The following is a 56,983-nucleotide window of genomic DNA, read 5'->3' on the forward strand; positions in this document are numbered from 1 at the left end:
GCCGAAGCCGCCAGCAACAACGCGATGCCGCTGATCTTCCTGCCGCTCATCTCCAGCGCCTTCGTACCGGTCCACTCCATGCCCGGCTGGTTCCAGCCGATCGCCGAGTACCAACCCTTCACCCCCGCCATCGAGACCCTGCGCGGCCTCCTCCTCGGCACCGAGATCGGCCACAACGGCTGGCTGGCCGTGGCCTGGTGCCTGGGCCTCGCGGTACTCGGCTACTTCTGGTCGACCTCCACCTTCAACCGCGACCCGAAATAACCGCCGTGACCACGCGGGCCACCACCCGCACCCCCTCCCGCCCCCGGGGCGGCGTGACTCCGACACCACGTCGGCCCACGCCGCCCCGTCGGCGTTCCCGGCGCCCACCCGTGGGCGAGCACTCAGCGCATGCGACGGACCCACAGTGCGCAGAACCCGACCAGTAGGACGGTGACCGCCAGGCTCAGCCCGGTCTGGGTCCAGTGCATCACCCACTCATCGGCCGGCGGGTGGTACGTGGCGTAGGCCTGCACGACGGTGTCGTGGTGGGCCAGGCACTCGGGCGTCGGACACTGACCCGACCCGTCCGGCAGCACCCCCATCCAGTCGCTGTCCAACGGGAGCCGCAGACCGTCGCTGGTGACCAGGCCGTTCCCCACCACATCCGATTCGAGCGGCGTGCTCGTCGGCAGGTGCCCGCTGATGGCCATCCGCAGCTGGTCGGCCTGAGCGGGCCCCGCCATCCTGATGCCGGCGAACGCCTCGCGGGCCGGCGCGAACAGGTACCGCCCGGCGTCCACCGCGAACCGCACGGCGAGGGTGAGGACGGCCGTGACGACGATCGAGGCCACGACCCGGCGGACCACCAGCCCGACCGCCGCTCCCAGTGCGACGGAGAGCAGGCAGAATCCGACCATCGACGGTCCCGAAGTGGTGCGGCTCATCCAGGTGAACCAGTGGTAGTAGCCGGGCACCGCGAAGCGCCCCTCGACCACCCCGGTCCACCAGGTGGAGACGGCCGCGAGAACGGACGCCCCCAGCAGGGTGAGGAGCAGCGGCGCCCCCAGGCGGGCGGCCAGCCACCGCTGCCGCGACACGGACTGCGTCCAGGCCAGGGCGTACGTCCCGGTCTCGAACTCGCGCGCCAGCAGGGGCGCGGCGAAGAAGACGCCGAAGGCGACCGGCAGGACCGCCAGCAGCCAGCCGGTGACCAGGACGGCGACGCCCCACCGGTCGTCCAGGGCGATCGCCTGCCGGCTCAGCACCTCGCACTCCGGGGGGAAGTAGACGACGTTGCAGCCCTGGATGTGCTCGGCTTCCACGAAGCCCTGGAGCTGCCTGCCCAGGATGAGCATCCAGCCGCAGAGCAGCACGAGGACGGCACCGGCGGCAAGGAGCGGCGTCCGTTCCTGACGCAGGCCCAGCCAGACGGCGCCGCGCACGACGCGCCGCTTCGGCGGCCGCGAACCCGACCGGGCGGACGGCTGGTTCACCTCCGCGACGCTCATCGGGCCGCCACCTGCTCACGGCCGGCGGTCTGCGCGCCGATCCCGGCCGACGGCCGGTCCTGCGGGGCGGGGGTACGTAGGTACGCCATCAGAATGTCCTCCAGATTGGGCCGGCTGACGTCCCAGCCCGGATCGATCTCGCCCGAGGGCTTGAGCAGTGCCGTCGCCTGGCGGCCGGTGCGCCGCAGCTCGACGATCTCGTGGTGCGCCAGCGAGGCCGGCGAGGCCTCACCGGCCTCGGTGGCGCCGACGGCGCCGACCACCAGGCGGTGGTCGTCCAGCAGGTCCTCGACGTCGCCGGTGAGCCGGATCCGCCCGTCCCGCAGCACGGTGACGTGGTCGCAGACCCCGTCCAGCTCCGCGAGGACGTGGGAGGAGATGAGGATGGTGGTGCCGTGCTCCGCCGCCTCGGCCATCAGGATGCCGGTGAGCTCCTGGCGGGCCACCGGGTCGACGTCGGCGAGCGGCTCGTCCAGCAGCAGCAGGTCGGGACGCTTGCCCAGGACGAGCGCGAGGGCGACGCGGGTGCGCTGGCCGGCGGTGAGCGTGCCCACCCTGGCGTCCTGCGGGAGGTCGCCCAGCCGCACGATCCGCTCCGCGATCTCCTGGTCCCAGCCCGGGTTGAGTTCCCGGCCGGCCCGCAGGGTCTCCGCGACGGTGAACCGCGGGTAGAGCGGCTTGTCCTGCCGCAGGTAGGCCGTGCGCCGGAGGGCGTCGGCCTCCTGCGGTCCGCTTCCGAAGACCGTGACGGCGCCCTCGGTGGGTGTGAGCAGTCCGGCGGCGAGCGCCATCAGCGTGCTCTTGCCGGCGCCGTTCGGGCCGACGAGCGCGCAGACGCGGCCGGCCGGGAGCCGGAGTTCGCAGTCGCGCAGGGCCCAGCGCCGGCGGTACTTCAGGCCGAGCCCGACGGCCTCCAGGGCGGGGGCGTCCTCGGTCGGTCGGTGCTGCACTGCGGGGTGGTTCACCCGGACTCCTCTGGGGCCTCGGTGCTGACGGGGTAGGCGCGGTCGAGGGCGGTGTCGACGAGTGCGACGACGTCCTCGCGTTCCAGGCCGGCCTCCCGGGCGCGGGTGAGCCACGCGGTCAGGTCGGTGTGGAGCGCCGAGTCCTCGACGGTCTGTGGCTTCGCCAGGGACTTCCGGACGAAGGTTCCGACGCCTCTTCGGCTCTCGACCAGGCCCTCGCGTTCGAGCTCCCGGTAGGCCTTGAGCACGGTATTCGGGTTGATCGCCGTCGCCTCCACCACCGCGCGGGCGGTGGGGAGTTGGTCGCCGGGCTGGAGCACTCCGAGCCGGAGCGCCCGCTTCGTCTGCTCGATGATCTGCAGGTACGGCGACAGCCCGCCGCGACGGTCGATGAGGTATTCGACGATGGGGTCCCTCATTCCACTAGTTAACTAGTGGAATGATGGTGCCTCGATCATGACCGGCCGTCAACTCCGGACCGTGAAGTCGCCCTGCGCTGTCGCCGGCCCCGCGCCTGCCCGGCGCCTGCGCCTGCGCCTGCGCCTGCACGACCGGACCGGCCGGACCGACCCGATCCGCGCCGCACGGAACGTCGGCCGGCCCGACTTCCCACTCCTGCGCAGGCGAACCTCCGGGACGCCCCCGAGGGAAACCCCGAGGTCGGGTCCTCCTCACCAACGAGAAAGGCCGGGGTCGGGATCGCCGTCGAGGCTGAGGATTCTGGGGCGCAGGCGGCGGAGCATGGAAGTACGCCCACCGGAGAGCCCGGCCCGGGCCACAGGAACACGGAGACCGCCATGAGCCGCCTCGCCCGCCCCCGCCACAACCGCGTCATCGCCGGCGTCTGCGCCGGGATCGCCGAGCGCTTCGGCCTGACCCCGTGGACCGTCCGGATCATCTTCCTCGCCTCCTGCCTGCTCCCCGGCCCGCAGTTCCTGATCTACCTGGCGCTCTGGCTGCTGCTCCCGCAGGAGCCGTGAGCCCCGAGCGCCGCACGGTGAGCCCTGAACGGCGAGCCCTGAGTCGTGGACCCGAGCCGTGAACAGCCGCGCATGGATGGCCGGTTCGGACGGCCCCCGAACGCCGAAACGGGCCGTCCGCACCCCCGGGGTCACCGGGGGTGCGGACGGCCCGTCGGCCGTGGCGGGGAGCGTCAGCCGCCGAGGCCGGGCAGCGGGAGGGCGCCGGTCAGGCCGCCGAGCGGGGTGCTGCCCAGGCCGGGAACGCTCGGCACACCGGCGCGGGGGGCGGCGTCCGCCGCCGGGGCCACGGCCTGGCCGGCGCTCGGGGCCAGGGTGCCGAGGGTGCCGGCGACCTTGTCACCGCCGGGCAGCTTGCTCGCGGTGTCGGTGACCGCGCCGGTCACGGCGGGGTTGGTCACCGCGCCGGTGGGAAGGCCGAGGCCACCGGCTGCGACCGGGTCGGCGGACGCACTGCCGGCGCCGATCGCCGCGATGGCGATGCCGAGCGCGGCGGTGCCGGCGGCCTTGAGAGTGGCCTGCTTCATGTTCGTCCCCTTGGATCCTCGTCGGTGGCCGACATTCACGGCAGGGCAGCGGGTTCCGCCACCTCCGCCGGTCGGCGTTGACTGCCACACCGTAGTGATCGGATCGCATGAGGATCAAAAGCCGTTAACCCACAAGAGTGGGTAGTCAGATGAACGCCAACCCCCAGGGGTGACAAGGGCGTTCATCCGACCGTCCACACCGCCTCAGGAGCCGGCGCTGAACAGCCACTCCGCCTTGAGCTCGGCGTAGCCCGGCTTGATCACGTCGTTGATCATCGCCAGTCGCTCGTCGAACGGCAGGAACGCCGACTTCATCGCGTTCACGGTGAACCACTCCATGTCGCCCAGCGTGTAGCCGAACGCCTCCACCAGGTGCCCGAACTCGCGGCTCATGCTGGTGCCGCTCATCAGCCGGTTGTCGGTGTTCACCGTCACCCGGAACTTCAGCCGGCTGAGCAGCCCGATCGGGTGCTCGGCGTACGAAGTGGCCGCCGCCGTCTGGAGGTTGGAGGTCGGGCACATCTCCAGCGGGACGCGCTTGTCGCGCACGTACGCGGCCAGCCGGCCGAGCTCGACGCTGCCGTCCTCGTTCACCGTGATGTCGTCGACGATCCGCACGCCGTGGCCGAGCCGGTCGGCGCCACAGCACTGCAGGGCCTCCCAGATCGACGGCAGGCCGAAGGCCTCGCCCGCGTGGATGGTGAAGTGGTTGTTCTCGCCCTTGAGGTAGTCGAAGGCGGCCTGGTGGCGGGTGGGGGGGTACCCCGCCTCGGCGCCGGCGATGTCGAAGCCGACCACGCCGCGGTCGCGGTGGCGGTTGGCCAGCTCGGCGATCTCGGAGGAGCGGGCCGCGTGCCGCATGGCGGTGATCAGGGTGCCGACGCGGATGCGGTGACCGGCCGCGCGGGCGTTCGCCTCGCCGAGGCGGAAGCCCTCGTTGACGGCCTCGACGACCTCGTCGAGGGTGAGGCCGGCCTCCAGGTGCTGCTCCGGGGCGTAGCGGACCTCGGCGTACACGACGCCGTCGGCGGCCAGGTCCTCGGCGCAGTCCGCGGCGACCTTGATCAGGGCCTCGCGGGTCTGCATCACGGCGCAGGTGTGCGCGAAGGTCTCCAGGTAGCGGACCAGCGAGCCGGAGTCGGCGGCCTCGCGGAACCACTCGCCGAGTTCCTTCGGGTCCGTGGTGGGCAGGCCCTCGTAGCCGACCGCGGCGGCCAGCTCGACGATGGTCTCGGGCCGCAGCCCGCCGTCGAGGTGGTCGTGCAGGAGCACCTTCGGGGCGCGGGCGATCTGGTCGGGGGTGGGGATCCGGGGGCCGGTGCCCGCGGTGGTGACAGGGATCTGGTTCTCCATTGCGGGAGTGTAGCTCCTACGCGCGTAGACAGGCCACACCCGCGCGGCCGGTTCGGCCAATGTGCACCGGGAATTCCTCCGAAGGGCCGAGTGGCGCGCCACGGACGGCGCTCGCGCGGGTCAGTCGTGCTGCAACAGCCGCCCCCGGCGCGCCAGCACGAAGTCCCGGAACGCCGCCACCGGCGGAGTCGGCGGCCGGCCCGCCGCCCAGGCCAGACCGATCGCCCGCCGGGTGCGCGGCGCCGTCACCTCCAGCTCGACCACCCCCGGCCGGGGCACCAGCGCGGGCGGCAGCAACGCCACGCCCAGCCCGGCCGCGACCAGGCCGCGCAAGGTCTCCGCGTCCTCCCCCTCGAAGGCGATCCGCGGCACGAAGCCGGCCTCCGCACAGAAGCCGTCGGTGATCGCGCGCAGCCCGTACCCGCGCTCCAGCCCGACGAACGGCTCCCGGGCCACCTCGGCCAGCCGGATCCGGCGCCGCCCGGCCAGCCGGTGGTCGGCCGGCACCACCAGGTGCAGCCGCTGCTCGTCCAGCGGGCGCGCCACCACCGCCGGGTCGTCCGGCACCGGCGAGACCAGGCAGAGGTCCAGTTCACCGGCCAGCAGCCGCTCCAGCATCGCGCCGACGTAGTCCTGCACCAGCTGGAACCGCACCTGCGGGTGCGCCGCCCGGAACCCCCGCAGCAGCGCCGGCACCGCGTCCGTCCCCATGGTGTGGAGGAATCCGAAGACCACCCGGCCGGCCGCCGGGTCCGCCTCCGCGCGGGCCGCCTCCGCGCCGCGCTCGACCTCCGCCAGCGCCCGCTCCACCGAGGCGAGCAGCAGCCGGCCGGCCCTGGTCAGCCGGACGGTCCGGCCCTGACGGGCCAGCAGGTCCACCCCCAGCTCCGCCTCCAGCCGGGCCACCGCCCGGGACAGCGTCGGCTGCGGCACGCCCAGCAGCGCGGCCGCCTGCGTCATGTGCTCCAGCCGGGCGACCGCCGCGAACTGCGCCAGCCGCGGTGCCAGTTGGACGGCCGGCAAGTCCGGCCCCAACTCGGCCGGCCGATGCGGACGATCGAGGTCCTCCGTGCTGTCCACCACTCCCGTGCCACCCTCACCGCTTCGACCTCGGCTCATACCCTGACGTATCGATTGTCCGGCAATCATGCATTGGACGCATCAGCGCGGCGGCCCCTAACGTCGACGTCATGCAGCCCGCCAGTACCGGGGCATCCGCGACCCTGCCGGATGCCCTCACCCAGCCGTCCCCGCTCGCCACCGCCGACGCCCGCCACCGCCCCGGACAACGCGGCTTCCGCCGCGCCAACCTGGCCCTGTTCGCCGCCGGCATCGCGACGTTCGTCCTCCTCTACTCCACCCAGGGCCTGCTGCCGGTCCTCTCGGCCGACCTCGACCTCACCCCCGGCCAGGCCAGCTGGACGGCCTCCGCCGCCACCCTCGGCCTGGCCCTCGCCCTGCTCCCGGCCAGCGCGCTGTCCGACCGCTACGGGCGCACCGCGGTGATGACGGCCTCCGTGCTCGCCGCCTCCGCGCTCGCGCTGGTCCTGCCGTTCGCCCCGGACCTCACCACCCTGGTCGTGCTGCGCGTCCTCCAGGGCGCCGCACTCGCCGGACTGCCCGCCACCGCGATGGCGTACCTCGCCGAGGAGGTCCACCCCAGCGCACTGGCCTCCGCGATGGGCCTGTACGTGGCCGGCAACAGCATCGGCGGCATGGGCGGTCGACTGATCTCCGGCTGGACGGCCGCCGGCTTCGGCTGGCGCTGGGGCCTGGCCGCCTCCGCCGCCCTCGCCCTGCTGGCCGCCCTCGCCTTCCGGCTGCTGATCCCGGCCGCCCGCCACTTCACCCCCACCCCGGTGGACGCCCGCGCCCTGGCCCGTACCGTCGGCCGCCACCTGGGCAACCCGCTGCTGGTCCGGCTGTACGCACTCGGGCTGCTGTTCATGGCCGTGTTCGGCGCCGTCTACAACAGCGTCGGCTACCGCCTGCTCGCCGCGCCGTTCCACCTGCCCGAGTCGGTGGCCGCCTCGATCTTCGTGGTCTACCTGGTCGGCACCGGCACCTCGGCCGCCGCCGGGCGCCTCTCCGGCCGCCTCGGCCGGCGCGGCGCGCTGTACGCGGCGATCGGGGTGACCACCGCGGGGCTGCTGCTGTCGCTCGCCGACTCGCTGCTCTGCGCCCTGCTCGGCCTGGTCCTGATCACCGCGGGCTTCTTCGCCGGCCACGCCACCGCGTCCTCGGCCGTCGGCCGCACCGCCACCGAGGGCCGCGCCCAGGCCTCCGCGCTCTACCTGATCGCCTACTACCTGGGCAACAGCCTCGGCGGCACGATCGGCGCCGACGCCTACCACTCCACCGGCTGGCCCGGCGCGGCCTCCGTCGGCCTCACCGCCATGGCCCTCGCCGCCGGCGTCACCCTCTACGCCACCCGCCGGGCGATCGCCGGCCGCCGGTCCGGCCACGGCCTGCCGGGCGGACTTTCCGCCCGGTAGACTTTCCGCATGGCAGACCTCCAGCGCCGTCGCCGCCCCCACCTGGTGTCCACGCCCGTGCGGAAGAAGGGCGTGGTCACCATTCCGCAGGAGATAAGGGAGCAGCTGGATCTCCAGGAGGGCGACCAGCTGGTCGTCGCCGTGGAGGACGGCCGGATCGTGCTGACGCCCGCCTCCGTCATTCCGGACGACCAGGCCTGGTTCTGGAGCCCCGGCTGGCAGGCCAGGGAGCAGGAGGTCGACGAGGCGCTTGCCCAGGGCGAGCGCGGCGAGGTCTTCGAGGACGGCGAGGAGTTCCTGAAGTCCCTCGCCGACGAGGCCGGGCTGGACCTGGGGGAGATCAAGCGCCGTGCCGACGCATGAGTCACTGGCCCACTTCCTGCGCGACTGGAAGAACCTCACCGCTGTTCAGAAGACGGCCTTCCTCGTCGCGGTCGCCCAGTTCGTCGCCGACCTCCGGGCCGGCCAGGGCTTCCGACGGGGGCTGCGCGTGAAGAAGATGCAGGGCCATCCGGATGTCTGGGAGCTCACCTGGGCTCCGGACGGCCGGGCGACGTTCAGCTACGGGACACCCGTACAGGACGGCGAGCCGCACATCGTCTGGCGCCGGATCGGCACGCACGAGATCTTCCACCGCCCGTGACGACGCCCGCGCCCGGGCTCGAGCTCGCCCTCGCCGGTACCGAGTGGGACTCAGCCGACACGTAGGACGGGTCGAAACGCTCCAACCGGGCGAAGGAGCGGCGCATCCTCCCCCGCCGCACTCAGCCGGTACGGCGCTCGCGCGGATACCTGACGCAGGCTGTCAGGTATCCGCCGTAGTTTCCTCACGTCCCACCCCGTTCGACCAGAGGAAGACGCCATGGCCACCTACGTTCTCGTCCCCGGCATGCTGCACGGCGCCTGGTGGTACCGGCCGCTCACCGACGGGCTCCGCGCCGCCGGGCACGAGGTGTACCCGGTGACGCTGACCGGGGTCTCCGAGCGCGGGCACCTGAACCACGCGGCGGTCAACCTGGACACCCACGTCCAGGACGTGGTCGGACTGCTGGAGGCGGAGCGGCTCACCGACGTGGTGCTGGTCGGGCACAGCTACGGCGGGATGGTCCTCTCCGGGGTCGCCGACCGGATGCCGGAACGGGTCGGGGCGCTGGTGTACGCGGACGCCTTCGTGCCCCGCGACGGCGAGTCCGCCTACCGGATCGTCAACGAGGTCTGGAAGCAGCGCTACCTGGCCGGCGCCGCCGCGGGCGACGGCATCACCGTGGTCGGCTCCAACCCCGCGCTCGACCCGCGCGCCACCGTCCACCCGGCGGCCAGCCTCTTCCAGCCGATCACCCTCACCGGCGCGGCCGAGGCCGTCACCCGCCGCGTCTACATCCACGCCGAGCGTTTCGAGGACAGCCCGCTGCTGGAGACCTTCGACCGCCTGCGCGACGACCCGGCGTGGACGGTGCACACCCTCCCGGTCGGCCACGACCTGATCCACGAGGCCCCGGAGGAGTTCCTGAAGATCCTCCTCAGGGCCGCCGGGTGATCAGCGCCTCGATGGTCGGTGGTCGTCGACACGCTCCGGATCCTTCGGCGGCAGGATCACCGTCGGCCCGTGGACGCCCGACACCGGCGTCCTGCGCACGTACGCCTGACCGGCCGTACGTGCGCAGGACCGGTGGTCACGCGATGCGGTCCAGCACGATCGGGTTCGGGGTGAACGCGGTGCCCGCCGGGGCGACCTCGATGCCGCCGGCCAGGGCCTCGATCGCGTAGTCGTAACGCTCGGGGGTGTCGGTGTGCAGGGTCAGCAGGGGCTGGCCGGCCACCACGGTGTCGCCGGGCTTGGCGTGCATCTCGACGCCGGCGCCCGCCTGCACCGGGTCCTCCTTGCGGGCCCGGCCGGCGCCGAGGCGCCAGGCGCAGACGCCGACCGCGTACGCGTCCAGCGTGGTGAGCACGCCGGAGGCCGGGGCCGGGATGACGTGCTGCTCGCGGGCGACCGGCAGCGGGGCGTCGACGTCGCCGCCCTGGGCGGCGATCATGCGGCGCCAGTGGTCCATCGCGGAGCCGTCGCGCAGCGCGTCGGCCGGGTCCTTGCCGTGCACGCCGGCCGCGGCGAGCATCTCGCGGGCCAGGGCGAGGGTCAGCTCGACGACGTCGGCCGGGCCGCCGCCGGCCAGCACCTCGACCGACTCGCGGACCTCCAGCGCGTTGCCGGCGGTGAGGCCGAGCGGGGTGGACATGTCGGTGAGCAGCGCGACGGTGTTGACGCCGGCCGAGGTGCCCAGGCCGACCATGGTGCGGGCCAGCTCGCGGGCGTCGTCCAGGTTCTTCATGAAGGCGCCGGAGCCGACCTTCACGTCCAGGACGAGGGCGCCGGTGCCCTCGGCGATCTTCTTGGACATGATCGAGGAGGCGATCAGCGGGATGGCCTCGACCGTGCCGGTGACGTCGCGCAGCGCGTACAGCTTCTTGTCGGCGGGGGCGAGGCCGTCGCCGGCCGCACAGATGACGGCGCCGGCGTCGTGCAGCACCTTCATCATCTCGTCGTTGGAGAGCAGGGCGCGCCAGCCGGGGATGGACTCCAGCTTGTCCAGGGTGCCGCCGGTGTGGCCGAGGCCCCGGCCGGAGAGCTGCGGCACGGAGGCGCCGCAGGCGGCGACCAGCGGGGCGAGCGGCAGGGTGATCTTGTCGCCGACGCCGCCGGTGGAGTGCTTGTCGCTGGTGGGCTGCGCGAGCGAGGAGAAGTCCATCCGGACGCCGGAGCGGATCATCGCGTCGGTCCAGCGGCTGATCTCGCGCGCCTTCATGCCGTTCAGCAGGATGGCCATGGCCAGGGCGGACATCTGCTCGTCGGCGACGTCGCCGCGGGTGTAGGCGTCGATGACCCAGTCGATCTGAGCGTCGCTCAGCTCTCCGCGGTCGCGCTTGGTCCTGATGACGGAGATGGCATCCATGGCTGCTCCAAGAGGGGGTTCAAAATGCGAAGAGTGTCGCGAGTTGGCCGGATTGCGGCCCCACTCGCGACACTCTACGCGCGTAACAGAAACAAAGACTAGAGCCGCTCCGGCCCGAACGCGTCGGGGAGGACCTCGCTCATCGGCTTCACGCCGGAGGGCAGCTCGACCAGCAGGTCCGGCCCGCCGTGCTCGTAGAGCAGCTGGCGGCAGCGCCCGCACGGCATCAGCAGACCGCCGTCCCCGTCCACACAGGTGAACGCGGTCAGCCGGCCGCCACCGGTCGCGTACAGCGCGGAGACCAGGCCGCACTCGGCGCAGAGCGCGAGCCCGTACGAGGCGTTCTCCACGTTGCAGCCGGTGACCACCCGCCCGTCGTCCACCAGCGCCGCCGCGCCGACCTTGAAGCGGCTGTACGGGGCGTAGGCGTGAGTCATCGCCTCCCGCGCCGCCGCGCGCAGCGCCTCCCAGTCGACCGTCGCCGGGGCCGTCACTTGCCCTGGCCCTTGCGGTAGATCTGGCCGTCCGCCTTCGGCGGCCGCAGCCGCTGCGAGGCCAGCGCGAGCACCACCAGGGTGATCACGTAGGGCGTCGCCACGATCAGCGGACGCTGGACCTCGTCGGTGGTCGCGTACCAGGCGAACAGGCCGCCGGAGACCACGAAGGTGATCGCCGCGGAGGTCAGCTTGCGGCGGTACAGGTTCCAGAGCGCCAGCAGGAACATCGCGATGGCGACCACCAGGATCAGCACGTGCACCGACTCCGGGTCACGCAGCTGGAGGCTGTCGGTGAAGCCGAACAGACCGGCGCCCATGGCCAGGCCGCCCGGCATCCAGTTGCCGAAGATCATCGCCGCGAGGCCGATGAAGCCTCGGCCGTTGGTCTGGCCGTCCTTGTAGAAGTGCGCCGCGACCAGCGAGAGGTACGCGCCACCGAGGCCCGCGAAGGCGCCGGAGGTGACGACCGCGAGGTACTTGTACTTGTAGACGTTGACGCCCAGCGACTCGGCCGCGGTCGGGTTCTCACCGCAGGACCGCAGACGCAGACCGAACACCGTGCGCCACAGGGCGAAGTAGCTGACCACGATCAGCGCACCGGCCAGCAGCACGACCACCGAGATGTTGGTGACCAGGCCGCCGAGCACACCCGCGACGTCGGAGACCAGGAACCAGTGGTGGAGCTCGATGTCCTTCAGTCCGGAGGACAGGCCCGGGATGGTGATGTACGGCAGCGGATCGGCCGGCGGGGACTGGTTCGCCCCGGCACCGACGGAGATGTAGTCCTTGTAGTAGATCCGGTTGACGTAGGCGCAGATGCCGGGGATCAGCAGGTTGACGCCGACACCGGAGACGATGTGGTCGACGCCGAAGGTCACCGTGATGACGGCGTGCAGCAGACCGCCGAGCGCACCACCGAGCATGCCGGCCACCAGGCCGAACCAGGGGCTGACCAGGTATCCGCCCCAGGCACCGCAGAAGGTGCCGGCGACCATCATGCCTTCGAGGCCGATGTTGACCACGCCGGCCCGCTCGGACCAGAGACCGCCCAGACCGGCCATGCCGATCGGCACGGCGGCGCTGAGCGCGGCGGTGACCTGACCGGACGAGGTCAGCGCGTGGTTGCCGGTGGCCATGCCCACGGCGGAGAAGAGGACCAGGGCGCCCGCGATCAGCAGCAGCACCACCGGCCAGGACAACTTGCGCTTCTTGGCGGGAGCGCCCGGCGCCTTCGCGCGGGCAGCGGTGGCCGTGCTCATGCGGACACCTCCTTCTTCTCGTTGGCGGCCGCGGCCTGGGCGGCGAGCTGGGCGCCGACCTTCTGCTGCTGGCGCTTGAGGCCGTAGCGGCGCACCAGCTCGTAGGCGACGACGACGCAGATGACGATGGTGCCCTGCATGACCGGGACGATCTCGAACGGGAAGCCGCCCTGGAGCGGCAGCTGGGAGCCGGTGGCGTCCAGGAAGGCGAACAGCACGGCGGCGAAGGCCATGCCGATCGGGCTGTTGCGGCCCAGCAGGGCGACCGAGATGCCCAGGAAGCCGAGGCCGCCCTGGAAGCTCTGGCCGAAGTTGTACGAGTTCTGCAGCAGCTCGGGCATGCCGATCAGGCCGGCCAGCGCACCGGAGACCACCATCGAGGTGACGACCATGCGTTTGACGTTCACACCGGACGCGGTGGCGGCGGTCTCCGAGCGGCCGGTGGCGCGCAGGTCGAAGCCGAAGCGGGTGCGGGTCAGGGTGAACTGGAAGGCCACGCCGACCAGGATCGCGATGAAGAGGAAGCCGTAGAGCGGGCCGCCGTCGGTGTTGATCGCGAAGAAGTGGCTGGACTCCGAGACCGGGGAGGTCTGGATCGAGTTGCTGGTGGAGCTCTTCTCCGGCGCGAAGATGCCGGGGACGAGCAGCAGACCGACGATGGCGACCGCGATGGCGTTCAGCATGATGGTCGAGATGACCTCGCTGACGCCGCGGAAGACCTTCAACAGACCGGCGATGCTCGCGTACAGGCCACCGACCAGCATGGCGGTGATCAGCAGCAGCGGGATCTGGATGAACGACGGCAGGTCGAGCCGGCTGCCGACGAAGGCCGCGAACAGCGCCGCGACCTTGTACTGGCCCTCGACACCGATGTTGAAGAGGTTCATCCGGAAGCCGAAGGCGGCGGCCGCGGCGGCCAGGTAGTACGTGGTGGACCGGTTGAGGATGGCCACCTGGCCGTCCGACTTGGTGGCGTACGTGATCATCACGTTCCAGGCGTCGAACGGGTTCTTGCCCGAGGTCGCCAGGAGCACCGAACAGATCGCGACGGAGAGCAGCACGGCGAGCACCGGAGCTGCGAGGGCGAGCACGATCTTCTCGATGTCGAACCGCTGCGCCAGCTTGCTCTTGGCGGCGGGGGTGGGACTGGTCATGTGGCTACTCCCCCGCCTGCGGGTCGGCGGTGTCGGTGGGGGTGTCGGACGAGGTGGCGTCCTCGGTCCCGGCGGCCTCGGTCCCGGCGGCCTCGGCCTCGGTGCCCTCCGCGATGATCGCGTGGAACTCCTCGACGGCCTCGGGCTCGGACTCGATGTGGCCGCGGGCGGCACCGGTCATCGCGGTACCCAGGTCCTCGGCGGTGACGGTCGCCGGGTCGGCGTCGGCCACCAGACGGCCGCGGTAGATCACCCGGATGGTGTCGGAGAGGCCGATCAGCTCGTCCAGGTCGGCGGAGATCAGCAGCACGGCGAGGCCGGCCCGCTGGGCGACCCGGATGTGCTCCCAGATCTGCGCCTGCGCGCCGACGTCCACGCCGCGGGTCGGGTGAGCGGCGATCAGCAGCTTGGGATCGTGGCTCATCTCGCGGCCGATGATCAGCTTCTGCTGGTTGCCGCCGGAGAGGGAGGCCGCGGTGACCTCGATCCCGGGGGTGCGGACGTCGTACTGCTCGACGATCCGCTCGGTGTCCTTGCGGGCGCCGGCCGGGTCGAGCAGCACGCCCTTGGAGTTCGGGCTCTCGGTGACGTGACCGAGGATCCGGTTCTCCCAGAGCGGGGCCTCCAGCAGCAGGCCGTGGCGGTGGCGGTCCTCGGGGATGTAGCCGATGCCGGCCTCGCGGCGGCTGCGGGTGAGCGAGCCGGAGAGGTCCGTGCCGTCCAGGGTGATGACGCCGCCGTCCAGCGGCAGCATGCCCATGATGGCCTCGACCAGCTCGGCCTGACCGTTGCCCTCGACGCCGGCGATGCCGAGGATCTCGCCCTTGTGGATGCGCAGCGAGATGTCGTCGAGCACCACGCGCTCGATGCCCTCGGCGTCGGTCTTGGCGATCCGCAGGTCCCGGACGTCGAGCATCTCGGCGGTGGTGACGGTCGACTCGCGGCTCTCCGGGGAGGGCAGCTCGGCGCCGACCATCAGCTCGGCCAGCTGGCGCGCGGTGACGTGCTTCGGGTCGGCGTCGCCGACCGTGGTGCCGCGCCGGATGACGCTGATCGCGTCGGCCACCGACAGCACCTCGTGCAGCTTGTGCGAGATGAAGATGACGGTGACGCCCTCGGCCTTGAGCTCGCGCAGGTTGTCGAAGAGCGCCTCGACCTCCTGCGGGACCAGCACCGCGGTGGGCTCGTCGAGGATCAGGATCTTGGCGCCGCGGTAGAGCACCTTGAGGATCTCGACCCGCTGGCGGTCGGCGACGCCGAGGTCCTCGACCAGCGCGTCCGGGCGCACGCCCAGACCGTACTGGTCGGAGATCTCCTTGATCTTCGCCTTGGCCTTGGCACCGATGCCGTGGAGCTTCTCGCCGCCGAGGACGACGTTCTCCCAGACGGTGAGGTTGTCGGCCAGCATGAAGTGCTGGTGCACCATGCCGATGCCACGGGCGATGGCGTCGCCCGGGGTGTTGAACTCGCAGCCCTCACCGTTGATCGCGATGGTGCCCTCGTCCGGCTTCTGCATGCCGTAGAGGATCTTCATCAGCGTCGACTTGCCGGCGCCGTTCTCGCCCATGAGGGCGTGCACGGTGCCGGTGCGGACGGTGAGGTTGATGTCGTGGTTGGCCACGACGCCGGGGAAGCGCTTGGTGATACCGCGCAGTTCGACGGCCGGTGTCGCCGTCCCCGCGCTGGGGGTACCGCCCTTGCTGAGGGCGGGGTCGGATGCGGTGATGGCGATCTCCTGGTGGTCTGGAGGCGCGTCGTTGCGCTGGAGGGCCAAGAAAGAACGGTGGGGTACGGAACGGGGCCCGGGGGTACGCACTGAGCGCACCCTTCCGGGCCCCTCCCTGATGCTGCGTCAATCATCGCGCTGCCGGGCAGGCGGCAGCGGCAGCGACGTCCCGCTACGGCCCTACTTGGTGGGCGCGGTCGGGACGGTGGTGGCGCCGCTCTTGATCGCGGTGGCCGCGTCGTTGAGCTTGCCCTGGATGTCGTCGATCTTGCCGCCGGTGGTGGCGAGCGAGACACCGTCGGCCTTCAGGTCGAAGTTCTTCACACCGGTGAAGACGGAGCCCTTCTTCGCCGACTCGATGTAGGCGAAGACGGCCTTGTCGACGTTCTTCACCATCGAGGTGAGGATGCTGTTCTTGTACTTCGCCAGGGCCGGCTGGGCGGCCTGGTCGGAGTCGACGCCGATGGCGTAGGCACCCTGCTTGTTGGCGACGGCCTCGATGGCACCGTTGCCGGAGGAACCGGCGGCGGTGTAGATGACGTCCGCGCCCTTGTCGAGCTGACCCTGCGCGGCCTCCTTGCCCTTGTCGGGCGAGTTGAAGCCGGAGAAGTCCGGAGGCGTGGTCAGGTAGGTGGTCTCGATCACGATGTTCGGATCGATGGACTTCACGCCCGCCTGGTAACCGGCCTCGAACTTCTTGATCAGCTCGGACTGCACACCGCCGATGAAGCCGACGTGCTTGGTCTTCGACTTGAGGGCGGCGGCCACACCGGCCAGGTACGAGCCCTCCTGCTCCGAGAAGGTCAGCGAGGTGACGTTGCTCGGCTGGGTGTCGGACGCCGAGTCGATGATCGCGAACTTGGTGTTCGGGTTCTCCTTGGCGACCTTCTCGACGGCGCCCTGGTAGACGAAGCCCACCGCGATGATCGGGCTGTAGCCGGCGGTGACCAGGTTCTTGAGCCGGGTCTCCTTGTCGGCCTCGGCCTCACCGGTCTTGGCGTCGGCCTCGGTGACGGCGACACCCAGGTCGGCCTTCGCCTTGTCCAGGCCACGGGCGGCGGAGTCGTTGAACGACTGGTCGCCACGACCACCGATGTCGTAGGCCATGCCGACCTTCAGGCCACCGTCGGAGGAGCCGGAAGAAGCATTCGTGTCGTTGCTCTTTGCGCCGCAAGCGGCGAGCGAGGCAATGCCCAGGGAACCCGAGAGCACAACCGCAGCGAGCTTAGTAGAACGGCGCAAGGGAGTATCTCCTTCTCACACGCACCCGTTTAGCGTGGTCGGACGCCACCGTAACGCGCGTAGAACACGGTTGGGTCACAGGCTGCCGGAGCAATCGGGTTGTTATCAAACCGTGGTCTCACGGCTCCCCGAGGCCCCTTTCCCGAACGCGGAGGGTGGTCGGAACTGACGCCGCCCAGTGTACGTAACCGAATAAAAGCTCCGAAGCCGACAACTCGGACAGGTCGCCTACTGGCCCCCCTCGGCCTCCAGTGCCAGCGCCGCGAACAGCTCCACACCGATCCCGATGGCCCGCTCGTCCACGTCGAAGCGCCCCTGGTGCAGGTCACGGACGGTGGTGTCGCCGGGGGTGCGGACGCCGAGCCGGGCCAGCGCGCCCGGGGCGTGCTCCAGGTACCAGGAGAAGTCCTCACCGCCGAGGCTCTGCTCGGTGTCCTCCACCACCTGACGGCCGTCCTGGCCGAACCGGGCCGTCATGGCGGCCTCCAGCAGGCCCACCGAGACCGCCTCGTTGACCACCGGCGGCACCCCGCGGTGGTATTCGAGCTCCCACTTCGCCCGGTACGTCTCGGCCAGCTTGGCGATCAGCTCGTGCAGCAGGTCCGGCGCCTCGCGCCAGCCCGCCGGCTCCAGGCAGCGGACGGTGCCCTCCAGCTCGGCATGCTGCGGGATGACGTTGGGGGCCGAGCCGGAGGCGATCCGGCCCCAGACCAGACTGACGCCCCAGCGCGGGTCCATCCGGCGCGACAGCGCGGCCGGGAGATCGGCGGCCATCCGGGCGATCGCGGTCACCAGGTCGGTGGTCAGGTGCGGGCGGGCGGTGTGGCCGCCGGGGCCGTCCAGGTGCAGCACCAGCCGGTCGCAGGCCGAGGTGATCGCCCCGGTGCGCAGCGCGATCCGGCCGACCTCCACCTTCGGGTCGCAGTGCACCGCGAAGATCCGGCCCACGCCGTCCATTCCGCCGGCCTTGATCACGTCCAGCGCCCCGCCCGGCATGAGCTCCTCGGCGGGCTGGAAGACCAGCCGGACCGGGCGGCGCAACTCGCCGGCGGCGTCCGCCTCGGCCAGCACCAGGGCGGTGCCCAGCACCACCGAGGTGTGCACGTCGTGGCCGCAGGCGTGGGCCCGGCCGGGGACGGTCGAGCGGTAGGGCACGTCCGTCTTGGCGTCGTCGATCGGCAGCGCGTCGATGTCGGCGCGGAAGGCCAGGAACTCGGCGCCGCGCGGGGCGGCGTCCGGGACGATGTCGACGATCATCCCGGTGCCGCCGGGCAGCACCCGGGGGGCCAGACCGGCCGCCGTCAGCCGGTCGCGCAGCAGGCCGGTGGTGCGGAACTCCTGGCGGCCCAGCTCCGGGTGGCGGTGCAGATCACGGCGGAAGGCGATCAGCTCCGGTTCCAACGCCGCGACCCGGTCACGCAGACCGGCGACGGAGCGGACAGCGGTGAGCGTGATGGCCGACTGGGCGGACTCAGGACGGTTCATCTCAACAAGGGTAGGCCTGTTGGGGGGTTTTGGCCCGACTTCCGGAAAAGAAGTCCCCGTATGGGCGCATAGTGGCCGAGCAGGTGGGTATGACATCTTGTTCACTCGCCTTCCCCGGGGTGCGTGCCCTGTGCAACGACCGCCCGGGCCGGCGGTCACGGGGCCGCTCCGGCGGCGGATCGACGGGCCGCTCAGAACCGCTCGGTGGGCGTGTGCGTCCCCCATACCTCGCGCAGCGCGTCGCAGACCTCGCCCACGGTGGCCCGGGCGGCCAGCGCCTCCCGCATCGGGTACAGCACGTTGTCCCGGCCCTCGGCCGCCCGCCGCAGGTCGCCGAGTGCGCGACCCACCGCCGAGGAGTCGCGCCCGGCCCGCAGCGCGGCCAGCCGCTCGGCCTGCCGCGCCTCGATCGCCGGATCCACCCGCAGCGGCTCGTAGCGCTCCTCGCTGTCCAGCCGGAAGCGGTTGACGCCGACCACCGTGCGCTCACCGGAGTCGGTCTCCTGCTGGACGCGGTAGGCGGTGCGCTCGATCTCGGCCTTCTGGTGGCCCGCCTCGATCGCCGCCACCGCCCCGCCCAGCTCCTCGATCCGGTCCATCAGTGCCAGGGCGGTGGCCTCCACCCCGTCGGTCAGCGACTCGACCACGTACGAGCCGGCGAACGGGTCGACGGTGGCGGTGATGTCGGTCTCGTGGGCGAGCACCTGCTGGGTGCGCAGCGCCAGCCGGGCGGACTTCTCGGTGGGCAGCGCGAGCGCCTCGTCGAAGCTGTTGGTGTGCAGCGACTGGGTGCCGCCGAGCACCGCCGCCAGTGCCTGAACCGAGACCCGGACCAGGTTGACCTCGGGCTGCTGCGCGGTGAGCTGCACCCCGGCGGTCTGGGTGTGGAAGCGCAGCATCTGCGACCTGGGGTCGCGCGCGCCGAACTCCTCGCGCATCACGCGGGCCCAGATCCGCCGGGCGGCCCGGAACTTCGCCACCTCCTCCAGCAGGGTGGTGCGGGCCACGAAGAAGAAGGAGAGCCGCGGCGCGAAGTCGTCCACCGCCATGCCCGCCGCGATCGCGGTGCGCACGTACTCGACGCCGTTGGCCAGGGTGAAGGCGATCTCCTGCGCGGGGTTCGCCCCGGCCTCGGCCATGTGGTAGCCGGAGATCGAGATGGTGTTCCAGCGGGGGATCTCGGCCCGGCAGTACCGGAACACGTCCGCGACCAGCCGCAGCGAGGGCTTCGGCGGGAAGATGTAGGTGCCGCGGGCGATGTACTCCTTCAGCACGTCGTTCTGCACGGTGCCGATCAGCCGGGCCGCCGGCACGCCCTGGGCCTCGCCGACCAGTTGGTAGAGGAGCAGCAGCAGGCCGGCCGGCGCGTTGATGGTCATCGAGGTGGAGACCTCGCCCAGCGGGATGCCGTCGAACAGGACGCCCATGTCCTCCACGCTGTCGATCGCCACACCGACCTTGCCGACCTCGCCGGCCGCGATCCGGGCGTCCGAGTCGTAGCCCATCTGGGTGGGCAGGTCGAAGGCGACGGAGAGGCCGGTGGTGCCGTTCGCGATCAGCTGCCGGTAGCGGGCGTTGGACTCGGCGGCCGTCCCGAAGCCGGCGTACTGGCGCATCGTCCAGGGCCGGCCGGTGTACATCGACGGGTGGACGCCCCGGGTGTACGGGTACTCCCCGGGCGCGCCCAGGCGCTCGCGGGGATCCCAGCCGTCCAGCGCCTCGGGGCCGTACAGCGGCTCGACGGGGAAGCCCGACTCGGTGCGGCGCGGCTCGGCTGCCATGGGTCCCTCCACGGGATCGGCGGGCGGGTGCACTCCCTTCGCAATGTAACGGCCCTGGCCGTGCACCGGCCTTCGCAAACACGCCGGCCCTCGCAAACACGCCGGCACGCCGGCTCTCGCCGAGGCCGTGCGTTTTGCAAAGGCCACTGACTTTGCAAAACGTGCCCCGGTGCCCGGCCCGGCGTGGGCGGAGCCGGCGCCATTGAGATGATCGGGTGAACGACCGAAGTACTTCCCCAGCCGACGCGTTCCTCCAGGGAGTGGCAATGACCGAGCAGAAGGTGGCCGTGGTCACCGGAGCCAGCAGTGGAATCGGCGCGGCGACCGCCCGCCGACTCGCGGCCGAGGGCTTCGAGGTGGTGCTGACCGCCCGCCGCACCGAGCGGATCGAGGAGCTCGCCAAGGAGCTCGGCGGCCGCGCCCACACCCTCGACGTCACCGACCGGACGGCCGTGGACGCCTTCGCGGCCGAGGTCGGCCGGGTGGACGTGCTGGTCAACAACGCCGGCGGGGCGATCGGCGCCGAGTCGGTCGAGGCCGGCGACCCGGCCGACTGGCTGGCGATGTACCAGGTGAACGTGCTCGGCGTGCTGCACATGACGCAGGCGCTGCTGCCCGCGCTGCGGGCGAGCGGCGACGGCACCGTGCTGGTGCTCTCCTCCACCGCGGCGCTGACCGCGTACGAGGGCGGCGGCGGCTACGTGGCGGCCAAGCACGCGGCGCACACCATCGCGGCCACGCTGCGGCTGGAGCTCTGCGGGGAGCCGATCCGGGTGATCGAGATCGCCCCGGGCATGGTGAAGTCCGAGGGCTTCGCCGTCACCCGCTTCCGGGGTGACGAGGAGAAGGCCGCGGCCGTGTACGCGGGCGTCGCCGAGCCGCTGACCTCCCAGGACGTCGCGGACACCGTCGCGTGGGCGGTCACTCGGCCCTCGCACGTCAACATCGACCTGCTGGTGGTGCGCCCGCGCGCCCAGGCCGCCAACCACAAGGTGCACCGGGCCTGACACCGGCCGCGCGGGGCGGGCGGCCCACCGGCCGGGGGGCATGATCGAACGTGTCACCCGGCAGTGATACATACGTGCGATGAGATCTCTTCGGGCCGCCCGCCCGCGCTTTCTGCTGACCGCTTTCGCGGCCGGCACCCTGCTCCTCGGTTCCGCCTGCGACGACAGCCCCAAGCCCGCCCAGGACCAGGCCGTCGCGACCCCGCCGGCCGCCCCGGCCGCCCCGACGGCCACCGCGACGCCGACGCCGACCCCCAAGCCCACCGGCGCCGACGACCCGGCCCTCAAGCCGTTCTACGGCCAGCAGATCGCCTGGGCCGCCTGCCCGGCCGACCCGCAGGCCGCCAGGGCCAAGATCGACATATCCGGGCTGCTCTGCGGCAAGCTGCACGTCCCGCTCGACTACACCAGTCCCGCCACCGACGCCCTCGACATCGCGCTGATCAAGCTTCCGGCCGCCAGGCCGGACCAGCGGATCGGCTCGCTCATGGTCAACCCGGGCGGCCCGGGCGCCTCCGGCATCGAGATGGTCAAGTACGGCGCCAAGCAGTACGACGGCACCCTGCACAACCGCTTCGACGTGGTCGGCTTCGACCCCCGCGGCACCGGCGAGAGCTCGCCGGTGGTCTGCTACGACGACAAGCAGCACGACGAGGCCAACCAGCGCGACTCGTCGCTGGATCCGGCCACCCGCAAGGCCGAGCACGTCGCGTTCGCCACCGAGCACGCGGCCGCCTGCCAGGCGAAGGCCGGCAAGCTGCTGCCCTTCGTCGGCACCCGCAACACAGCCCGCGACCTGGACGTGCTGCGCGCGGCCGTCGGCGACAAGAAGCTCAACTACCTCGGCATCTCCTACGGCACCTACCTCGGCGCGCTCTACGCCGAGGAGTTCCCGCGCAACACCGGCCGGCTGATCCTGGACGGCGCCGTCGACCCCGCCCAGGACGGGCTGGACCACGGCATCGACCAGCGGGTGGGCTTCGAGAAGTCCTTCGAGCGGTTCGCCGCCGACTGCGTGCAGAACCACGCGGCCGAGTGCCCGCTCGGCAAGGACCCGGCCAAGGCCGCCCAGAAGGCCGCCGACTTCCTCGACGGACTGCGCGACCACCCGATGACCGCCAAGGACGGCCGCAAGCTCGGCTCCGACCTCGCCTGGACCGGCACCACCGAGATGCTCTACGGCGACGAGAAGACGACCTGGACGCCGCTGCGCAACGCGCTCGGCTGGGCGATGCTCGGCAAGAAGGCCGACTACCTGCTGGCCTTCGCCGACGAGTACAACGGCCGCGACGAGAACGGCCACTACAGCCCGATGGAGGAGGCCAACAGCGCGATCAGCTGCGCCGACCGCGTCCGCCCGGCGCCGACCCCCGAGCGTGCCCAGCAGGCGGTGGCCAGGCTCAAGGCCGAGGCCCCGCTGCTGTCCAAGGGCGTCTCGGTGGACGACTACAGCGAGCCGTCCTGCGCCTACTGGCCCTTCAAGACGACGGAGCAGCCGCACACCATCCGCGCCGAGGGCAGCGCGCCGATCCTGGTGGTCGGCAGCACCGGCGACCCGGCCACCCCGTACGCCTCCTCCGAGGCGCTCGCCAAGGGCTTCGCCAACGCCGGCCTGCTGACCCGGGTCGGCGAGGGTCACGGCGCGTTCGGCAAGGGCAACGCCTGCATCGACGCCGCGCTGGAGGCGTACCTCGTCGAGGGCACGATGCCGGCGGCCGGGACGCGCTGTTCCTGAGGGGCACTGCCCCCGAAAGCCCGGATCATGAGCAGATGAACATGGGGAGGGCGCTGACACCAAGGTGTCAACGTCACAACTTGATAGCTCGATCGGATGAATTCGGCGTGCGCCCTCCCCAACTGATGACCGCTCAACTACCGTTGAGCCGCTGCCCGGCGGGTCTCGTGACATCGCCCCGGAGCCTCATACTTCACCTGCTCCACCACCCCCTTCACCGGCACCTTCCCGCCCTCACGAGGAGGACCCGCTGGCCAGCGACATCCCGTCACCGCGGCTCGATCCCAGCTCCGAGCCGACCCTCCTCGGGTTGCACCGCTTCAACGAAGCCGACGCCGGCGCGGCCGAGGAGGCTCTCCTGGCCTGCTGCGGCAGCCACCGCTGGGCCCTGCGGCTCACCGCCCACCGGCCCTACCCCGACATAGAGTCCCTGCTGGCCGCGGCCAGCGAGGCCTCCTACGACCTGCGACCGGCCGACCTGGCCGAGGCACTGGCGGACGAGAGCTGGATGCCGCAGCCCCTCCTGGGCATGCGCGCACCCGGCAGCCAGGCGGCACACACCGCCCTGCGCGCCGCCCACGCCGCGTACGAGGCCCGGTTCGGGCACGTCTTCGTGGTCTGCCTGGAAGGCGTGGCCCCCGAGGAGATGCTCGACACCGTGCTCAGCTCGATCCGCACGCGACTGGCGCACGACCGGGACGAGGAACGGCTGATCGCCTCGGACGAGCTGCGCCGGATCGCCCTGACCCGCCTGGAGCACCTGGTCGCCACCCACTCCGGGGCCGGGGCACGCTGAGCCGGCCCCGCCCTCACCGGCGCGCCTGCGCGGCGCGGAGCTTCGCCACCTGTTGCCGGACGATCCGATCGTCCGGCGCGGGGGCGGGCTCCGCGCCGACGCCGACCGTCGTCAGGACCGCGAGCACCGGGCCGACCCGGGCCACCACGGCACGCTGGGCGAGCATCACGCTGCCCGACTCACTCGTCAGGGTGAACCCGGTCACCGCGTCGGCTCCCCCGGGCGTGGGCGTGTCGTCCCGGATCAGCCGGTGCCTGGTCCGCACCGGCCTGTGGCTCTGCTCCGCCGGCGGCGGCGGAGCACTGGAGACGAACGAGGCGCACGGGCCGAACAGCTTCTCCAGCTCCGACTGCAGCTGCGCCGCCCGCCCGGCCCGGTAGCCGAGCAGCCCTCCGTACACGCCGCCCTTGGGGTCGACCGCCCGCGCCACGCTCAGATCGGTCTCCGCGTACGGTTCCCCCGGGCCCGGCGAGGACGTGGCGCCGCCCACCGCCACCGCCGGGGTCACCGCGTCCAGCAGCGGCTGGCAGGCGGGCAGGTCGGAGACCTCCCGGCCCCCGCCCGAGCCCGTCTCGCCGTGACCGGGCGTCATCACCGTCACCGTGTACCCGGCCCCCAGATCGCCGTCGGCCACGGCGGCCGCCCGCAGCTCCGCGGCGGACAGCTCGCGCGCGGGCGCGGCCCGGTCGGCGGAGCCGCCGACCGTGGTGCAGCCCGCGGCGAACAGCAGGACGCAGACCGCGGCGGCGGACGGGCGGCGGGGCGGGCTGAGCGACACGGGGGCCTCGGCAGGGTGTCGGCAACGGAGCGGGCGGCCACGGTAGCGCAACCGAGCCGTCACGCTGAGTGGTGAAAACCGCCCGGGTTCCCGTCGCACTAGGCCAGTCGTGCCTGATTGATCACACCTTGGGCCCCCGGAGGCGGTTCCCAATAACGCGTCGATAGGATGCTGGCGGCCGGTGGACCGTACCCGGCCGGGCTGACCGACACCGAAGCCGGCCGAGCCCCCAATCGCTTCCGGAGGGTTTTTTCCGTGCCGGCTGGAACGCTGTACCGCGGCCGGGAAGGCATGTGGAGCTGGGTGGCTCATCGAGTCACCGGCGTCCTCATCTTCTTCTTCCTGTTCGCTCATGTCCTGGACACCGCACTGGTGCGAGTGTCGCCCGAGGCGTACGACTCTGTGATTCAGACGTACAAGACGCCCCTGGTGAACCTGATGGAGTACGGCCTGGTGGCCGCCATCCTGTTCCACGCCCTCAACGGCCTTCGGGTCGTCGCCGTCGACTTCTGGTCGAAGGGTCCGAAGTTCCAGAAGCAGATGCTCTGGACCGTGGTCGGGGTGTGGGTCGTCCTGATGGCGGGCGCCTTCTACCCGATCCTTCAGCACACGCTGACCTCTTGGTTCGGGAAGTGATCTGAGACATGACCACGGAATACTCCGACGCCCTGGTGGTCCCCTCCGCCCAGGCGCACACCGGCAAGGGTCTCGGCACCGGCAACCCGGCCGACGCCTTTGTGGTCGAGCCGGCCCGCCAGCGGACCAAGAAGACCCCGCGCCGCACCCGGACCAACTTCGAGATGCTGGCGTGGCTCTTCATGCGCCTGTCCGGCATCGTCCTGGTGGTCCTGATCCTCGGCCACCTGCTGATCATGCTGGTGCTCGACGGCGGCGTCTCGAAGATCGGCTTCGCCTTCGTGGCCGGCCGCTGGGCCTCGCCGTTCTGGCAGGGCTGGGACCTCCTGATGCTCTGGCTCGCCATGCTCCACGGCGCCAACGGCATGCGGACGGTCATCAACGACTACGCCGAGAAGGACTCCACCCGGCTCTGGCTGAAGGGCCTCATGGGCGCCGCCACGGTCTTCACCGTGCTGCTCGGCACCCTGGTCATCTTCACCTTCGACCCGAACATCTAATCGGCAGAGGCCAGAGGCGAGTTAACCCCCCATGCAGATTCACCAGTACGACACCGTCATCGTCGGCGCCGGTGGCGCCGGCATGCGCGCGGCCATCGAGTCGACCCAGCGCAGCCGCACCGCGGTGCTCACCAAGCTCTACCCCACCCGGTCCCACACCGGCGCGGCCCAGGGCGGCATGTGCGCCGCCCTCGCCAACGTCGAGGAGGACAACTGGGAGTGGCACACCTTCGACACGGTCAAGGGTGGTGACTACCTGGTCGACCAGGACGCCGCCGAGATCATGTGCAAGGAGGCCATCGACGCCGTCCTCGACCTGGAGAAGATGGGTCTGCCCTTCTCCCGCACCGAGCAGGGCCGGATCGACCAGCGCCGCTTCGGCGGTCACTCCCGCAACCACGGCGAGGCCCCGGTCCGCCGGTCCTGCTACGCCGCGGACCGCACCGGTCACATGATCCTCCAGACGCTGTTCCAGAACTGCGTCAAGCACGGGGTCGAGTTCTTCAACGAGTACTACGTCCTCGACCTGCTGATCAACGAGGGCAAGACGGCCGGCGTCGTCGCGTACGAGCTGGCCACCGGCGAGATCCACGTCTTCCAGGCCAAGTCGGTCGTGTTCGCCTCCGGCGGCACCGGCAAGTTCTTCAAGGTCTCCTCCAACGCCCACACCCTCACCGGTGACGGCCAGGCCCTGGTGTACCGCCGCGGCCTGCCGCTGGAGGACATGGAGTTCTTCCAGTTCCACCCGACGGGCATCTGGCGCATGGGCATCCTGCTCACCGAGGGCGCCCGCGGCGAGGGCGGCATCCTGCGCAACAAGGACGGCGAGCGCTTCATGGAGCGCTACGCCCCCGTCATGAAGGACCTCGCGTCCCGTGACGTCTGCTCCCGCGCGATCTACACCGAGATCCGCGAAGGCCGCGGCTGCGGTCCGGACGGCGACCACGTCTACCTGGACCTCACCCACCTGCCGCCGGAGCAGCTGGACGCCAAGCTCCCGGACATCACCGAGTTCGCGCGCACCTACCTCGGCATCGAGCCCTACACGGACCCGATCCCGATCCAGCCCACCGCGCACTACGCCATGGGCGGCATCCCGACCAACGTCGAGGGTGAGGTCCTGCGCAACAACACGGACGTCGTCCCGGGCCTGTACGCGGCCGGCGAGGTCGCCTGCGTCTCGGTGCACGGCGCCAACCGCCTGGGCACCAACTCGCTGCTGGACATCAACGTGTTCGGCAAGCGCGCGGGCATCGCCGCCGCCGACTACGCGCAGACGGTGGACTACACCGAGCTGCCCGAGAACCCGGCCGAGAAGGTGCAGGCGCTGGTCGACGGCCTGCGCGAGTCCACCGGCACCGAGTCCGTGGCGCAGATCCGCAAGGAGCTGCAGGAGACCATGGACACCAACGCCATGGTCTACCGCACCGGCGCGACCCTGAAGCAGGCGGTCGAGGACATCGCCGCCCTGCGCGAGCGCTACAAGAACGTCGCCATCCAGGACAAGGGCTACCGTTACAACACGGACCTCCTGGAGGCCGTCGAGCTGGGCAACCTGCTCGACCTGGCCGAGGTGCTGGCCGTCTCCGCGCTCGCCCGTGAGGAGTCGCGCGGCGGTCACTACCGCGAGGACTTCCCGACCCGTGACGACGTGAAGTTCATGCAGCACACCATGGCGTACCAGGAGGTTGCCGAGGACGGCACCACCTCCATCCGCCTCGACTACAAGCCGGTCGTCACGACCCGCTACCAGCCGATGGAGCGTAAGTACTGATGAGCACTCCTACCGTGGAGAAGCACTCGGCCGCTCTGGACGCGGCCGAGGCGGGCGGCATCGAGCTGATCACCGTCACTTTCCGGATCCGCCGGTTCAACCCGGAGGAGCACCCGGACCCGGTGTGGGTCGACTACCAGCTGACCCTGGACCCGAAGGAGCGCGTCCTGGACGCGCTCAACAAGATCAAGTGGGAGCAGGACGGCACCCTCACCTACCGCCGTTCCTGCGCGCACGGCATCTGCGGCTCCGACGCGATGCGGATCAACGGCCGCAACCGGCTGGCGTGCAAGACCCTGATCAAGGACGTCAACCCGGAGAAGCCGATCACGATCGAGGCCATCAAGGGCCTCACGGTCCTCAAGGACCTGGTCGTGGACATGGACCCGTTCTTCCAGGCGTACAAGGACGTCATGCCGTTCCTCATCACCAAGGGGAACGACCCGACCCGCGAGCGCCTGCAGTCCGCCGAGGACCGCGAGCGGTTCGACGACACCACCAAGTGCATCCTGTGCGCCGCGTGCACGTCGTCCTGCCCGGTCTTCTGGAACGACGGCCAGTACTTCGGCCCGGCCGCGATCGTCAACGCGCACCGCTTCATCTTCGACTCGCGCGACGAGGGTGCGGAGCAGCGGCTGGAGATCCTTAACGACCGTGAGGGCGTCTGGCGCTGCCGGACCACCTTCAACTGCTCGGAGGCCTGCCCGCGTGGCATCGAGGTCACCAAGGCGATCCAGGAAGTGAAGCGGGCGCTGGTCACCCGTCGCTTCTGAGCCCTGCCCCGCACGACGCGGGCCCCGCCCGGTCCGAGGATCCTCGGACCGGGCGGGGCCTGCGTCGTCTGCCGTTCGGCGACGGGAACGAACGGTCAGTCGGCGACCGGCTCGCGCCGGGTCGCGCGCAGGCCGCGGACGCCCACCGCGCCGACGGCGACGCCGAGGACGAAGGAGGTCACGGCGAGCAGCAGGTGGATCCAGAAGAAGGCGGTCGGCTGCGAGTGGTCGCCGTCGGTGAAGGCCTGGCCGCCCGAGTCCTTCCAGAGGTTCTTGACGAAGGTGATCCAGATGATCATGGACCAGACGCCGAAGGCGGTCAGGAACCAGGAGGTGCGGCGGCTGAGCTTCATGGACGGTCCTCGGCGGCTGACGTGAAGATGGTGTGCGGCTCCAGTATGCGCGGGCGTCCGTTCGGCGTACGGCGGCCCCCTCCTGCGGAGGACGGACCCGGCGGGCCGGACGGCAGGCCCCCGGACTGGGTACGGTCTGCTGGTGCCCACACGCCGTAAGCTCGCACACCTGCTCGCCGCGTACACCGCGGCGCTCCCCGTCCTGCTCGCCGCCCCGGCGGCCGTCGCGGCCCCGCACGAGCCGCCTCCCCCGCCGGCCGCGATCGGCGGCGAGCGGCTGGGGCTCTCCGGTGTCCAGGTCGCCCCGCTGGCCGGTGCGCCGGCCCTGCCGGGAGATCTCACCGGGCAGTCCTGGATAGTCGCCGACGCGGCGTCCGGGGAGGTGCTGGCGGCCAACAGTCCGCACCGCCGGCTCGCGCCGGCCAGCACCCTGAAGATCCTCTTCGCGGACACCGTGCTGCCCAAGTTCGACCGCAACCTGGTGCACCGGGTCGCGGACGCCGAGATCCAGGGGATCGGTGCCGGCAGCAGCCTGGTCGGCATCAAGGAGGACCTGGACTACAAGGTCGAGGACCTCTGGCGCGGGGTGTTCCTCAGCTCCGGCAACGACGCGGTGCACGTCCTGTCGCACATGAACGGCGGGATCCAGCAGACCGTCACCGAGATGCAGGCCCGCGCGAACGCGCTGCAGGCCCGGGACACCACGGTGGTCTCCCCGGACGGCTACGACATGGACGGCCAGCTCTCCTCGGCCTACGACCTGACCCTGTTCGCCCGGGCCGGGCTGCGCAATCCCGACTTCCGGATGTACTGCGCCACCCGGGACGCCGTGTTCCCCGGCGCGGTGGACAAGAACACCGGCCAGCGGGGCAGCTTCGGGATCGCCAACACCGACCGGCTGCTCGGCAAGTACCCGGGCCTGATCGGCGTGAAGAACGGTTTCACCACCGAGGCCGGGTCGACCTTCGTCGGCGCCGCCGAACGGAACGGCCGCACCCTGCTGGTGACGGTGATGCACCCGTCGACGTACCAGAAGGTCTACGACGAGACGGCGGCGCTGCTGGACTGGGGGTTCGCGGCGGCCGACAAGGTCACGCCGGTCGGCCGGCTGGTGGACGAGGCACCGGCCGGTGAGCCGACGCCGACCGGGCAGGCGGGCGGCACCGCCGGCGTGCCCGCGCCGCCGCCGCACCCGTCGCCCGCCGCCACGGCGTCCGCCCAGGCCGCTCCGGGCGGCGACGGGGGCGACGGGGGCCCGGGGCTCGGCCCGGTCGGCTGGGTGGGGACCGGGCTCGCCCTCGCGGTGGGCGGCGCCGGTGCGCTGCTCCTGCTGCGGCGGCGCCGGCCCTCCTGAACCGGCACCGCCCCGCCCGGCCTCACTCCTGGGGCCGGGCCTCCGGCCCGCGGTCCTCGCCGCCGTTGTCGCCTTTGCCGGCCTTGCCGTCCCCGTCGCCGCCTTCGCCGCCCGCGGCGCCGACGCGCTCCGCCGCCTCCGCCGCCTCGGCCTCGTCCGCCGCCTCCACCATGGCCGCGGCCCGCTCGCGGGCCCGGTCCCGGGCGGCGGCCGGGTCGGCCGTCGCCGTCCAGGCGACGCAGTACATCAGCAGCCGGGAGACGAAGTTGATCCAGAGCAGCAGCGCCACCGGGACACCGAAGGCCCCGTAGATGCTCTTCCCGGCGACCGAGCCGAGGTAGGACGCGAGCAGGATCTTCAGCAGCTCGAAGCCGGCCCCGCCGATCAGCGCGCCCCGCAGCAGGTCCCGCCGTCGCTGGCCGCCGATCCGGGGGAACGGCGCCAGCAGGTAGGCGAAGAGCACCATGTCGGAGGCGACCGCGATCAGCAGGCCGACGCCGGTCAGCAGGTAACCGCCGGCCCCGCCCGTCCCCAGGCCGATCCAGCCGGCGATCCGGCCGGCCAGCGTCGTCCCGGCGGCCGAGGCCGCCAGGGAGAACAGCGAGACCAGGCCGAGGCCGCCCAGCACCACGCAGTCCCAGACCCTGCGCAGGACCGGGTTGCCCTCCTCGTCGGGCAGCTGCCAGACGTCCCGGATCGCGGTGCGCATGGTGTCCACCCAGCCGAGGCCGGAGATCAGCAGCAGCAGGCCGCTCACCAGACCGACGGCGCCGGCGTTGGCCACCAGTGAGGGCAGGTTGAGCGCGTCCGAGATCCCCGGCAGCTGGTCGGAGATGCGCTTCTGGAGCTCGTCCACCCGGGAGTCGGTCAGCGTCGCGACCGCGATCGCCAGTGCCACGGTGAGCAGCGGGAAGAGTGCCAGGAAGCCGAAGAAGGTGATCGCGCCGGCCAGCCGGTTGCCGCGCGCGGCGGTGAAGTGCTCGTAGACGCGGTACGGGCGGCTGCGCAGGACCCACGCCACGAGCGGGCCGACGACCGGAAGGCGGGTGAGGAAGTCCACCCGTCCGGTTATACCGGCCGTTCGCCCGAACGGCCGTCAGGCTCGGCGGGCGGCAAGGGCCGTGGAGGCCGTCGGGGCCGGCGGGGGCGGGCCCTGTCGGCGGGTCAGCGCTTCAGCAGCCGGCGGGCCCGGGCCAGCACGCGGACGGTCCGGTAGGCGCCGTAGCGGCCGTGGCTGAGCAGCTCGGTGCGCACGCCCGCCGCCCCGGCGGGCGGCGTGTAGCCGGCCGGGCGCAGCCGGGCGCAGTGTTCGGCAGCCCGGCGGAAGTACTCGCGGCGGGCGGCGGGCGGGACCCGGCCGGGCTTGGAGACCACGGTGTTGAGGTGGTGCAGCATCCGGCCGTAGACCACCGGGCGCCAGCGGTCGAGGTCGGGGCGGCCGTCCAGGAAGGCGAAGACCAGGTCGTACTGGGCGAAGACGTCGAAGTGCTTGCGCGAGGCGGTGGCGAGGATGTTGCCGCCCTCCTGGCGCTGGCGGTAGTGCACGCCGACCTGGTCGAGCAGGGTGATGCTCGCCGCGGCGAGCAGCGCCGGGTAGGTCCAGGGGGTGTCCTCGTAGTAGCCCGCGGGGAAGGTGAGGCCCTGCTCGGCGATGAAGCCGCGGCGGTAGGCCTTGTTCCAGACCACCTGCAGCAGGTCCAGCAGGTCGGGGCGGCGGTCGAGGTCGAAGACGTCCGGGGAGTCGGCGCCGAAGACGTGCGCCGAGGCGGCCCGGGTGATCCGGCCGTCGGCGTAGGTGCGGGCGTAGTCGTAGACCAGGACGTCCGGGTCGCCGCCGGTCGCCAGCCGGTCGTCGACGGCCTTGAGCAGGCCGGGGGTCAGCGTGTCGTCACTGTCCAGGAAGATCACGTAGTCGCCGGTGGCGACCTCCAGGCCAGCGTTGCGGGCCCGGCCGAGGCCGACGTTCTCCGCCAGGTGCAGCACCCGTACCCGCGGGTCGCTGGCGGCCGCCTCGTCGAGGATCGCGCCGCAGCCGTCCGGGGAGCGGTCGTCCACCGCGATCAGTTCGAAGTCCGAACCGCCCTGGCCGAGCACCGAGTCGAGGCACTCGGGGAGGTACTCCTCGACCTTGTGGACGGGGACGATGACGCTGAAGCGGGGCATGGGCACAGAGTAGTGGCCCGCGCTCGGCCGGACCCACCGCGCCCGGGCGGGCGCTGCGGTCCCGGGACCCCGGAGACCCGCCGGGGCCGGACGGTAGGATCGTCGGGCACGTACGCACCGGTTCAAAGTGCGGCCAGACCCCCACCGGGCTGCCACGCTCCTTCCCAAGAAAGGCCTGCGTAGCCGATGGCTCCCCGCCTCTCCATCGTCGTTCCGATCTACAACGTCGAGCGTTACCTCGTGGAATGCCTCGACTCGATCGCCGCCCAGACCTTCACGGACTTCGAGTGCGTCATGGTCGACGACGGTTCGAAGGACGGCAGCGCGGCACTCGCCGAGGCGTACGCCGCCAAGGACTCCCGGTTCCGGCTGGTCCGCCAGGTGAACAAGGGCCTCGGCGCGGCCCGCAACACCGGCATCCGCCACATCGACCCGGACGCCGAGTTCCTCTGCTTCGTCGACTCCGACGACTCGATGCCGCCGAGCGCCTACGAGCTGATGATCAACACGCTCGACGAGACCGGCTCGGACTTCGCCACCGGCAACGTGCTGCGGTTCCGCGCGGTGGGCTACTACCAGTCCGGCGGGCACTCGCGGCCGTTCAAGGAGACCAAGCTCAAGACCCACATCACCGAGATCCCCGCGCTGGTCACCGACCGCACGGCGTGGAACAAGGTGTACCGGCGCTCCTTCTTCGACGCGGCCGGCATCCTCTACCCCGAGGGCATCCTGTACGAGGACGCCCCGGTCAGCGTGCCGCACCACTACCTCGCCAAGAGCGTGGACGTGCTCTCCGAGCCGATCTACCACTGGCGCGAGCGCGAGGTCGGCGAGATGTCGATCACGCAGATGCGGACCAACCCCAAGGGCCTGATCGACCGCGTCACCTCGGTGGAGCTGGTCCGCACCTGGCTGAAGAAGCAGACCGACCCGCGCTTCGCCGAGTACCTGCACTCCTACGACGAGAACACCCTCGTCGAGGAGATCCCGATGTTCTTCTGGTCCGTCGTGGACGGCGACAAGGAGTACCGGGACGCCTACCAGAAGAACGTCAGCCGGCTGCTCCGGGCGATCGGCCCCGAGCAGGTCCGCAAGCTGCGCGCGCCGCTGCGGCTGAAGTACCACCTGACCCTGGCGGGCCGGATCGACGAGTTCGTCGAGCAGATCAAGTACGAGGGCGAGAGCAACGGCGGCGTCGCCGCCCGCGGCCTGCTGCGCCCGTACGCCGACTACCCGTTCCTGCGCGGCGGGCGCAAGAGCGTGCCGGCCGGCATCCTCAAGCTCGACAACTCGCTGGTGATCCGCAGCCGGCTGTACGAGTCGGCCTGGGAGGGCGGCAAGCTCCACCTGACCGGCCACGCGTACCCGGAGCAGCTGGGCGCCGAGAACCGGCACGACATGGTCCGGGTGCTGGTGCTGCGCGAGGCCAAGGGCCGCCGCGTGCTGGCCGTGCCGACCAAGACGCAGTACAGCCCGGAGGCCACCGCCACCTGCCACCACGACCTCTACCACTGCGACTGGGCCGGCTTCACCGCCGCCATCGACCCCAAGCGGCTCAAGCACCGGGGCCAGTGGAAGGACGGCAACTGGCGCGTCCTGGTGGCCGGCGCCGGCAAGGGCGGGGTCTACAAGGGCCGGATCTGGGCGGGCTGGAGCGACACCGCCCAGTACCTCCCCGCGCACTGGGTCGAGCCGGACGTCCGGATCGTGCCGTGGGTCCGCGAGGGCAGCGTCTACCTGCGGGTGGAGACGGTCCGGACCAGGGTGACCGGGCTGGCCGTGCGGGACGGCCGGCTGGAGATCTCCGGTGCGGCCCGCTCCGGCCCGAACCTCGCCGGGGCCCGCTTCCGGCTGACCCACGTCGAGTCGGACCGCGAGGTGGTCTACCCGCTAGAGCTCACCGCCCCGGTCGGCACGCTCCAGCCGTTCACCGTGGACTGCCCGATCGACGAGCTGACCGCCGTCCGCGAGGCCTGGGCCGAGCTCGACCCGATCGCCCCGGAGCGGGCCCGGGACCGCTGGGACACCGCCATACTGCTCGCCGACGGCAGCACCGTGCCGGTGGCCTGGGACGACCGCAACGCGCCCGAGCAGCTGCACCTGGCGCTGAACCCGGACGCCCCGGTCGACGAGCGCCGCGCGCTGTACTCGAAGCCCTCCCCCAGCGGCTACCTCCAGCTCTCCGACCAGCTGCTGCAGCCGGTGGTCACCGAGGTCACCTCGCGCGGCGCGGACGGCTTCCTGCTCGCCGGCACCTTCCCGCTGGCCGGCACGCACCGCTGGGAGCTGGTCGTGCGGCACAACTGGCGCGAGGAGGAGCACGTCTACCCCGTGGAGATCGCGGACGGCGGGTTCCGGGCCGCGCTGCCGGCGGTGCCGACGGCCTCCTTCGCCGGCCGGGTGCCGCTCGCGCAGGGCACCTGGGACGTCTTCTTCCGCCCGCTCGGCGAGCCGGTCGACACGCTCGCGACCCGGTACGCGCTGATCGCGCCGGGGTGCTTCGGCGCCCTGCCGCTGGAGGTGGAGTCGCGCGGCAAGCGGATCGTGCTGGAGCGCCGCCACTACGACGGCCTCTCGCTGGAGTCGCACTCCGCGCTGCTGCCCGAGGAGCGCAGCGGCTACCGCCAGCGCCAGCTGCGCACCGTCGACTACCCGTCGGCCCGCCGGCTCCCGCTGCGCGACACCGTGCTCTACAACGTCGCGCTCGGCGGCCTCTACGCGGACTCGCCGCGGGCGATCCACGAGGAGCTGGTCCGCCGCGGCCTGCCGCTGGAGCACCTGTGGGGCAGCGACGACCTGCAGGCCGAACTGCCGCAGACGGCGGGCGCGATCCGGCTCTGGAGCCCCGAGTGGTTCGAGACCCTGGCCACCGCCAAGTACATCGTCACCAGCGCGCACCTGCCGGACTTCTTCGTCCGCCGTCCCGGCCAGGTGGTCGTGCAGACCTGGCACGGCACCCCGCTGAAGCAGATCGGGTACGACTACGAGAAGGTCTGGTTCACCGACGCCAACTACCTGAAGGGCGTCGCCAAGGAGGTCCCGAACTGGAGCATGCTGGTGGCCGGCAACAGCTGGTCGGCACCGGTGCTGCGCCGCGCGTTCGACTTCAAGGGCGAGATCCTGGAGAGCGGCGCGCCGCGCAACGACCTGCTGTTCGCCCCCGACCGGGAGAAGACCGCCGAGCAGGTCCGCGAGCGGCTCGGCCTGCCCGAGGGCAAGAAGGTCGTGCTCTACGCGCCGACCTTCCGTGAGGACCGCCGCCGGCCGAACGGCGGCTACCAGATCGACCTGCGGATCGACCTGGAGGCGGCCAGGGCGGCGCTCGGCGACGACCAGGTGCTGCTGGTCCGCCGGCACAGCGTGATGTGCGGCCAGATCCCCGGCGCCGGCAACGGCTACGTCTGGGACGTCGGCAGCTACCCCGACATGGCAGAGCTGCTGCTGATCGCGGACGTCCTGGTCACCGACTACTCGGCGACCCTGTTCGACTTCGCCGCGACCGGCAAGCCCGTGCTGTTCTTCACGCACGACCTGGAGCACTACCGCGACAACCTGCGCGGCTTCAGCCTCGACTACGAGGCGGAGGTGCCCGGCCCGCTGCTGGCCACCTCCGAGGAGCTGGTCACCGCCCTGGGCCGGGTGGACGAGCTGAGCGGCGAGTACGCCGAGAAGTACGCCGCGTTCCGCGAGGCGTACTGCGACCTGGACGACGGCCAGGCCTCGGCGCGCGTGGTGGACGGGATGCTCCGCCAGCAGTAACCGGTACCGCCCGAAGGCGCCCGACGCGAATTCCGCGTCGGGCGCCTTCGCGTTTTCCGGGAGTTCCCCGAGAAGCACCTGTCCTTTACGTGAATATTGCAGTCGAACACGTGTTTCGCAAACGAATTTCCAATCCATTCCACCAGGAGGTTCAGTTGACCCCGGGCGTCATTTCGGTATTCGATATCGAATCGGCCCCCCGTCCGCTTTCCCTCGGCACGAAGGGCCCCCGGACCACCGCCATGGATCGGGATCCCGTTCCGAAGGGCCACCCCCATGCCAGTCCTCACGCGGTTCGTCCTCCCGCACACCGCCCCCGACACGCACGACCACCTACCGTCCCCCGACGAGGGCGTCGCCTTCGGCCTGCTGCGCGCCCGCTGGACGGGCCGCGGCCTCGAACTCACCGGTTTCGCCCGCCCCGACGACCTGGACACCGCCCGCCCCGGTTCCGCCTGGACCTGGCTGACCCTGCTCCGCGAGGACGACGAACCACCCGTCCATCTGCGCTCCCGGCCACGCCGGCTGCCCGAGGTGACCGACGACAGCGCCCAGCCCGACCACAACCACGACTGGTCCGGCTTCACCGCCCTGGTCGAACCGCGCCGGCTCCGGCGCGGCGAACAGTGGCTGCTCGGCGACTGGCAGATCGGGGCGACCCTCTTCACCCGCCCCCGGCCCACCCGGCTGCGCCGCCAGTACGGCACCCTCGCCCCGCACTGGTGCGGCTCAGGCGAGTACCCGCCGGCCCGCTGGGTCGACCACGACGTCCGCCTCCAACCGCACTTCACCGACGGCCGGCTGCGGCTGCGGCTCGAACGCCCCGGCGTCCGGCTCACCCACGCCGCCCCCGCCGCGGACGGCCTCGACCTGCGCGGCACCGCCGAGCACTGCCCGCCCGGCACCGCGCTGCGGCTGCGCCACCGGGAGAGCGACGCCGTCCTGCTGCGGCCGGTCGCCCGGACCGGAAACACCTTCGCCGTCCTCCTGCCGTACCGGCCGTTCACCGCCGACGGGCGCGGCACCGGCCACCTGGAGCACTGGGAGGCCGAACTGCTGCGCCCGGACGGCTCCACCGAGCAGCTCGCCCTGGACGAGCGGCGCGGCCCGGTGGCCGGCCAGCACGCCCTGCCCGGCGCCCCGGACCGGGTGCTCTACCTGAAGCACCTGGCCGACGGCCGGCTCCAGCTCTGCGTCCAACCCGCCGCCGGCTACGTCGAGCGGATCGCCGTCCGGGCCGGCGGCTTCGAACTCACCGGGCACTGCCCGGGCCGCGGTCCGCTCGAACTCGTCCTGCGGCACACCGGGACCGCCGGCGAGGTCCGCCACCCGGTCGACCGCGGTGCGGACGGCCGCTTCCTGGTCCGGCTGCCCGCCACCCGCACCGGCTCCGACGGCACCGCCCTGCCCCTGCGCAAGGGCGTCTGGGAGGCCTCGCTGCACCCGGCCGGCCGGTCCGGACCGCCGCGACCGCTGATCGCCGCCCCCGCGGCGCTCCGCGCGCTGCCCGCCGCCACCGGGGCCGGCGGAAAGCGCATCCTGCTCCAACGGCGCTGGCACGACACCCTGCTGGTGGACTCCACCCCCGTCCTCTCCCCCGCCGAGCGCAGCGCCTGGACGCAGGCCCGCCAGCGCGCCGGCGCGTACCCGGCCGCCCGCCGGGAGCCGCTGCGCGAGGCCGTGCTGTACGACGTGTTCGGCGGCCGCGGGTACGCCGACTCACCGCGCGCCCTGCACGCCGAACTCGCCCGGCGCGGCGAGCCGTTGGAGCACCTCTGGGCGGTCGACGACGCCCAGGCCGAGCTGCCCCCCGGCGTCCGCGCGGTGCGGGTCTGGAGCCCCGAGTGGTACCGCGCGCTGGCCACCAGTCGCTACCTGGTCGGCAACACGCACTTCCCCGACTTCCTGGCCCGCCGGGACGGCCAGGTGGTCGTCCAGACCTGGCACGGCTCGCTGCTCAAGCGGATCGCGCACGACGTCGAGAACCCCTGGCTCGCCGACCACGGCTACCTGGAGGCACTCGACCGGGAGACCCCGCAGTGGAGCCTGCTGCTCTCCCCCAGCCCGTTCGCCACCCCGATCCTGCGCCGGGCGTTCCGCTACCGCGGCGAGATCCTGGAGTCCGGCTACCCGCGCAACGACGTGCTGGCCCGGCCGGACACCGGGCGGGCCGCGGCCGTCCGCCGCCGGCTCGGCATCCCCGACGGCCGGCGCGTCGTGCTCTACGCCCCGACCTGGCGCGAGGACCAGCGACGCGACGACGGCGACGGGTTCCGGCTCGACCTGCGGATCGACCTCGCGCACGCCCGGCGGTCCCTCGGCCGCGACCACGTCCTGCTGATCCGCCCGCACGCGCACGTCCGCGAGCCGCTGCCGGGCACCGGGGACGGCTTCGTCTTCGACTGCGGGGACTACCCCGACGTGCAGGAACTGCTGCTGATCGCGGACGTGTTGGTCACCGACTACTCGTCGATCATGTTCGACTTCGCGATCACCGGCCGCCCGGTGCTCTTCTTCACCTACGACCTGGAGCACTACCGCGACACGCTGCGCGGCTTCTCCTTCGACTTCGAGGCGCAGGCCCCCGGCCCGCTCGTCCGCACCTCGGCCGCACTGCTCGACGCGCTGCGCGGGCTCGCCGACGACGGCTCCGGGCCGCCGGCCGGCCATCGGGAGCGATACCGCGCCTTCCGCGCGACGCACTGCGGGCTGGAGGACGGCGGAGCCGCCCGCCGGGTGGTCGACCGGATGCTCGACCTCGGCCTGGCGGGCACCCGGGGGACGTCCTGACCCGGTGGCGGTAGGGGCCGTGCGGCGGTCCTGTCCGCGCGGCGGTCCTGTCCGCGCGGCGGTACGGGCAGTGCGGTGGGTACGGGCCGTGCGGCGGTCCGGGCCCGGGGCGGTCCGGCCGCGGCGCGCGGGTCAGGCGAAGTCGTAGGAGCGCCAGGGGCGCCAGACCTCGTCGGCGTCGAACCGGGAGAGGCCGAAGCCCGGCACCGCGAAGGCCGCCCGGAAGCCGCGGGACCGCTCGTACGCCTGGTCGAGCGCGTCCTCGGACAGGCCGTGGGCCACCGTGACGTGCGGGTGGTACGGGAAGGCCAGCTCCCGGGCCAGCGGGCCGGAGCGGATGTCCGCCTCCAGCAGCCGGCACTCCTGGGCGCCCTCCTCGACCCGGACGAAGACCACCGGCGAGACCGGGCGGAACGTACCGCTGCCGCGCAGCAGCATCCGGAACGGCCGGTGCGTCCGGGCCACCGCCGCCAGGTGCTCCTCGATCTTCGGCAGTTCGGCCGCCGCCACCTCGGTCGGCGGCAGCAGGGTCACGTGCGTGGGTATCGACCGGGCCAGCGGATCGCCGAACCCGGCCCGCGCGTCCTGGATCGCCGAGCCGTACGGATCCGGGACGCTCACGGACACGCCGATGGTGACGACCTCCCCGCCCAGGGCCGAGGAGCGCGCCGGGTCGAAGCGCTCGGAGGCGAAGGGCGAGTCGCTGCCGCCACCATCGGGCAGGCTCGTCGGCGGCGTCACCGCTTGGCGGCCTGGAGGAAGCCGATCCGGTCGTACACCGTCTCCAGCGTCTGCGACGCCACCGCGCGGGCCTTCTCCGCGCCGATCGCCAGCACCCGGTCCAGCTCGGCCGGGTCGTCCAGGAAGCTGCGGGTGCGCTCCTGGAAGGGCGTCACCCACTCGGTGAACAGCTCGGCCAGCTCGGTCTTCAGGGCGCCGTACATCCGGCCCTCGAAGTGCGCGACCAGCTGCTCGACCGACTGGCCGCTGAGCGCGGAGTGGATGCGCAGCAGGTTGGAGACGCCGGCCTTCTCCTCCTCGTCGTAGGAGACGACGGTGCCGGTGTCGGTGACGGCGCTCTTGAACTTCTTGGCGCTGACCTTCGGCTCGTCCAGCAGGCTGACCAGGCCCTTGGCCGAGGAGGCCGACTTGCTCATCTTGACGGCCGGGTCCTGGAGGTCCTGGATCTTCGCCGTCTCCTTCAGGATGTACGGCTTCGGCACCGTGAAGGTCGGGCTGTAGCGGGTGTTGAAGCGCTCCGCGAGATCCCGGGTGAGCTCCACGTGCTGGCGCTGGTCCTCGCCGACCGGCACCGCGTCCGCCTGGTAGAGCAGGATGTCGGCGATCTGCAGGATCGGGTAGGTGAACAGGCCGACGGAGGTGCTCGCGGCGCCCTGCTTGGCGGACTTGTCCTTGAACTGGGTCATCCGGGAGGCCTCGCCGAAGCCGGTGAGGCAGTTCATCACCCAGCCGAGCTGCGCGTGCTCGGGCACGTGGGACTGGATGAACAGGGTGCAGCGCTCCGGGTCCAGGCCCGCACCGAGCAGCTGGGCGGCGGAGATCCGGGTGTTCTGGCGCAGCGTCGCCGGATCCTGCTCCACGGTGATCGCGTGCAGGTCGACCACCATGTAGAAGGCGTCGTTGGCCTCCTGGAGATCGACCCACTGGCGGACGGCACCGAGGTAGTTGCCGAGGTGGAACGAGCCGGAGGTGGGCTGGATGCCGGAGAGCACCCGGGGACGGTCCTTGACCGGACCAGTGACCGCTGCGTTGACCATGCGGGCCATTGTTCCAGTTCCACCGACCGGTCAGGAAACCTCTTCCCCCGGAGGTTCCGCCAGTGTGACCGCACTCACCCCGACCCGGGCGATCCGCCGGCCCTCCAGCTTCGTCACCGTCAGCCGCACCTCCTCGGCCCCGATCGGGATCCTGACCTGGTCACCGTCGACGGGCAGCCGGCCGAGAGCCGCCACCAGACAGCCGGCCACCGTCTCGTAGGGACCCTCCGGCAGGGTGACGCCGGTCTCCTCGGTGAAGTCGCCGAGGTTCAGCAGGCCGTCCAGCTCCATGCCGCCGCCGGCCAGCCGGCGGGTGGTGCTCGGCTCCTGGGTGTCGTACTCGTCGCGGATCTCGCCGATCACCTCCTCGACCAGGTCCTCCAGGGTGACGATGCCGGCGGTGCCGCCGTACTCGTCCACCACGATGGCCAGGTGGTGGCCCTCGCGGCGCATCTCGCCCATCGCCGCCAGCACCCGCAGGGTGGCGGGCAGCAGCTTGATCGGGCGGGCCAGGTCGCGCACCTTCACCGCCTGCTCGCCGCGGACGCCGTACAGGTCGCGGACGTGGACGAAGCCGGTGACCGCGTCGTAGCTGCCCTCGACCACCGGGTAGCGCGAGTGCGGCGAGGAGTCCGCCTGCTCGCGGACCTCGGCGAGCGGGCGTTCGGCGTCGAGGAAGGTCACCTCGGTGCGCGGGACCATCACCTCGCGCAGCTGGCGCTCCCCGGCGGCGAACACGTCCGCGATCAACGCCCGCTCGTCACTGCCGAGTTCGGTGTTGGTCGCGACCAGTCCGCGGAGCTCCTCGGAGCTCATCGACCCGCGCCCGGCCGCCGGGTCGCCGCCGAGCAGGCGGACCATCAGGTTGGTGGAGTGGCCGAGCAGCCAGATCACCGGCCGCAGCGCCACCGACATCACGTCGACCACCGGGGCGGCGAGGACGGCGATGGAGTCGGCGCGCTGGAGGCCGATCCGCTTGGGGGTGAGCTCGCCGAGCACCAGCGAGGCGTAGCTGATCAGCAGGGTGAGGCCGACCAGGGCGAGCGCGTCGGCGACGCCCTCGGAGAGGCCGGCCCCGACGAACAGCGGCGCCACCTTGCCGGCCAGGGTGTCCGCGCCGAAGGCGGCGGAGAGGAAGCCCATGCAGGTCACCCCGACCTGCACGGCGGCCAGGAAGCGGTTCGGGTCGGCGGCCAGGTGTGCGGCCCGTGCCGCGCGCCGGGTACCGCGCGCCTCCAGCGACCTGATCTGGCCCTCGCGCAGCGAGATCAGCGAGATCTCGGCGACGTTGAACAGGCCACCCAACATGATGAAGACGAGGACGAGGGCCGCGTCCTCCAGGGTTTCGTTCACAGCGGGTCAGTGTAGGGCGACGGCCCGCCGCCTCCGGTGAAGGAGGCGGCGGGCCGTCGAAGGTCGTGCCGGGATCGGGCCCGGATGCCGGGCCCGGACGACTCAGATGAGGCCGAGCCCGGCGACCGCGTCGCGCTCCTCGACCAGCTCCTGGACCGAGGCGTCGATGCGGCCGCGGGAGAAGTCGGAGATCTCCAGGCCCTGGACGATCTCGAACGCGCCGTCCTTGGTGGTGACCGGGAAGGAGGAGATCAGGCCGGCCGGGACGCCGTAGGAGCCGTCGGAGACGACGCCCATGGAGGTCCAGTCGCCCTCGGCGGTGCCGTTGACCCAGGTGTACACGTGGTCGATGGCGGCGTTGGCGGCCGAGGCGGCCGAGGAGGCGCCACGGGCCTCGATGATCGCCGCGCCGCGCTTGGCGACGGTCGGGATGAAGTCGCCCTCCAGCCAGGACTGGTCGGCGCCGACGGCCTCGAAGGCCGGCTTGCCGGCGATCTCGGCCTGGAAGATGTCCGGGTACTGGGTGGCCGAGTGGTTGCCCCAGATGGTGACCTTCTTGATCTCCGACACGGCGGCGCCGGTCTTGAGGGCCAGCTGGCCGAGCGCGCGGTTGTGGTCCAGGCGGGTCATCGCGGTGAAGCGCTCGGCCGGCACGTCCGGGGCGTTGCGCTGGGCGATCAGGGCGTTGGTGTTGGCCGGGTTGCCGACGACCAGGACCTTGATGTCGTCCGCGGCGTGGTCGTTGATGGCCTTGCCCTGCGGACCGAAGATGCCGCCGTTGGCCTGCAGCAGGTCGCCGCGCTCCATGCCCGCGGTGCGCGGACGGGCGCCGACCAGCAGGGCGACGTTGGCGCCGTCGAAGGCCTCGTTGGCGTTGTCGGTGATCTTGATGTCGCGCAGCAGCGGGAAGGCGCAGTCGACAAGCTCCATCGCGGTGCCCTCGGCGGCCTTCAGGCCCTGCGGGATCTCCAGGAGGCGCAGGTTCACCGGCACGTCGGCGCCGAGCAGGTGGCCCGAGGCGATGCGGAAGAGCAGCGCGTAGCCGATCTGGCCGGCCGCTCCGGTGATGGTGACGTTGACGGGGGTGCGGGTCATTTCTACCTTCTCCAGCAAATCGCCAGGTGCCCCAGGCACACCGGCGCACTGGAGCCGAGGATGATCTCTCGACGTCGAGAGACCGGCGTCAGGTTATCGCAAAGCGAAGCGTACGCCGCGGGTTCGGCAGTGGCTGATTGGTCACAGACGATGACGGCCCCCGCCCGGTGCGGGCGGGGGCCGGTCGGACGACCCGGACGGGCGGCGCTCGGCGGTCGGTGCCCGGGCGGCCGGGGCTCGGCGGTCAGGGCTCGGGCGGCCGGGGCTCGGGCGGTCAGTGCTTCGGTCGCCCGATCAGCTGGCCGACGTTGTCCAGCAGCGGGAACTCCAGCCACGGATTGGGCTGGGCCACCAGGGTCAGCAGCACGATCGAGAGGCCCAGGAACGTCAGCACGATCACGTCGGTGAACCGGCTGCGCACCGCCAGCATGCCGACCTCGGGCAGGACCAGCCGCAGCACCGCGCCGAGCAGGACGCCGCCGCCCAGGATCAGCAGCCCGTACTTGAAGCCGTCCTTGAAGTCGGCGAACCAGGTGACGGCGAGCCCGGCGCCGACCACCAGCAGGACGAGCGTTATCGGCCACTGGCGCACCGGCAGGGCGTGCTCACGCCCCAGCGCCGCCGCCGACCCCTCGGGGGGCAGCGTCCCGGTGGTCTTCACCGGCCTGCGCGGCGAACGCGCCGGCCGTGGGCCGCTCATGCGCCCACCTCGCCGCGCTCGGCCGCCGCTTCGCGAAGCGCGCGGCTTCCCGCCGTTCGCTCGGTCCGCCCGTTCATAGCTCGCCGTCCCTCTGATGTCGGATCGCTGGTGCTCAGATGCCGGCGCGGCGCTCGGCCGCCTCGACGATGTTGTTCAGCAGCATGGCGCGGGTCATCGGGCCGACGCCGCCCGGGTTCGGGGAGATCCAGCCGGCCACCTCGGCCACGCCCGGGTGCACATCGCCGACGATCTTGCCCTCGCTGCGGCTGACACCGACGTCCAGCACGGCCGCGCCGGGCTTGACGTCCTCCGGCTTGACCAGGTGCGGCACTCCGGCGGCGGCCACCACGATGTCGGCCTTGCGCAGGTGGTAGGCGAGGTCCCGGGTGCCGGTGTGGCAGAGGGTCACGGTGGCGTTCTCGCTGCGGCGGGTGAGCAGCAGGCCGATCGAGCGGCCGACGGTCACGCCGCGGCCGATCACGACGACCTCGGCGCCGTTGATCTCGACGCCGTGGCGGCGCAGCAGCTCGACGATGCCGAGCGGGGTGCAGGGCAGCGGGCCCTCGATGCCCAGCGCGAGGCGGCCGAGCGAGGTGGGGTGCAGGCCGTCGGCGTCCTTGTCCGGGTCCATCAGCTCCAGGACGGGGTTCTGGTCGAGGCCCTTGGGCAGCGGGAGCTGGACGATGTAGCCGGTGCAGGCCGGGTCGGCGTTGAGCTCGCGGACGACGTTCTCGACGTCCTCCTGGGTGGCGGTGGCGGGAAGTTCGCGCTGGATCGAGGCGATGCCGACCTCGGCGCAGTCCTTGTGCTTGCCGTTCACGTACCAGCGGCTGCCGGGGTCGTCGCCGACCAGGACAGTGCCGAGACCGGGCGTGACGCCCTTGGCGCGAAGGGCCGCCACGCGGACGGCGAGTTCGGACTTGATCGCGGCGGCGGTGGCCTTGCCATCGAGAATCTGGGCAGTCATGACCCCATTCTCCCGGATCCCGGAGGCGGACCGCGCCAGCCCCCGTGGTACCGGTCCCGGGATCCGGGACCGGTCCGGAATCGTTCGGACCACGTTGCGGTTGCGCCACAGTCCGGTCCGCCACGCGGGCGCGGCTGGACAGCGCCGGGCTGTCCGGTTGACGATAAGCGGGCATTCCCTGCCGCCTCCGGCCCGGTGACGGACCGACGGACACCCAGGCGGGGGCGTACCCGGGGGAAGAACAGAGTGAGCCGACCACACCACACCGTGCCGCCCGACCGCCACGGCCGCGTGCTGCCAGGACCGCAGCCGTCGATGCTCCCGTTCGCGCCGGACCGGCGCCACCCACGTTCCTGAGCCGTGCCGGCGGGCGCCGGATCGTTCGCGCCCCCGTTGTCACCGCGCTCCGCTATCGTCCCGTCCGTCCGGTGGCCCGACCCGCCGGTGCGTTCCGGGCTCTGCGCTGTTCCGTCCCATGTCCCCACATCATGCCCGGAGGCATCGATGAGTTACCCGCCCGATCCGAACAACCCGTACGGCCAGCAGCCCCCGCCGCAGGGGTACGGCTACCCGCAGCAGGCCCCGCCGGCCGCCGGGTACGGCTACCCGCAGCAGCCGCCGCAGGCCCCGCAGTACGGCGTGCCGCAGCAGCCGGCGTACGGGTACGCGCCGATGCCGGGCACCATCCAGGCCAACAACGGCTACATCAACATCGCCCAGCTGGGCACGGTGAAGATCGCCACCATGGGTCAGCGGTTCCTGGCCCGCCTGATCGACGGCGCCGCGATCGGCGCGGTCGTCGCCCTGGTGATGGCGCTCGGCCTGGCCAGTGCGCTCGGCATCGCCAAGGACACCCAGGACTGCAGCAGCAAGTACACCTACGGTGGCTCCAACTCCGCGTACTACGACTGCCTGAACGCCAACAACGACGCCGCCGCCGGCTTCTTCGTCACCATGATGATCATGGTCGGCGTGCTGTCGGTGTTCAACCTGCTCTACGAGTGGCTGATGGTCTCCTTCGCGGGCGCCACCCTCGGCAAGCTGGCCCTGGGGCTGCGCGTCGTCAAGGAGAGCAACGGCCAGGTCCCCGGTCTGGGCGGCGGCTTCATCCGCTTCATCATCCCGATCGTCGGCGCGTTCCTCTGCTACATCGGCGCCGCGCTGGTCTACCTGTCCCCGTTCTTCGACAACTCCGGGAAGCTGCAGGGCTGGCACGACCGTGCCGCCGGCACCCTGGTGATCAAGAAGTAACGCACCGGACGGCATGACGGAGCGGCCCGGTCCCTCGAAGGGGGGACCGGGCCGCTCCGTCATGCCGTCACCTCACCGGCGTGGTCACCGGCTCCGGTGCCGAATGTCGGAGCCGGAGCCGGAGCCGGGTGTCGGTGTCAGTGGAAGAAGTGGCGGGTGCCGGTGAAGTACATGGTCACGCCGGCCTGGGCCGCCGCCGCGACGACCTCCTCGTCCCGGATCGAACCGCCCGGCTGCACCACGGCCTTGACGCCGCCGTCGAGCAGGATCTGCAGACCGTCCGCGAACGGGAAGAAGGCGTCGGAGGCGGCGTACGAGCCCCGGGCCCGGTCGCCGGCCCGCTCCACCGCGAGCTTCGCCGAGTCGACCCGGTTGACCTGGCCCATGCCGACGCCCACCGAGGCGCCGTCCTTGGCCAGCAGGATCGCGTTGGACTTGACGGCCCGGCAGGCCCGCCAGGCGAAGGCCAGCTCGGCCAGCTCGGCCTCGGAGAGCGCCTCACCGGTGGCCAGCGTCCAGCTCGCCGGGTCGTCGCCCTCGGCGTGGATCCGGTCGGCGTCCTGGAGCAGCGCACCGCCGGAGATCGGGCGCACCTCCTGGCGGTTGGCCGGTGCCTCGGGAGCGAGCAGCACCCGCAGGTTCTTCTTGCGGGCGAGCACCTCGACGGCGCCGTCCTCGTAGCCCGGGGCGACGACGACCTCGGTGAAGATCGGGGCGATCTGCTCGGCCAGCTCGACGGTGACCGGGCGGTTGACGGCGATCACGCCGCCGTACGCGGAGACCGGGTCGCACTCGTGCGCCTTGCGGTGCGCCTCGGCGACGTCCGCGCCGGTGGCGATGCCGCACGGGTTGGCGTGCTTGATGATCGCGACGGCCGGCTCGGCGTGGTCGTACGCGGCGCGGCGGGCGGCATCGGTGTCGACGTAGTTGTTGTACGACATCTCCTTGCCGTGCAGCTGCTCGGCGCCGGCCAGGCCGCCGGTGCCGTCGCTGTAGAGCGCGGCGCCCTGGTGCGGGTTCTCGCCGTAGCGCAGCACGTTCTGGCGCTCGTAGGTGGCGCCCAGGAACTGCGGGAAGCCCTCGACGTCGCCGGCCGCGTAGCCGGCCTCGAACCAGGAGGCCACCGCGACGTCGTACGCGGCGGTGTGCGCGAACGCGGCGCCGGCCAGGCGCTTGCGGGTGGCCAGGTCGAAGCCGCCCTCCTGGACGGCCTTCAGCACGTCGCCGTAGCGGGCCGGGTCGACCACGACGGCGACCGACGGGTGGTTCTTGGCCGCGGCGCGGACCATGCTCGGGCCGCCGATGTCGATCTGCTCGACGCACTCGTCCGGGGTGGCGCCGGAGGCGACGGTGGCCTTGAACGGGTAGAGGTTCACCACGACCAGCTCGAAGGGCTCGACGCCCAGCTCGGCCAGCTGCGCGCGGTGCGACTCCAGCCGCAGGTCGGCGAGCACGCCGGCGTGCACGCGGGGGTGCAGCGTCTTCACGCGCCCGTCGAGGCACTCGGGGAATCCGGTCAGCTCGGAGACCTCGGTCACCGGGACGCCCGCGGCGGCGATCCGGCCGGCGGTGGAGCCGGTGGAGACGATGACGACCCCGGCGGCGTGCAGGCCCTGGGCCAGCTCCTCCAGACCGGTCTTGTCGTACACGCTGATCAGCGCGCGGCGGATCGGACGGACGTTCTCGGAGACAACGGGCGTGGTGGGGGCGGCGCTCATGCCGGAATCCATACCTTTCGGTCCTCGATGCGGTGACCCTCGCGGGCCAGCCGGCCCACGATGTCGACGAGCAGCTTTCGCTCGACAGTCTTGATGCGCTCGTGCAGCGCTTCGCCGCCATCGGCGTGGTCGGCGTCGGTGACCTCGACGACGCCCTGCGCGATGATCGGCCCGGTGTCCACGCCGGCGTCGACCAGGTGGACGGTGCAGCCGGTGACCCTCACCCCGTAGGCGAGCGCGTCGGTGACGCCGTGGGCACCGGGGAAGGCGGGCAGCAGAGCGGGGTGGGTGTTGATGATCCGCCCGGCGAAGGCGGAGACGAACCCGGATCCGAGGATCTTCATGAAACCGGCCGTGACCACGAGGTCCGGCTCGTACGCCGCGACGGACGCGGTCAGCGCGCGGTCCCAGTCGGCGCGGTCGGCGAAGTCCTTCACCCGGTGCACGAAGACCGGCAGCTCGGCCCGCTCGGCACGCTCCAGGCCCGCGATGCCGTCACGGTCGGCGCCGACGGCGACGATCCGCGCGCCGAAGGCCGGGTCGGCCGCGGCATCGATCAGCGCCTGCAGGTTGGTGCCGGAGCCGGAGACCAGCACCACCAGGCGGGCCGGGCCGGGTGTGCGGGGCGGGAAGAGCTGAGCGGGGGCGGCGGCCACTGCGCGATTCTCCGTAGGTCGGGCGCCGCCCGCTGGTACATCCACCGGCGGTGGGGCCACTACGAACGGCAGGTCGAGCGAGGAGGAACACCGGAGGAACCCGCCACGACGCGGGGCCCGGGGAACCTATCTGAGCTGCTGACCGTCACCACGATAACGGCTGGTCGGACGGCCCCTGAAACGCCCTGACGGCGCTACGCGCGTAGTTGAGACGGGGATCTCCATCGGGGCGCCGTTCACCCGCCGTCCGCCCCGCGTCCGCCTACGGACGGCATGCGGACGGGATGCGGACGGGGTACGGACCGGGGCGCATCCGCGAGGCGGGCGCTGGGCCGCCGGGTGCGGACGGGGGCGGCCGGGCCGTCGCGGGTTCGCCGGCGCGATGGAATCGGCCCCGAAAACAGGCCGCCGACGGCCCCACGGGCGACCGCGGGATCATAGGGTGGCGCGGGCGTCCGCCCCACCGACCGAGAAGGAATGGCTGAACCATGAGCAGCGGTGACAACACCGGCGAGCGCAACCCCTTCGCGCCGCCGCCGGCGGATGCCCCGGACCAGCCGTGGCAGCCGCGCAACCCCGGACCCACCGAGGGTCCGGACGCGCCCGACGCCGACGGGAACCCGGACGAGCGCCCGCAGGTCCCGCCACCGCACCCGTGGAGCCCCGGCTACCAGGGCGGCGGCTGGCACCCCCGCCCGCCCGCCCCGCAGCCGCCCAAGCTCGACCCGGCCGACCCGGCGCAGCGCAAGGCCCGCAACGCCGCGCTGGCCGGCATGGGCGCGCTGGTCTGCGCGTTCGCCTCGCTGCACTACGTCGCGCTGTTCGTCGGCGCGCTGGCCATCGTCTGGGGCGTCACCGCGATGCGGGCCCCCAAGCCGGCCGCCGCCACCGGCCCCGGCGCCGCCTCGCCGGCCGCCGTCGCCGGCGAGACCGCCGCCCCGAACCCGCTGACCCCGGCCGCCCTGGCCGGGGTGCTCACCGGCGCGATGACGGTGGTCTTCGTCTCCTCGGTGATCGGCCTCAGCCTCTACTACAACGACTACGTGACCTGCGTGCGGGACTCGCTCACCTCGACCGGTGCGGACAACTGCGAGCGGCTCGCGCCGAAGTGGTACGTGGACATCACCAAGAACCGCGAGTAGCGGGAGCGGCGGGGCCGGTCAGTGCGCGCGGTCCGCGCCCGCCGCGCCGCGGGCCGCAACGCGGTCGACCTCGACGCGGCCGGCCTCAACGCGGTCGACCACGGCGCGGTCGGCCTCGATGCGGTCGGCAGACCGGCCCAGCCGCAGCACCACCGCGTACGCGCGGGCGCGTAGCAGCAGCGCGCCCCGGCGTGCGTAGCCGGTGCGCGAGCCGCCCGCCGCACTGCCCTGACCGCCGCCCAGCACCCGGGCCCGCGTCAGCAGGGCGCCCGGGACGGCGACCACGGCGATCCAGCCCGCCGCCGCCAGCCCCGTCCGCCACGGCACCGGGCCCAGCTCCGCCATCCGGCCGCCGGCCAGCGCCCCGCCGGAGAGCCAGCCGAGCGCCGCCACGGCCGCACCGGTCAGCAGGGCCGCCGCCAGCACCGCGCCGACCGTCCCCACCGGGTGCCAGGCGGCCGGCTCATCCCGGCCGTCCAGATCGTCCAGGCCGTCCGGGTCGTCCGAGTACCGGTCCGCCCGGCCGGGGCCGACCGGTACCCGGGCCCCGCCGGCCGCCGCCCGGCCCAGCAGCACCGCCGGGACCACTCCGGCCAGAGGCGGCAGCAGGCAGGCCAGCAGCCGCCAACCACCCGCTCCGGGCTCGGCCACCAGCGCGAACAGCGGAAGCTCCGGCAGCGGCCCCAGCACCGTGCCGGCCGGTGCCACCAGCGTTCCCGTCCCCGCCGCGAACCCCGGGCCCAACGCGTAGGCCGTGCCCCAGAGCACCGCGTTCGGCAGCAGCACCACGCTGAGGAGCAGCAGCCCGGCCGCTGCGGCCGGGCCCTGCGCGAGCGCCGTCGCGCGGTGCCCCGCACCGGTCACCGCGTCCAGCACCGCCGCCACCGCGACCACCGCCGCGCCCGCCGCCAACAACCCCGCCCCGCCGGCCAGTGCCGCCGTCCGGACGGCCGCCGCGCCCCCGTCGAAGCGGGCCCACCCGGGCACCCGGTCCAGTGCCCGCCGTCGGAGCACCTGCCAGGAGGCGGACCAGGGCGCCGGCCAGGGCTCACCCGCCGTCCGGCCGCGTTCCGGCACCCGGCGGGCCGTCCGGGCACCGGCCGCCGTCGCGACGGCGGCCAGCAGCGCCACCACCAGGACGTCCGGCAGCGCCCGGGCCCGGAACGGCCCGGTGCCCGCACACTGAGCGACCACCGCCACGGCGACCGCGCAGTAGCCGGACCACACCGCCAACGGACCACTCCAACGCGGTCGCAACCGGTGCCGGACCGCCACCCGCGCACCCGCACGGTGCAACTGGCCCACCGCCAGCAGGCCGAGCAGCAGCGGAGTCACGGTCAGCGGGGCGTCCAGCGGGCCGCGGAGCACCGGTGCACCGTGCCCGAGCAGCCAGATCACCCCGGCCAGCCGGACCGCGCCGGCCGCACCGTCGTCCGCGTACGGGGTCACCACCCAGAGCCCGAGCACCGGTACGGCCACTACCGCCAGGCCGAGCAGCGCCGTCCGCACCCCGGTGAGCAGATCGGCCAGAACGGGTCTGGCGCCCAGCTCGCCCGGCACTTCCAGGATCGGACGGCCCATCAGCTGCGTCATGCGCCTCATGGTGCCAAGGCGACTCGCCATGCTCCGTGAAGAGGCAAACCATCGTCGTGTCCCAGATTATTGGCTTATGCGCATTTTCAGACCCTGCCCTCATGCCGTCGCCCCCGCTCCGGCCCGGAGCGTCTGATGACCACGCCGCCGACTGCCGAGCGCCCCGCCGGCGCCCCCGCCGCCGACCACCCCGCCGCCTCCGCCGACCCGCCCGCACCGCAGGGGCGCCCCGGCGAGAGTCGCTCCGGTCGCGGCCGGACCGCGAAGGCCGCCAACGCCGCCCGGGCGGCACGGACCGCCGAGCCCGACGGGCCGACCGGCGGACCGGCGGACGGAGCGACCGGCGGACCGGTCGGCGGACCCGCCGGTGGCCAGGACGAGGCGCTCCGGCTGCTGCGGCAGCTGACGCCCCGTGAAGCCCAGGCCCTGGTCCAGCTCGCGGCCGGCCGGGACCTCACCCGGTCGGCGGCCGCGCTGGGGGTCACCCCGGCCACCGCGCGCAGCTACCAGCACCGGGCCATGCGCAAGCTCGGCACCCGGACGCACGCCGAGATCGCCGCCTTCGCCGCCCTGCTGAGCAGCGCTCAGGCCGCCTCCGCGAGCCCCACCGGCCCGTCGGACGGCCCTCCCCGCGGCACCCCGACGGAGGCTCCGGCCGGGCGGGCGGGGCGGCGCGGGCGCACCAGGACCCGGCCGAACGCCCCGGCCACCCCGGCCACCCCGGCCACCCCGGCCACCGCCGTACCCGACGCGAGCCCGCGCACGAACACCACCGCGGCGAGCACCCCCGGAGCGGCCGGCCCGGCGGCCGCGCCCACCGGGGTGCCCCGGACCAAGGGCGCGACCACGCCCCGCCCCGGCCCGGCCACCGCGCCGCCGCCCCGGCCGAACGGCCGCAGGGCCGCCACCCCCGGCCAGGCCGGCGCAGGCGCGGCGAGCGCACCGTCGGAGCAGCGGGGCACCGCCCGTCCGGTGTCCGCGCCGGCGCCCGCCCCCGCCGCGCACGAGCAGGTGCCCGCGCCGGTGCCCTCCTTCGAGGAGCTGTACGAGACCACCCACACCCGCCTGGTCCAGCAGGTGTTCCTGCTCACCTCCTGCAAGCACCGCGCCGTGCACTGCGTGCGGCTGGCCTTCGGCGAGGCGGGGCGGCGCTGGGACGAGGTGACGGCCGGGACCGATCCGGAGGGGTGGGTACGGGCGCGGGCCTGCGAGGCGGCGCTCTCCCCGTGGCACCGGGGCGGTCCGCGCCGGGCCCACGTCTGGCGACTGCCGCACCGGCGGATCAAGGTCCGCCCCGCCGACGAGTCGCAGGCCGTGCTGCCGGACCACGACCGCCTCACCGACCGCGACCGCGCGCTGCTCAAGGCGCTCAAACGGCTCTCCCGCCCGCAGCGCCGGACGCTGGTGCTGCACGACGGCCTGGGCCTGCCCGCCGCCGCCGTGGCCGTCGAGGTGGAGTCGACCCGGGCCGCCGCCGAGGGCCGGGTCTGGGCGGCCCGGGCGGCGCTGGCGCAGTGGGTGCCGGATCTCGTCGGGCCCGACCCGGCCGCGGAGGGTTTCGCCGACCGGCTCGCCGGGCTGCTGCACCGGGCCGCCGTCCGCGGCTGCCCGCAGCCGCACCGGCCACCGGTCCCGCTGCTGCGTGCCCGTCACGGTCTGGCGAACGCCGCCCGGACCGGCGCGGCGGTACTGATCACGGTTGCGGTCGGCGGCGCGGCGGCGGCGACGCTGGCCGGCAGCGGCCCGGGTTCGCTGTTCCGCCGACCGCCCGAGCCGCCCGCGCAGACGGTCTGCGGCGCGGTCAACGGCTCCGCCGTCCCGCTCGCCCCCGACGGCCCGCTGACCGGGATCCGCAGCCTCTGGTGCAGTCCGGCGCCGGGCGTGGAGCCGGTCGTGACGGGCCCCCCGCCGCCCCGGGCCCCGCTGTGGGAGCTGCCGGCCGCCGGGCGCGCGACGGCGGCCCTGCCCCCGCCCGGCTCGGCGGCGGGGCCGTCGGCCTGCACCCGCTGGGCGCTCCACCCCTGCCCTGCGGATCACTAGGGTCCGAGAAGCCGGAGCGGGCCGCGCCCCCCGCGATCCGGCCGGGGCACAACGGCGAGCGCCCCCGCCCGGAGGTCCGGACGGGGGCGCTCGACAGCCGGGAGGCGTCAGCCGTTGATCAGCTCACGCGCCAGGCGGGCGGTCTCGGACGGCGTCTTGCCGACCTTGACACCGGCGGCCTCAAGGGCCTCCTTCTTCGCCTGCGCGGTGCCCGAGGAGCCGGAGACGATGGCGCCGGCGTGGCCCATGGTCTTGCCCTCGGGGGCGGTGAAGCCCGCGACGTAGCCGACGACCGGCTTGGTGACGTGCTCGGCGATGTAGGCCGCGGCACGCTCCTCGGCGTCGCCACCGATCTCACCGATCATGACGATGAGCTCGGTCTCCGGGTCCTCCTGGAAGGCCTTGAGCGCGTCGATGTGGGTGGTCCCGATGACCGGGTCACCGCCGATGCCCACGGCCGAGGAGAAGCCGATGTCCCGCAGCTCGTACATGAGCTGGTAGGTCAGGGTGCCGGACTTCGAGACCAGACCGATCTTGCCGGAGCTGGTGATGTCGGCCGGGATGATGCCGGCGTTCGACTGTCCGGGGCTGATCAGGCCGGGGCAGTTCGGGCCGATGATCCGGGTCTTGTTGCCCTTCGAGCCCGCGTACGCCCAGAAGGCGGCGGTGTCGTGCACCGGGACGCCCTCGGTGATGACGACGGCCAGGCCGATCTCGGCGTCGATGGCCTCGACGACGGCGTCCTTGGTGAACTTCGGCGGCACGAAGATGACGGTGACATCGGCACCGGTCTTCTCGATGGCCTCGGCGACGGAGCCGAAGACGGGCACCTCGGTGCCGTCGACGTCGACCGTGGTGCCGGCCTTGCGCGGGTTCACACCGCCGACGATCTGGGTGCCGGAGGCGAGCATGCGGCGGGTGTGCTTCATGCCCTCGGAGCCGGTCATGCCCTGGACGATGACCTTGCTGTCCTTGGTAAGGAAGATAGCCATGGTGAGAAGTCCCTTCCTTACTTGTTGGCCAGCTCGGCGGCGCGGTCGGCCGCACCGTCCATGGTGTCCACCTGCTGAACCAGCGGGTGGTTGGCGTCGGTCAGGATCTTGCGACCCAGCTCGGCGTTGTTGCCGTCCAGGCGGACGACCAGCGGCTTGGTGACCTCGTCGCCCTTGGTCTTCAGCAGCTCCAGGGCCTGCACGATGCCGTTCGCGACGGCGTCGCACGCGGTGATGCCACCGAAGACGTTGACGAAGACCGACTTGACGTCGGGGTCGCCCAGGATGATCTCCAGGCCGTTCGCCATCACCTCGGCGGACGCGCCGCCGCCGATGTCGAGGAAGTTGGCGGGCTTCACGCCGCCGTGCTTCTCACCCGCGTAGGCGACCACGTCGAGGGTGCTCATGACGAGACCCGCGCCGTTGCCGATGATGCCGACCTGGCCGTCGAGCTTGACGTAGTTCAGGCCCTTGGCCTTCGCCGCCGCCTCGAGCGGGTTGGCGGCGGCCTTGTCCTCGAGCGCCTCGTGCTCGGGCTGGCGGAACTCGGCGTTCTCGTCCAGGGAGACCTTGCCGTCGAGCGCGATGATCTTGCCGTCGCCGGACTTGATCAGCGGGTTGACCTCGACGAGGAGGGCGTCCTCCTTGATGAAGACGACCCAGAGCTTCTGCAGGACATCGGCGACCTGGTCCGCGATCTCCGCCGGGAACTTCGCGGCGGCGACGATCTCGGCGGCCTTCTCGGGGGTGCAGCCCTCGTTGGCGTCGACCGGGATCTTGGCGAGCGCCTCGGGGTTCTCCTCCGCGACGACCTCGATCTCCACACCGCCCTCCACGCTGGCCATGGCCAGGAAGGTGCGGTTGGTGCGGTCCAGCAGGAAGGAGACGTAGTACTCCTCCTTGATGTCCGCGGTCTGGGCCAGCATCACCTTGTGCACGGTGTGGCCCTTGATGTCCATCCCGAGGATCGCCTCGGCCTTGGCGACGGCGTCCGCCGGGTCGGCGGCGAGCTTCACGCCACCGGCCTTGCCTCGGCCACCCACCTTCACCTGAGCCTTGACGACGGCGCGGCCGCCGAAGCGCTCCGCGATGGCGGCAGCGTCTGCGGCGGTCTCGATGACATCACCGTCAAGCACGGGAACCCCGTGCTTGGCGAAGAGGTCCCTCGCCTGGTACTCGAACAGGTCCACGTGTTTGTCCTTGTTCGTGGTCGCGGATTGTGTCTCTACGAGCGTGCCACGGCAGGATCTTCGCTGCGGGTCGTCGAGGCGGTGCGGGTACGCAGAGGTACGGCCTTGCGGCCCACACAGCCACGGGCGCACACGTCAATCAACACGCGCGTCACGTCCGTCTGGCAGGTTATCCCCGGACGACGGGCGCGTTTCGCCCGGGACCGGCCCGGCTTGGGTGAGAACCGTCACAGCCGGGCCGCGACCGGCTGCCCCGCGCCCTGCTCAGCGGGCGCGCGGATCAGCGGTGCGCCCGGGCGCGGGTTCGCTCGTCCGGGTGAACCCCGCGCACCCGTCCTTACACGCCTTGTTCCGGTACCGGGATCGGCCGCTTCTCGATCGCCGCCGCCATGACGTCCGGGAAGGCGTCCGGGGTGCAGGCGAACGCCGGGGCGCCGAGCGCGGCCAGCGCGGCCGCATGCGCGTGGTCGTACGCCGGCGCCCCCTCGTCGGAGAGCGCGAGCAGCGCGACGAACTGGACACCGGCCGCCTTCATCGCCGCCACCCGCTTGAGCATCTCGTCCCGGATGCCGCCCTCGTAGAGGTCGCTGATCAGCACCACGACGGTCTCGGACGGCCGGGTGATCCTCGACTGGCAGTAGGCCAGCGCCCGGTTGATGTCGGTACCGCCGCCGAGCCGGGTCGCGAACAGGACGTCCACCGGGTCGCCGAGCTGCTCGGTGAGGTCGACCACCGAGGTGTCGAACACCACCAGCCGGGTGTCCAGGCTCTTCATCGAGGCCAGCACCGCGCCGAACACCGCCGAGTGCACCACCGAAGGGGCCATCGAGCCGGACTGGTCGATGCAGAGGATGACGTCCTTCCTCACCGCGCGCTGCGCCCGGGCGTAGCCGACCAGCCGCTCGGGCACGACGGTGCCGTACTCGGGCAGGTAGTTCCCCAGGTTGGCCCGGATGGTGCGGGCCCAGTCGATGTCACGGTGGCGCGGGCGGTTCACCTTGGCGCTGCGGTCCAGCGCGCCGCCCAGGGTGGCCCGGGTGCGGTCGGCGAGCCGGCGCTCCAGCTCCGCGACCACCTTGCCGACCACCGCACGGGCGGTCTCCCGGGTGGTCTCGGGCAGCGCGTGCTTCAGCGAGAGCAGGGTGGCGACCAGGTGGACGTCGGGCTCGACCGCCCCCAGCATCTCCGGCTCCAGCAACAGGTGGTCCAGGCCGAGCCGGGTGATGGCGTCCTGCTGCATCAGCTGGACGACGGTGGTGGGGAAGTACTCGCGGATGTCCCCCAGCCAGCGCGCCACCTGCGGCGCCGACCCGCCCAGCCCGGCACTGCGCCGGCCGGCCCGCCCGGCCCGACCCTCCTGCGGTGCGCCCCGGTACAGCGCGGCGAGCGCGCCGTCCATCGCGGCGTCCCGGCCGCGCAGCACGTGGCCGGTGCCGTCCGCCTCGCCGCCGAGGACCAGCCGCCAGCGGCGCAGCCGCTCCTCGGCGGCGAGGGTGGCGGGGGTGGTGCTCTCTGCCATCGGTGCTCCTTCCGGGTCCGTCCCGTACGGGGTCGGGTGTGCGGCGGTTGGGGGCTCGGCGGGCCGGGTGGCGCGGCGGGTCAGGTGTTGCGCTCGGTTCAGGTGTTGCGGCCGGTCACGCGCTGCGCCCGGTTCAGGTGTTGCGGCCGTCGGCCTGTCGGGGGATCCGCGCCGGGCCGCCGGGGTGGACCGGTCCGCCGGGCAGACCGAGCAGCAGGGCGACCACGGGGACCGCCGCGTCGGCGCGGACCGGATCGAGCTCGGGGCCCGTACCCGCCTCCGGCACCGGCTCGGCGCCGAGCGGTCCAGCCGCGACCCGGCTGCCGACGGTGTTCCGCACGCCCGCCTCCAGTGCGGAGAAGGTACGGCGCAGCAGCGGCAGCACATCGGTGAAGACCTCGGCCGGCACCGCCGTCAGCCACTCGTCGAGCAGGCCCAGCAGGCGGGGGTCGTGCAGCAGCAGGGCGCCGCCGCCGGTGAGGAAGCCCTCGACCCAGCCGGCCGCGTCCGCCGGGGCGCTGGCGGCCGAGAGGACGAGGCCGAGCCGGCGGCCGGCCTCCTCGGAGTCGAGCCGCCCGTCGTCCAGCAGCAGCCGGACGGCCCGGCCGCGCAGCAGGCCCGGCACCCCGGTGGCCGGGCCGCCGGCCGGCTCGCGGCGGGCGA

General features: G+C 72.6%; 49 protein-coding genes and 1 pseudogene (1 of these 50 cut by a window edge). 19 read left to right on the forward strand and 31 right to left on the reverse strand.

Features of this window, described 5'->3' with window-relative positions:
• Positions 1-264 (forward strand): ABC transporter permease (locus tag AB0J08_RS12595; protein WP_360631358.1); only part of this gene is annotated, 264 nt, incomplete at its 5' end.
• 122 nt (positions 265-386) lie between these two features.
• Here the strand turns inward: AB0J08_RS12595 and AB0J08_RS12600 are convergent.
• The 3 genes from AB0J08_RS12600 to AB0J08_RS12610 are packed head-to-tail and all read right to left on the reverse strand — an operon-like array spanning position 387 to position 2,877.
• Positions 387-1,493 carry a hypothetical protein gene (locus AB0J08_RS12600; protein ID WP_360631361.1) on the reverse strand — a complete coding sequence of 369 codons (1,107 nt, stop codon included), beginning with the start codon at positions 1,491-1,493 and terminating at the stop codon, positions 387-389.
• Complete coding sequence (locus tag AB0J08_RS12605; protein WP_360631364.1) at positions 1,490-2,458, reverse strand: ABC transporter ATP-binding protein; 969 nt, start codon at positions 2,456-2,458, stop codon at positions 1,490-1,492. The genes AB0J08_RS12600 and AB0J08_RS12605 overlap by 4 nt, the downstream gene beginning before the upstream one ends.
• The gene (locus tag AB0J08_RS12610) at positions 2,455-2,877 is read right to left on the reverse strand and encodes a GntR family transcriptional regulator (protein ID WP_360631367.1); all 423 of its coding nucleotides are present in this window, start codon (positions 2,875-2,877) and stop codon (positions 2,455-2,457) included. Before AB0J08_RS12610 ends, AB0J08_RS12605 begins: the two co-directional genes overlap by 4 nt.
• Before the next feature lie 378 nt (positions 2,878-3,255).
• Between AB0J08_RS12610 and AB0J08_RS12615 the strand changes: the two genes are divergently transcribed.
• Positions 3,256-3,438, forward strand: a complete 183-nt coding sequence (locus AB0J08_RS12615; RefSeq protein WP_329488007.1) for a PspC domain-containing protein — start codon at positions 3,256-3,258, stop codon at positions 3,436-3,438.
• Between the two features lie 173 nt (positions 3,439-3,611).
• On the opposite strand, the gene AB0J08_RS12620 is transcribed toward AB0J08_RS12615, so the two are convergent.
• The 3 genes from AB0J08_RS12620 to AB0J08_RS12630 form a co-directional block, all read right to left on the reverse strand.
• Entirely contained in the window at positions 3,612-3,965 is a 354-nt protein-coding gene (locus tag AB0J08_RS12620) for an ATP-binding protein (protein WP_360631370.1), read from the reverse strand.
• A 204-nt stretch (positions 3,966-4,169) separates the two neighbouring features.
• A complete protein-coding gene (locus AB0J08_RS12625; RefSeq protein ID WP_360631373.1) occupies positions 4,170-5,318 on the reverse strand; it encodes an adenosine deaminase in 1,149 nt (382 codons plus the stop codon).
• 120 nt (positions 5,319-5,438) lie between these two features.
• On the reverse strand, positions 5,439-6,353 hold the full coding sequence (locus AB0J08_RS12630) for a LysR family transcriptional regulator (protein ID WP_360631644.1): 915 nt from the start codon (positions 6,351-6,353) through the stop codon (positions 5,439-5,441).
• Positions 6,354-6,508: 155 nt separating this feature from the next.
• Between AB0J08_RS12630 and AB0J08_RS12635 the strand changes: the two genes are divergently transcribed.
• The 4 genes from AB0J08_RS12635 (at position 6,509) to AB0J08_RS12650 (ending at position 9,350) form a co-directional block, all read left to right on the forward strand.
• The gene (locus AB0J08_RS12635; RefSeq protein ID WP_360631376.1) at positions 6,509-7,813 is read left to right on the forward strand and encodes an MFS transporter; all 1,305 of its coding nucleotides are present in this window, start codon (positions 6,509-6,511) and stop codon (positions 7,811-7,813) included.
• 9 nt (positions 7,814-7,822) lie between these two features.
• Entirely contained in the window at positions 7,823-8,176 is a 354-nt protein-coding gene (locus AB0J08_RS12640; protein WP_360631379.1) for an AbrB/MazE/SpoVT family DNA-binding domain-containing protein, read from the forward strand.
• Entirely contained in the window at positions 8,163-8,456 is a 294-nt protein-coding gene (locus AB0J08_RS12645; RefSeq protein ID WP_360631382.1) for a hypothetical protein, read from the forward strand. Before AB0J08_RS12640 ends, AB0J08_RS12645 begins: the two co-directional genes overlap by 14 nt.
• Positions 8,457-8,675: 219 nt before the next feature.
• Positions 8,676-9,350, forward strand: a complete 675-nt coding sequence (locus AB0J08_RS12650; protein WP_360631385.1) for an alpha/beta hydrolase — start codon at positions 8,676-8,678, stop codon at positions 9,348-9,350.
• Between the two features lie 136 nt (positions 9,351-9,486).
• Here the strand turns inward: AB0J08_RS12650 and AB0J08_RS12655 are convergent, their stop codons facing one another.
• The 8 genes from AB0J08_RS12655 to AB0J08_RS12690 all read right to left on the reverse strand — a co-directional run bounded on the left by AB0J08_RS12655 (position 9,487) and on the right by AB0J08_RS12690 (position 19,908).
• Positions 9,487-10,764, reverse strand: a complete 1,278-nt coding sequence (locus tag AB0J08_RS12655; protein ID WP_360631388.1) for a thymidine phosphorylase — start codon at positions 10,762-10,764, stop codon at positions 9,487-9,489.
• A gap of 98 nt (positions 10,765-10,862) precedes the next feature.
• Positions 10,863-11,258 (reverse strand): cytidine deaminase, encoded by a 396-nt coding sequence (locus tag AB0J08_RS12660; protein ID WP_360631391.1) that lies wholly within the window; start codon positions 11,256-11,258, stop codon positions 10,863-10,865.
• Positions 11,255-12,520, reverse strand: coding sequence for an ABC transporter permease (locus AB0J08_RS12665; RefSeq protein WP_360631394.1), 1,266 nt, complete (start codon positions 12,518-12,520; stop codon positions 11,255-11,257). The genes AB0J08_RS12660 and AB0J08_RS12665 overlap by 4 nt, the downstream gene beginning before the upstream one ends.
• Positions 12,517-13,674 carry an ABC transporter permease gene (locus AB0J08_RS12670; protein WP_360631397.1) on the reverse strand — a complete coding sequence of 386 codons (1,158 nt, stop codon included), beginning with the start codon at positions 13,672-13,674 and terminating at the stop codon, positions 12,517-12,519. Before AB0J08_RS12670 ends, AB0J08_RS12665 begins: the two co-directional genes overlap by 4 nt.
• A gap of 4 nt (positions 13,675-13,678) precedes the next feature.
• Entirely contained in the window at positions 13,679-15,328 is a 1,650-nt protein-coding gene (locus tag AB0J08_RS12675; RefSeq protein WP_360631647.1) for an ABC transporter ATP-binding protein, read from the reverse strand.
• A 252-nt stretch (positions 15,329-15,580) separates the two neighbouring features.
• A complete protein-coding gene (locus AB0J08_RS12680; RefSeq protein WP_360631400.1) occupies positions 15,581-16,642 on the reverse strand; it encodes a BMP family ABC transporter substrate-binding protein in 1,062 nt (353 codons plus the stop codon).
• A 228-nt stretch (positions 16,643-16,870) separates the two neighbouring features.
• Positions 16,871-18,127, reverse strand: coding sequence for an amidohydrolase (locus tag AB0J08_RS12685; protein ID WP_360631403.1), 1,257 nt, complete (start codon positions 18,125-18,127; stop codon positions 16,871-16,873).
• 191 nt (positions 18,128-18,318) lie between these two features.
• Positions 18,319-19,908: a methylmalonyl-CoA mutase family protein gene (locus AB0J08_RS12690; protein ID WP_360631406.1), complete on the reverse strand. Its 1,590-nt coding sequence runs from the start codon at positions 19,906-19,908 to the stop codon at positions 18,319-18,321.
• Between the two features lie 266 nt (positions 19,909-20,174).
• Here AB0J08_RS12690 and AB0J08_RS12695 point away from each other — a divergent pair, with 266 nt between their 5' ends.
• The 3 genes from AB0J08_RS12695 (at position 20,175) to AB0J08_RS12705 (ending at position 23,446) form a co-directional block, all read left to right on the forward strand.
• Entirely contained in the window at positions 20,175-20,915 is a 741-nt protein-coding gene (locus AB0J08_RS12695; protein ID WP_360631409.1) for an SDR family oxidoreductase, read from the forward strand.
• Positions 20,916-20,994: 79 nt separating this feature from the next.
• The gene (locus AB0J08_RS12700; RefSeq protein WP_360631412.1) at positions 20,995-22,650 is read left to right on the forward strand and encodes an alpha/beta hydrolase; all 1,656 of its coding nucleotides are present in this window, start codon (positions 20,995-20,997) and stop codon (positions 22,648-22,650) included.
• A gap of 310 nt (positions 22,651-22,960) precedes the next feature.
• Positions 22,961-23,446, forward strand: a complete 486-nt coding sequence (locus tag AB0J08_RS12705; RefSeq protein ID WP_360631415.1) for a 2-oxo-4-hydroxy-4-carboxy-5-ureidoimidazoline decarboxylase — start codon at positions 22,961-22,963, stop codon at positions 23,444-23,446.
• A 13-nt stretch (positions 23,447-23,459) separates the two neighbouring features.
• Here AB0J08_RS12705 and AB0J08_RS12710 read toward each other — a convergent pair whose 3' ends face one another.
• Positions 23,460-24,224, reverse strand: a complete 765-nt coding sequence (locus tag AB0J08_RS12710; protein WP_360631418.1) for a hypothetical protein — start codon at positions 24,222-24,224, stop codon at positions 23,460-23,462.
• A 255-nt stretch (positions 24,225-24,479) separates the two neighbouring features.
• On the opposite strand from AB0J08_RS12710, the gene sdhC reads away from it, so the two are divergent.
• The 4 genes from sdhC to AB0J08_RS12730 are packed head-to-tail and all read left to right on the forward strand — an operon-like array spanning position 24,480 to position 27,907.
• The gene (gene sdhC, locus AB0J08_RS12715; protein WP_360631421.1) at positions 24,480-24,860 is read left to right on the forward strand and encodes a succinate dehydrogenase, cytochrome b556 subunit; all 381 of its coding nucleotides are present in this window, start codon (positions 24,480-24,482) and stop codon (positions 24,858-24,860) included.
• 8 nt (positions 24,861-24,868) lie between these two features.
• Positions 24,869-25,360 carry a succinate dehydrogenase hydrophobic membrane anchor subunit gene (locus tag AB0J08_RS12720; RefSeq protein WP_360631424.1) on the forward strand — a complete coding sequence of 164 codons (492 nt, stop codon included), beginning with the start codon at positions 24,869-24,871 and terminating at the stop codon, positions 25,358-25,360.
• A gap of 31 nt (positions 25,361-25,391) precedes the next feature.
• Positions 25,392-27,134 (forward strand): succinate dehydrogenase flavoprotein subunit, encoded by a 1,743-nt coding sequence (gene sdhA, locus AB0J08_RS12725; protein ID WP_360631427.1) that lies wholly within the window; start codon positions 25,392-25,394, stop codon positions 27,132-27,134.
• Complete coding sequence (locus tag AB0J08_RS12730) at positions 27,134-27,907, forward strand: succinate dehydrogenase iron-sulfur subunit (protein ID WP_360631430.1); 774 nt, start codon at positions 27,134-27,136, stop codon at positions 27,905-27,907. Before sdhA ends, AB0J08_RS12730 begins: the two co-directional genes overlap by 1 nt.
• A gap of 95 nt (positions 27,908-28,002) precedes the next feature.
• Here the strand turns inward: AB0J08_RS12730 and AB0J08_RS12735 are convergent, their stop codons facing one another.
• Positions 28,003-28,260: a hypothetical protein gene (locus AB0J08_RS12735; RefSeq protein ID WP_360631433.1), complete on the reverse strand. Its 258-nt coding sequence runs from the start codon at positions 28,258-28,260 to the stop codon at positions 28,003-28,005.
• 142 nt (positions 28,261-28,402) lie between these two features.
• Here AB0J08_RS12735 and AB0J08_RS12740 point away from each other — a divergent pair, with 142 nt between their 5' ends.
• Positions 28,403-29,614: a D-alanyl-D-alanine carboxypeptidase gene (locus AB0J08_RS12740; protein WP_360631436.1), complete on the forward strand. Its 1,212-nt coding sequence runs from the start codon at positions 28,403-28,405 to the stop codon at positions 29,612-29,614.
• Positions 29,615-29,636: 22 nt separating this feature from the next.
• On the opposite strand, the gene AB0J08_RS12745 is transcribed toward AB0J08_RS12740, so the two are convergent.
• Together AB0J08_RS12745 and AB0J08_RS12750 are read right to left on the reverse strand one after the other, a co-directional pair.
• On the reverse strand, positions 29,637-30,674 hold the full coding sequence (locus AB0J08_RS12745; protein WP_360631439.1) for a YihY/virulence factor BrkB family protein: 1,038 nt from the start codon (positions 30,672-30,674) through the stop codon (positions 29,637-29,639).
• Between the two features lie 248 nt (positions 30,675-30,922).
• A pseudogene (locus AB0J08_RS12750) lies at positions 30,923-31,777 on the reverse strand (glycosyltransferase); the annotation flags it as partial.
• A gap of 186 nt (positions 31,778-31,963) precedes the next feature.
• Here AB0J08_RS12750 and AB0J08_RS12755 point away from each other — a divergent pair.
• Together AB0J08_RS12755 and AB0J08_RS12760 are read left to right on the forward strand one after the other, a co-directional pair.
• Positions 31,964-35,536: a bifunctional glycosyltransferase family 2 protein/CDP-glycerol:glycerophosphate glycerophosphotransferase gene (locus tag AB0J08_RS12755; RefSeq protein WP_360631442.1), complete on the forward strand. Its 3,573-nt coding sequence runs from the start codon at positions 31,964-31,966 to the stop codon at positions 35,534-35,536.
• Between the two features lie 276 nt (positions 35,537-35,812).
• Positions 35,813-38,326 (forward strand): CDP-glycerol glycerophosphotransferase family protein, encoded by a 2,514-nt coding sequence (locus AB0J08_RS12760; protein WP_360631445.1) that lies wholly within the window; start codon positions 35,813-35,815, stop codon positions 38,324-38,326.
• A 132-nt stretch (positions 38,327-38,458) separates the two neighbouring features.
• Here AB0J08_RS12760 and AB0J08_RS12765 read toward each other — a convergent pair whose 3' ends face one another.
• From AB0J08_RS12765 to AB0J08_RS12790, 6 genes are all read right to left on the reverse strand, one after another.
• On the reverse strand, positions 38,459-38,980 hold the full coding sequence (locus AB0J08_RS12765) for a 2'-5' RNA ligase family protein (RefSeq protein WP_360631650.1): 522 nt from the start codon (positions 38,978-38,980) through the stop codon (positions 38,459-38,461).
• Between the two features lie 83 nt (positions 38,981-39,063).
• Complete coding sequence (gene trpS / locus AB0J08_RS12770) at positions 39,064-40,104, reverse strand: tryptophan--tRNA ligase (RefSeq protein ID WP_360631448.1); 1,041 nt, start codon at positions 40,102-40,104, stop codon at positions 39,064-39,066.
• Positions 40,105-40,134: 30 nt separating this feature from the next.
• On the reverse strand, positions 40,135-41,457 hold the full coding sequence (locus AB0J08_RS12775) for a hemolysin family protein (protein ID WP_360631451.1): 1,323 nt from the start codon (positions 41,455-41,457) through the stop codon (positions 40,135-40,137).
• A gap of 102 nt (positions 41,458-41,559) precedes the next feature.
• Positions 41,560-42,552, reverse strand: a complete 993-nt coding sequence (locus AB0J08_RS12780) for a malate dehydrogenase (protein ID WP_360631454.1) — start codon at positions 42,550-42,552, stop codon at positions 41,560-41,562.
• A 274-nt stretch (positions 42,553-42,826) separates the two neighbouring features.
• Entirely contained in the window at positions 42,827-43,252 is a 426-nt protein-coding gene (locus tag AB0J08_RS12785; protein WP_360631457.1) for a DUF3017 domain-containing protein, read from the reverse strand.
• 112 nt (positions 43,253-43,364) lie between these two features.
• Positions 43,365-44,219, reverse strand: coding sequence for a bifunctional methylenetetrahydrofolate dehydrogenase/methenyltetrahydrofolate cyclohydrolase (locus AB0J08_RS12790; RefSeq protein WP_360631460.1), 855 nt, complete (start codon positions 44,217-44,219; stop codon positions 43,365-43,367).
• 504 nt (positions 44,220-44,723) lie between these two features.
• Between AB0J08_RS12790 and AB0J08_RS12795 the strand changes: the two genes are divergently transcribed.
• Positions 44,724-45,470, forward strand: coding sequence for an RDD family protein (locus AB0J08_RS12795; RefSeq protein WP_360631463.1), 747 nt, complete (start codon positions 44,724-44,726; stop codon positions 45,468-45,470).
• Between the two features lie 137 nt (positions 45,471-45,607).
• Here AB0J08_RS12795 and purH read toward each other — a convergent pair whose 3' ends face one another.
• On the reverse strand, positions 45,608-47,188 hold the full coding sequence (gene purH / locus AB0J08_RS12800) for a bifunctional phosphoribosylaminoimidazolecarboxamide formyltransferase/IMP cyclohydrolase (protein ID WP_360631466.1): 1,581 nt from the start codon (positions 47,186-47,188) through the stop codon (positions 45,608-45,610).
• Entirely contained in the window at positions 47,185-47,844 is a 660-nt protein-coding gene (purN, locus tag AB0J08_RS12805; protein ID WP_360631469.1) for a phosphoribosylglycinamide formyltransferase, read from the reverse strand. The genes purH and purN overlap by 4 nt, the downstream gene beginning before the upstream one ends.
• A 488-nt stretch (positions 47,845-48,332) precedes the next feature.
• Between purN and AB0J08_RS12810 the strand changes: the two genes are divergently transcribed.
• On the forward strand, positions 48,333-48,986 hold the full coding sequence (locus tag AB0J08_RS12810; protein WP_360631472.1) for a hypothetical protein: 654 nt from the start codon (positions 48,333-48,335) through the stop codon (positions 48,984-48,986).
• An 18-nt stretch (positions 48,987-49,004) separates the two neighbouring features.
• Here AB0J08_RS12810 and AB0J08_RS12815 read toward each other — a convergent pair whose 3' ends face one another.
• Entirely contained in the window at positions 49,005-50,579 is a 1,575-nt protein-coding gene (locus tag AB0J08_RS12815) for a DUF6350 family protein (protein WP_360631475.1), read from the reverse strand.
• Between the two features lie 135 nt (positions 50,580-50,714).
• Between AB0J08_RS12815 and AB0J08_RS12820 the strand changes: the two genes are divergently transcribed.
• Positions 50,715-52,619: a LuxR C-terminal-related transcriptional regulator gene (locus AB0J08_RS12820; protein WP_360631478.1), complete on the forward strand. Its 1,905-nt coding sequence runs from the start codon at positions 50,715-50,717 to the stop codon at positions 52,617-52,619.
• A 107-nt stretch (positions 52,620-52,726) separates the two neighbouring features.
• Here the strand turns inward: AB0J08_RS12820 and sucD are convergent, their stop codons facing one another.
• From sucD to AB0J08_RS12840, 4 genes are all read right to left on the reverse strand, one after another.
• Positions 52,727-53,611, reverse strand: coding sequence for a succinate--CoA ligase subunit alpha (gene sucD, locus AB0J08_RS12825; RefSeq protein WP_360631481.1), 885 nt, complete (start codon positions 53,609-53,611; stop codon positions 52,727-52,729).
• Between the two features lie 17 nt (positions 53,612-53,628).
• Positions 53,629-54,801, reverse strand: coding sequence for an ADP-forming succinate--CoA ligase subunit beta (gene sucC, locus AB0J08_RS12830; protein WP_360631484.1), 1,173 nt, complete (start codon positions 54,799-54,801; stop codon positions 53,629-53,631).
• Positions 54,802-55,138: 337 nt separating this feature from the next.
• Complete coding sequence (locus AB0J08_RS12835; RefSeq protein ID WP_360631487.1) at positions 55,139-56,320, reverse strand: VWA domain-containing protein; 1,182 nt, start codon at positions 56,318-56,320, stop codon at positions 55,139-55,141.
• A gap of 133 nt (positions 56,321-56,453) precedes the next feature.
• On the reverse strand, positions 56,454-56,983 hold the 3' end of the coding sequence (locus AB0J08_RS12840) for a DUF5682 family protein (protein ID WP_360631490.1). It continues 1,834 nt past the right edge of the window; only the last 530 of its 2,364 coding nucleotides appear in the window; its start codon lies off the right edge, out of view; it ends in the stop codon at positions 56,454-56,456.

Origin of the sequence: Kitasatospora sp. NPDC050463, assembly GCF_040655255.1 — a bacterium.
GTDB lineage: Bacteria > Actinomycetota > Actinomycetes > Streptomycetales > Streptomycetaceae > Kitasatospora.

Excerpts from the sequence above, each read along its gene's own strand:
- AB0J08_RS12620 (WP_360631370.1), bottom strand. The coding sequence starts at position 3,965 with ATGAAGCAGGCCACTCTCAAGGCCGCCGGCACCGCCGCGCTCGGCATC.
- AB0J08_RS12600 (WP_360631361.1), bottom strand. The coding sequence starts at position 1,493 with ATGAGCGTCGCGGAGGTGAACCAGCCGTCCGCCCGGTCGGGTTCGCGG.
- AB0J08_RS12670 (WP_360631397.1), bottom strand. The coding sequence starts at position 13,674 with ATGACCAGTCCCACCCCCGCCGCCAAGAGCAAGCTGGCGCAGCGGTTC.
- AB0J08_RS12665 (WP_360631394.1), bottom strand. The coding sequence starts at position 12,520 with ATGAGCACGGCCACCGCTGCCCGCGCGAAGGCGCCGGGCGCTCCCGCC.
- AB0J08_RS12835 (WP_360631487.1), bottom strand. The coding sequence starts at position 56,320 with ATGGCAGAGAGCACCACCCCCGCCACCCTCGCCGCCGAGGAGCGGCTG.
- sucD (WP_360631481.1), bottom strand. The coding sequence starts at position 53,611 with ATGGCTATCTTCCTTACCAAGGACAGCAAGGTCATCGTCCAGGGCATG.
- AB0J08_RS12650 (WP_360631385.1), top strand. The coding sequence starts at position 8,676 with ATGGCCACCTACGTTCTCGTCCCCGGCATGCTGCACGGCGCCTGGTGG.
- AB0J08_RS12795 (WP_360631463.1), top strand. The coding sequence starts at position 44,724 with ATGAGTTACCCGCCCGATCCGAACAACCCGTACGGCCAGCAGCCCCCG.
- AB0J08_RS12780 (WP_360631454.1), bottom strand. The coding sequence starts at position 42,552 with ATGACCCGCACCCCCGTCAACGTCACCATCACCGGAGCGGCCGGCCAG.
- AB0J08_RS12635 (WP_360631376.1), top strand. The coding sequence starts at position 6,509 with ATGCAGCCCGCCAGTACCGGGGCATCCGCGACCCTGCCGGATGCCCTC.
- AB0J08_RS12625 (WP_360631373.1), bottom strand. The coding sequence starts at position 5,318 with ATGGAGAACCAGATCCCTGTCACCACCGCGGGCACCGGCCCCCGGATC.
- trpS (WP_360631448.1), bottom strand. The coding sequence starts at position 40,104 with ATGGTCAACGCAGCGGTCACTGGTCCGGTCAAGGACCGTCCCCGGGTG.
- AB0J08_RS12820 (WP_360631478.1), top strand. The coding sequence starts at position 50,715 with ATGACCACGCCGCCGACTGCCGAGCGCCCCGCCGGCGCCCCCGCCGCC.
- AB0J08_RS12720 (WP_360631424.1), top strand. The coding sequence starts at position 24,869 with ATGACCACGGAATACTCCGACGCCCTGGTGGTCCCCTCCGCCCAGGCG.
- AB0J08_RS12615 (WP_329488007.1), top strand. The coding sequence starts at position 3,256 with ATGAGCCGCCTCGCCCGCCCCCGCCACAACCGCGTCATCGCCGGCGTC.
- AB0J08_RS12690 (WP_360631406.1), bottom strand. The coding sequence starts at position 19,908 with ATGGCAGCCGAGCCGCGCCGCACCGAGTCGGGCTTCCCCGTCGAGCCG.
- AB0J08_RS12760 (WP_360631445.1), top strand. The coding sequence starts at position 35,813 with ATGCCAGTCCTCACGCGGTTCGTCCTCCCGCACACCGCCCCCGACACG.
- AB0J08_RS12730 (WP_360631430.1), top strand. The coding sequence starts at position 27,134 with ATGAGCACTCCTACCGTGGAGAAGCACTCGGCCGCTCTGGACGCGGCC.
- AB0J08_RS12655 (WP_360631388.1), bottom strand. The coding sequence starts at position 10,764 with ATGGATGCCATCTCCGTCATCAGGACCAAGCGCGACCGCGGAGAGCTG.
- AB0J08_RS12610 (WP_360631367.1), bottom strand. The coding sequence starts at position 2,877 with ATGAGGGACCCCATCGTCGAATACCTCATCGACCGTCGCGGCGGGCTG.
- AB0J08_RS12810 (WP_360631472.1), top strand. The coding sequence starts at position 48,333 with ATGAGCAGCGGTGACAACACCGGCGAGCGCAACCCCTTCGCGCCGCCG.
- AB0J08_RS12755 (WP_360631442.1), top strand. The coding sequence starts at position 31,964 with ATGGCTCCCCGCCTCTCCATCGTCGTTCCGATCTACAACGTCGAGCGT.
- AB0J08_RS12695 (WP_360631409.1), top strand. The coding sequence starts at position 20,175 with ATGACCGAGCAGAAGGTGGCCGTGGTCACCGGAGCCAGCAGTGGAATC.
- AB0J08_RS12640 (WP_360631379.1), top strand. The coding sequence starts at position 7,823 with ATGGCAGACCTCCAGCGCCGTCGCCGCCCCCACCTGGTGTCCACGCCC.
- AB0J08_RS12685 (WP_360631403.1), bottom strand. The coding sequence starts at position 18,127 with ATGAACCGTCCTGAGTCCGCCCAGTCGGCCATCACGCTCACCGCTGTC.
- AB0J08_RS12785 (WP_360631457.1), bottom strand. The coding sequence starts at position 43,252 with ATGAGCGGCCCACGGCCGGCGCGTTCGCCGCGCAGGCCGGTGAAGACC.
- AB0J08_RS12735 (WP_360631433.1), bottom strand. The coding sequence starts at position 28,260 with ATGAAGCTCAGCCGCCGCACCTCCTGGTTCCTGACCGCCTTCGGCGTC.
- AB0J08_RS12700 (WP_360631412.1), top strand. The coding sequence starts at position 20,995 with ATGAGATCTCTTCGGGCCGCCCGCCCGCGCTTTCTGCTGACCGCTTTC.
- purH (WP_360631466.1), bottom strand. The coding sequence starts at position 47,188 with ATGAGCGCCGCCCCCACCACGCCCGTTGTCTCCGAGAACGTCCGTCCG.
- AB0J08_RS12815 (WP_360631475.1), bottom strand. The coding sequence starts at position 50,579 with ATGACGCAGCTGATGGGCCGTCCGATCCTGGAAGTGCCGGGCGAGCTG.
- AB0J08_RS12790 (WP_360631460.1), bottom strand. The coding sequence starts at position 44,219 with ATGACTGCCCAGATTCTCGATGGCAAGGCCACCGCCGCCGCGATCAAG.
- sdhA (WP_360631427.1), top strand. The coding sequence starts at position 25,392 with ATGCAGATTCACCAGTACGACACCGTCATCGTCGGCGCCGGTGGCGCC.